The organism is Haloferax namakaokahaiae, from assembly GCF_042663225.1.
Classification (GTDB): Archaea; Halobacteriota; Halobacteria; order Halobacteriales; family Haloferacaceae; genus Haloferax; species Haloferax namakaokahaiae.
Window position 1 is genome coordinate 1 of the sequence record NZ_JBHTAA010000001.1, and the last position, 54,681, is coordinate 54,681.

Consider the following 54,681-nt stretch of genomic DNA (forward strand, 5'->3'; position numbering starts at 1 on the left):
ATCACAGCCCAGCAGGCGCGTTCGCGCCCGCTGGGCTTTTTTCATTTATAGCGAGTCGGTCTCGACTCGCCACTTCCGGTTCGTCGAGCCAGAGGCGTCGCTCCAACAGACGCATCCGTACCCAAACCGCGTCGGTACACGACGCACCCGCAGTTAGATACCAAATAGACACCGAACGAGACAGCCTCACCTGGTTGTCCGTTCGAAAGTGGTCGAAATCGACAGACGAAAGCCCGATTGAAAACGCGTTGAACGACGTGAAATTCAACGAAAACCGGGGTTACGGTGTTCCCCTTTTAGGCAGATAGCGTGACAAGCGGTGGTTGCATGCGCGGCAGCAAACACATCACGGCAGTCATGGTCATCGCGTTGCTGGCCGTAGCGATGGTCCCCGCGACCGTCGGCGCGGCAGCCGCCGAACAGTCCCTCACGCTCGGTGTCACGCAGGACACCGAGACAGGGAATGCGACGGTGACCGTGACCCAGAACGATTCGGTCGTCGAGAACGCGACGGTCGAAGTCGAATCGAGCGCGAACTACACGGGTACGGGCACGTATCAGACCGACGCGAACGGAACGGTCGAACTCCCGAACCCCGAGGAGCGCGTGAACGTCACGCTCAACGCGAGCGCTGACAACGCGACGGCGAGCGAGTCGGTCGAACTCGTTCCCCTCGACAAGTCGCTCCGTGTCGCCGTCGAACACGACGACGCCAACGACTCGGTGACCGCGACGGTCCGCCAGTACGGCGAGCCAGTCGAGAACGCAACGGTCGAAGTCACTGGGAGCGATTACGAGAACGGAACGTTCCAGACGGACGCGAACGGAACGGTCTCGGTCGCCGAACCGGATACCACGACGAACCTCACGTTCCTCGCCACGAGCGGCGACCTGAGCGTGGACCGTACGGTCGAAATCACGGCTGACGAATTCGGCGTCTCCGTCACGCAAGGAGACGATGCGAGTGTCACCGTCTCGGTCACCGAAGACGACGAAGGCGTCGAGAACGCGACGGTCGTCGTCTCGGGTAACTACACGGACGCGGGCGAGTACCAGACGGACGAGAACGGGACGGTCGAACTCTCGGCACCCCTCCAGAACACCACGGTCAACGTGACCGCGACGTACGAAAACGACACGGCCGAAACGACTGCGACGCTCTTGGGTGAGGTCGCAGACGACAGCCCGTTCGGAGAACTCGTGAGCCGATTCGTCGAGCGCCTCAAGACGATGGACTACGACGGCCCGATGGGACAGGCCGTCTCGGACTTCGTGACCGAGAACAACCCCGGAAACGCTGACGAGAAGCGCCCGGACCACGCTGGCCCGAAAGACGACAAAGCCGATAAGCACGAAGACAAAGAGCGAGGCCCACCGGAACACGCGCAGAAGGACAAGGGAGACGAGAAGGCTGAGAAGACGGACGACGACAGCGACGATTCAGACGAGGCTGAATCGGACGACGATGACGACGATGACGACGACAAGAAGGGCAACTCCAACGGCAAGCCCGACCACGCGAAGGGCAAGTAACGCCCTCGAACGTCGGTGACCAATTAACTCGGACGTGAACACGGCCTACTCCCACCCAACTCGGGGCAACTGTCGGGCCGTGGTTACTTTTCTCGAAGAATCTCTGCGACAGCGACTTCACAGCGCTCGCTGAGTCGTGACGGGTCGATATCGAACCGCTCGACGGCGAGACGAGCACCTCGGCGGACGAGTTCGTCGTCCACGCGGGCGGGCGCACCCGTCGGATACCACGCGGAGTCGTCGGTCACGCGAACCCCCGACCGCAGCGAGTCGCGGAGGCGACGATGGGCGAAGAGCGTCGAGAGGAACGCGAGCGACGCGGAGAGGGTGACGTTCCCCTCGAAGGCACTCGATTCCGCGGTAGTTCGTGCGGTTTCGAGCGCGCCGGCGAGCGCGAGCGAGTCGCGGACGCCTTCGTCGCTGGCGAGTGCCCGCGAGAGCGCGGCCTCCTGCATGGTTCGAACGGCGGTTTCGGTGTCGAGCGCGTCGGTCACGCGTCGTCGAAGGAGGGTGCGGCGAGCGTGTGGTCAACGACGGTCCCATCGGGGTGGAGCCTCACGCGCCCGAGAAACACCGTCTCTCCGGTGGGGGCGTTCGCCGCAATCGAGCGCAACACCTGTTGTTGGTCGAGTTGTTCCCACGTGACGCGTTCGACGAGTCGTTGGAACGCCTCGGGGTCGGTCCACCCCGAGTCGATGTCGGAGGGGACGTTGACGACGAAGCGCAACTCGGATTCGGTGACGGCGATACCGACACCGAAGGTGTCACCCCCGGGGTCGTCGCCGGGAGATGGTGCATCCTCGGCTTCGGAGTCCGCTGAATCAGTCATTGTCGAGAGTCGGCGGTAGAGCGACAAAGATGCACCGGAGGCGTGCGTCACATGCACCGCGAGCGACCGGGTATCGTCGCCACCCAATCGCGCATGGCAATTTCACGCACGGGCGAACTAACGTCGAATCGTTATTAGCGTTCGAGACACCAGTCGCACCAACGAATGAGTTACAAGATTGGTCTCGTCGGAAAACCGTCCGTCGGGAAATCCAGTTTCTTCAACGCGGCGACGATGAACGACGTACCGGAAGGTGCCTACCCCTTTACGACGATCGACCCGTCCATCGGTGAGGCGTACGTCCGCGTCGAGTGCGCGGCCCCCGAGTTCGACGAATCGTGTACGCCGTCGGTCGGCTACTGCGACGACGGCATGCGCTTCGTCCCGGTCAAACTCGTTGACGTTGCGGGTCTCATCCCCGGTGCACACGAGGGCAAAGGGCTTGGCAACCAGTTCCTGACCGACCTCAACGAGGCGGACGTGCTCGTTCACGTCGTGGACTTCTCGGGTGAGACGGACATCGAGGGCGAGGCGACGGAAGGCCACGACCCCCGCGACGACATCGACTTCCTCGAAAACGAACTCGACATGTGGTATCTCGGCATTCTGGAGAAGGGTATCGAGCGCTACCGCTCGGGTTACCACGGCGAGGAGAAGGACATCGAAGTTGACCTCGCCGAGCAGATGTCGGCGTTCAAGACGAACAAAGACGAAATCAAGCAGATCATCCTCTCGCTCGACCTCTCGCTCGACCCCGACGAGTGGGAAGACGAGGACAGAGAAGCCCTCGCCCGCGAGATTCGCAAGCGCACGAAGCCGATAATCATCGCGGCGAACAAGATGGACAAGCCGGTCTCCCAGGAGAACTACGAGGAAATCACTTCGGACCCCGACTACGAACACCTCACGTTCATCCCCGCGAGCGCGCACGCGGAGAAGGCACTCAAGAACGCACAGGAAGGGGGCGTCCTCGACTACCGCCCCGGCGACGACGACTTCGAAATCGTCGGCGACGTGAGCGACGAACAGGAAGCGGGTCTCGAACAGATTCGTGACTTTATCGGCGAGTACGGCGGGACGGGCGTCCAGCAAGTCCTCGAATCGGCGCTGTTCGACGTGATGGGTGCAATCGCCATCTTCCCCGGCAGCGCGAACGGCAAGTCCAGCACGCAGGGCGTCTTCCGCGACTGCTTCATCCTGCCCGAAGATTCGACGACCGAGGACTTCGCGTACCACCTGCACTCCGATATCGGCGACGGTCTCCTCCACGGCATCGACTGTCACTCGAAGCGCCAAATCGGCGCGGACCACGAACTCAGCCACCGCGACGTGGTCGAAATTATCTCAACGAACTGAATTTCGTGACCGCCAACCGCAACACCGTTATACCCAGCGACGAACCCCCGCGTATGGGTGAGGGTCAGACGGAGACCGAGCCGCTGTCGCTCGACGTCGAGATTGGTGGTCTCGGTGGCGACGTGACGCTCGCGGATCTCTTTCCGCCGGCGTGGATACAGACGCACTGCGACGCCAACTCGATTAGCGAGTTCATCGACAGTAGCGGATTCGAAATCGACGACCAGGAGTCCTTCGAGTCGATACCGGACCACGAGTGGGACCGACACGTCTCGACGTGCTCCGAGTTCGAAGACTGGGAGGCGATGCTCTCGGCGGGCGTCGAACAGTACGTCATGAACAACCTCGGCCCGAGCGACGCCGAGAGCGACGAACACGCCGAAGAGTCGGCGGAAGTTCGTGCGTAATCGACACACAGAACGAGTCTGACCCACCGCGCACCGCGCTGATTCTACGTCTCTTCTACGCCTCTTTGGCACGTTTCCGGTCGTTCCTCACGCGCGATTCGAGGATTCGATTGCCGACCGACCGGCTTCGAGCGCTTCGTCCCACCAGTCGAACGTCCGCGCCTCGGCGACCGAGAGCGGTTCGTCGGGGTCGTCGGGACGTCCGCCAAGGTCGAGTGCCCACCACTCAACGTCGTGCCACGCGTCGTGTTTGTAGCCGACGGCGTCGAACGTGCCGACGCGTTCGAAGCCCATCGACTCGTGGAAGGCGATGCTCGCCGGGTTCGGCGTCGTAACTACCGCGTAGGCGACGACGTAGCCCTGCTTTTCGAGTAGCTCACAGAGTGCAGTGTAGAGACCCCGCGCGATTCCGTGTCGCTGGTGGTCGGGGTGGACGTAGACGGAGGTTTCGACGGCCCACTGGTAGGCCGCTCGCTTGCGGACTGCGCCGGCGTAGGCGTAGCCTGCAACCTCGCCGTCGCGCTCGCAGACGAGCCACGGGTAGTGCGTCTTCTGCTCGAATTTCTCACGCAAATCGTCGAGACTCGGCGGTTCGTAGGCGAAGGTAATCGCGGTTTCCTCGACGAACGGCGTGTAAATCTCGCGGATTGCCGGGAGGTCGGACGCCGTCGCGGCGCGGAGACGAAGAGTCATACCGATACTGCGGATTGCGACCCTCAAAATGTCGGCGGTGGCGGCCGGTTTGAACTGTAAAACTCAGTCGGCAATCTCTTCGAGTGCGACACCGCCGATATCGGCGGCGTACTCGCGGGCCTCGCGTCGAATCCGGTCCGCGTCGGCGCGGACGTGTTCGCCCTCGTCGTAGAGCACCTCGCCGTCTATCATCGTGAACTCCACGTCGTCGCCGTGGGTCGAAAAGACCAGATGCGAGAGCACGTCGTGGAGGGGTGTCGCCCGCGTAAGGTCGGTCGTGATGCCCACGAGGTCGGCTTTCCACCCTGCCGCTAACTTTCCGACGCGGTCGAATCCCGCGGCTTTCGCCCCGTTTCTCGTCGCCATCTCGAAGACGACGCCGGCGGGCGTACTCGTCGGGTCGAGCGCGGCGACTTTCTGTAAGAGGCTGGCCTGTCGCATCTCGGTGAACGCGTCGAGCGTGTTGTTACACGGCGGGCCGTCGTTCCCGAGGGCGACGTTGATGCCGCGTTCGAGGTAGTCCACGATTGGCGCGATACCCGAGGCGAGTTTCATGTTCGACGAGGGGCAGTAGGTGACGTGGGTGCCCGTCTCGGCGAGCACCTCGCGTTCGGACTCGTCGGTGTGGACGCAGTGGGCCAGTACCACGTCGTCGCCGGTGAGACCGACTTCGTCCAACCAGTGGATGTTGCGCATGCCGGTCTCCTCTTCGACGGTTGCAATCTCGTCGCGGTTCTCACTCGCGTGGGTGTGGATGCGAACGCCGTCGTAGGCGTCGGTCAACTCGCGTGCCCCGCGGAGACAGTCCTCGGAACAGGTGACCGCAAAGCGCGGCGTCACGGCGTACTGGATTCGCCCGTCGAACGAGTCGTGATAGTTTCGAATCAGGCGTTCGGTCTCGGCCAGTGCCTCGTCGGTGTCTTCTTCCAAGTCGTCGGGGGCGTTCGTGTCCATCAGCACCTTCCCGATTCGGCCTCGGATTCCCATTCTCCCGGCCGCTTCGAACGCCTCGTCGGCGTGCCGGACCGACAGGTGGTCGATGACGGTGGTCGTCCCCGACTCGATGAGTTCGAGGTAGCCCAACTCGGCGGCGATACGCATCCCCTCGGCGTCGAGACCGGCCTCCATCGGGAGCACGTGGTCGAACAGCCAATCGAGGAGTTCGGTGTCGTCCGCGATGCCGCGGCCGAGCGACTGGACGGAGTGAACGTGGCCGCCGACGAGTCCGGGTGCGACGATGTCGAACTCGCGCCGTTCGTGGTCTGCGTACTGCTCGGCGAGGGTGGATTCCTCGCCGACGGCGACGATGCGGTCCCCTTCGACGACGACTGCCCCCGCTTCGATGATGGTCGTTGCGTCCGCGACGACTGTTCCGACGAGTAACATCCTCGTTCGCGTAGTAGAGCGGGAGGGAAATACTTGAGGTATCGGCCGCCGTCGGGTCGGTAGTGATGTCGTATCAAGCGGAGACGTACAAAGTATTATTAGCGGGACATCTGTGGACAACTGTACGATAGATGCAGGGACCGGGGGGAGATGACGTAGATGTCCAGCGTATTTCGCCGAGAGCGTGGCGCCTCCTCCGAACGGCGGCCGGATACGAGCAGCGCGGCGTCGAGAAAGTCGTAGACGACATCATGCAAGCACACATCTCGATGCTGGAGAACAACACGCGGAGTCTATCGAGACAGCGCCTTCAGGGCCTGTACGACCTGTATGCGGCAGAACTGACGGCCGAGCAAATCGACGCTATTCTCCGACATTTCTGACCCGGCGGCCCGCTCGAACGGTCGTCGTGACATCGACTCAGACAGTCAAGGTAAACGGACAATGATTAAGTTCCCTACCTATGATACTGGGTCACAATGAGTCGCACGACCGCCGAATCACACACCCGACGCGTCGTCGTCGCCTTCGCAGCGACCCTTGGGATGTTGGCAATCGTCTTCGCGCCGAACCCGGTCGGTCTCTCACCTCGTGGGCAGGCGACACTGGCCGTGATGTTCTTCGCGGGGGTGCTGTGGGTCGCACGGGCGCTTCCACTGGCGGTGACCGCACTCACGATTCCGTTGCTGTTGGCGACGTTCGGCGTCTACGGCCGGGTTGACCCGGCGCTATCGGGCTTTTCCGACCCGCTCATCTTTCTGTTCATCGCGGGGTTCATGCTGGCGAACGCGCTGCAAAAGTACAACATCGACCGCCGAATCGCGCTCTGGGTGTTGAGTCTGATGGGGTCGTCGCCGCGGAGACTCATTCTCGCAATCATGCTTGCGACGGCGTTTCTCTCGATGTGGGTGTCGAACACGGCGACGACGGCGATGATGATGCCCATCGCGCTCGGCATTCTCGCCGAGGTCCTCGGCCGCGAGCAACTCGTCGAGGAGGGCGGCACCTTTTTTTCGAACATGCAGATTGCGACGCTCCTCGGGACCGCCTACGCCGCCTCCGTGGGAGGGGTTGGAACGCTCATCGGAACGCCCCCGAACGTCGTCGTCGTCGCGTTTCTCAACCGCCTCCTCGGTTACGAACTCACGTTCGCGGATTGGCTCTTCGTCGGCGTGCCAGTCGTCGTCGTCACGCTCCCAATCGTCTGGTACGTGCTGACCTACTGGCTCTTCCCGCCGGAGCTAACCGACGTGGAGGACGCACGCGCGAAAGCGGCGGCGTACCTCAGCGAAGAGGGGTCGCTCGACACGATGGGTAGACGGGTCGCGTACATCTTCGCGGCGACGGCCGTGCTGTGGATTCTCGGCGGGTTCGGTTTCCTGTTCGAGGGACTCTTCCCACCTGAAGTCTTCACGACGCTCTTCGGCGGAACCGGCACGTCCATCTTCGGCACGGCCGGTCACGCGGGAATCCTGTACTTCGTCCTCGTGGGACTCTTTGCGATTCCCGCACTGTCGCTGTCGGGGGCGATGGACTGGGACGACTTAGTCGATATCGACTGGGGGACGATACTGCTCTTCGGTGGTGGCATCTCGCTCGCCGATGCGCTCGCCGACACCGGGGCGACCGAGTGGGTCTCGCAGACGGTCTTCGGGTCGCTCGTCGGTGCGCCAATCGTCCTCGTCGTCGGTGCAGTCGTGCTGTTCGTCGTGCTCCTCACCGAGATGACCTCGAACACCGCGACGACGACGATCATCACGCCGATTCTCATCGGAATCGGCGGTATCTTCGCGGCCACCTTGGGAATCGAAGCGGCCGCCGCGGCGGTGTTTCTCGCCGTTAGCGGCGCAATCGCGGCGTCTTTCGCGTTCGCGCTTCCGGTGGCGACGCCGCCGAACGCCATCGTCTTCGGTGGTGGCTACATGGAACAACGGCACATGCTCAGAGCGGGGATGGTTCTCAACGCGCTGATGACGGTCGTCTTGACCGCACTGCTCGTCGCCCTCTTTTATTTCGTCTGGCCAATGACGCTCTGGTGATCCGAACCCCGGCGGTCCTCGCCGTGGACAGCGTTTCTCTCACCCACCCACTCATTCATCCATTCACGTACTTACACCCGTGAGCTATCGGTTCGCGTGACTGTGCGTATCAGTGACAAGATTTAATTGGTATCAAATATACGTGAAGGATAGTCTGCGTGTATCAGATATACACGCGACGGAGACAACCATGGCTGGACACACCAACCGACGGACGTTTCTGAAAGTTGCAGGTGGCACAGGCACGATGGCACTCACTGGACTCGCCGGGTGTACCGGAAGTACCGGTGGAGACTCTGGCGGAGACTCCGGTGCCGATTCGGACGGCACCGACGAGATGGACGACTCGGAGTCGGGCGACTCGGGCGGGTCGAACGACTCTGGCAGCAACGTCATCACCCTCGGCGGGTCGATGAGTCTCTCGGGCGACAACGCCGACCTCGGGAAACTCTACAAAGACGCGTACGAACTCACGATTCAGAAGATAAACGAGGCCGGCGGCGTCGAGGCCGGCGACGGGAACACCTACGAACTGGAGATGGTGCTTCGAGACGACGAGACGGACGCCTCGAAGTCCAAGACCATCTATCAGGAACTCATCGACAAGGACGGCATCGACTACCTGCTCGGGCCGTATTCGAGTTCGGTGACGCTTCCGGCGTCCGCCGTCGCCGCGAAGAACCAAAAGCCGATGGTCGAAGGCGGCGGTGCGAGCCCAGAAATCTTCAGCCAAGGCAACGAGTTCATCTTCGGACTGTTGCCGACGGCAGACAAGTACCCGCTGTCAGCTATCGATATGGCGGCGGCGCAGAGTCCCGCTCCGAAGAAGGCGGCTATCCTCGCCGAGGACGACACGTTCAGTCAGTCCACGGCGGAGGGTGCCCGAAAGAAGATGGAGAGCGTCGGTCTCGACATCGTCGTTGACGAGACGTTCCCCTCCTCGACGTCCGACCTCTCGACGAACCTCGGTAAAGTCCGCGACCAGGGTGCTGACGTTCTCGTTCTCGCGGCCCACCAGAAACACGCCATCGTCGCGGCCAAGCAGATGGAGAGTCAGGACGTGAACGTCGATATGGCGATGGCCACCGTCGGCAGCCTCAACGACTCCTTCAAAGAGGAGACTGGCGCGAACGGTGACTACATGTACGGCCCGAGTTCGTGGGCGTCCAACGCCGACTTCGAAGACGAAATCTACGGTTCGACCAGCGACTTCGTCTCGGCCATCGAAGACGAGTACGGCTACGCACCGGACTACCACAGCGCGGCGGGCGCGTCCGTCATCCAGACGTTCCAACGCGCGTTCGAGACGGTGGACGAAGTGACGCCGACGAAGGTTCGAGATGCGATTCGTGACACGCAGTTCAAGACCTGCTACGGACAGGTCGCCTTTACCGACAACGGCGTCATCGACAAGAAGATGCTCGTCTACCAGTGGCAACCGGAGGACGGCAAGCAGATCGTCTGGCCCGAGAACGTCCAGCAGTCTGCACCAGTCTACCCAATGCCCGCGTGGGCTGAACGGTAATCTCCATGGCATTCACCCAGTTCGTCGTAAACGGCTTGCTAATCGGGTCGCTCTTCGCGGCCGTCGCCGTCGGCTTCGCCCTCATCTGGGGTGTCGTGGACATCATCAACCTCGCCCACGGCGAGATGGTGATGCTCGGCGGATACACCACCTACTGGTTGGTGAACTTCGCAACCAGCGGCGACCCGGCGTCTCCCGCGCTGGCACTCGCAACAGTTCCAGTCGCGGTCGTCGTCCTGTTCGCCGTCGGCTACGCGCTCCAACGCACACTCGTCACGCAAGTCACGGAGAAGGACCTGTTTTTGACCCTGCTGGTGACGTTCGGTATCAGCATCATACTCCAGCAGTTGGCGATTCAAGCGTGGTCGGCGACGCCGCGAAGCGTCTCCGTCGCGCTCGCCAATCCGTCGCTACAGCTCGCTGGCATCGTCGTCCCGAAGATGAAGCTCATCGCCTTCGGCGGTGCGGTCGTTCTCACGGGACTCCTCTGGGCGTTCCTCAAGCGAACGCGTCGTGGAAGGGCGATTCGCGCCGTCGCACAGAACCCCGAAGCGTCCGAACTCATCGGAATCGACGTCGAGCACACGCGCGCGGTGACGTTCGGTCTCTCGGCCGCTATCGCAGGGGGTTCCGGGAGCTTCGTGGCCATGATTCTGAACATTCAGCCACAGATGGGACTCGTGTTCACGCTCAAGTCGTTCGTCATCGTCGTCTTCGGCGGTATCGGGAGCGTCCTCGGCGCGCTCGTCGGCGGACTCGGTCTCGGTGCGGTCGAAGAGGTCACGAGCGGACTGGTCGGGAGTACGTGGACGCTCGCGGTGAGCTTCCTGCTCCTTATCGTCCTGCTCGTCGTCAAACCGAGCGGCCTGTTCGGAACCTCGGTGGGGGATGACTGATGCCGGGGACGACGAACACCGCCCAGTCCGTACTCGACTTCTGCGGTCGGCACGCGTGGGCGCTCATCGCGGCCTTCTTCGTCGTGTTCGCGGCGCTTCCACTCCTCGGACTGGAGTCCGGCTACAACATGACCGTCCTCATCCAGTTGTTCATCTTCGCGCTGTTGGCGCTGTCGTGGGACTTGGTGGGCGGTCAGACCGGCTATCCGAGTTTCGGAAACATGGCGTTCTTCGGCGTCGGCGCCTACACGACCGCCATCCTGGTGAAGGACTTCGGCGTGAGTTTCCCGCCGGCACTGCTCGTCGCGGGACTACTGTCGGTGCTGTTCGCCGTCGTCATCGGTCTCATCGTCCTTCGTCTCCGTGGCGGTTACTTCGCTATCGGGACGCTCGGCATCCTCCTCGCGGCGACGCAAATCGCCCGCAATCTGGAGGTCACCGGTGGAGCGAGCGGGAAGATTCTCTTGGAGACGCCGTCCGATACGACGTTCTACTACGTCTTTCTCGGACTGCTCGTCGCCGAAGTCGCGGTCACGTACTACCTGACCAGCACCCGGTTCGGATACGTACTCAACACCATCCGCGACGACGAAACGAAAGCGACCGCGATGGGGACGAACACGACGTACTACAAGACCGTCGCGTGGGTACTGGCGGCCCTCTTTACGGGCTGTACCGGCGGCGCGTGGAGCCTGTTCAACACGTTCGTCGATCCGATGACCGCGTTCAACACCGCGTGGAACGTCGAACTCATCGCAATGGCACTGGTCGGCGGTGCCGGCACCGTCGCTGGCCCGGTCATCGGTGCGTTCGCACTCCGACTGGCCATGCTCCAGATTGACACCTACTTCACCGGGTGGCAACTCGTCGTCCTCGGTGCAGTGGTCATCCTGACCGTCGTCCGTCTCCCCGACGGCGTGGTCGGGACGCTCCGAGAGCGAGCGAGTGCGATGGAGTACTACGAGTACGGTGGCGGTGCCGCGGGCGACGAGATGGGTCTCGACGACGACGCAGACGGGAGCGATACGACGGCCACCGGCGGCCGAACCACCGGGAGTGATACATGATGGCAGCAGAGAACACCAGTTCGAACGCGACTCGCACCGCCTCCTCGGCGTCCGGTGAGACGGTCATCCGGACCGACAGAATCACCAAACGATTCGGCGGCCTCGTCGCCGTCGATGACGTCGATATCGAGGTCCGAGAAGGCGAAATCGTTGGCCTCATCGGGCCGAACGGGGCAGGAAAGTCCACCCTGTTCAACTGTGTCACTGGCTCGCTCAGCCCTTCGGAGGGAAGCGTCTACTACCGAGGGCGAGACGTGACCGACTGGCCACAGCACAAAATTGCCCGTGAAGGACTCGTCCGGATGTTCCAACACACTCGCGTGTACAGCGAGATGACGATTCTGGACAACATGCTCGTCAGCGCCGACGAGGATACCGGACTCGAACGCGTCTTTCGACCACCGAGTTCCGCCGCGCGCGAACGTGCGAAAGAACTCCTCCAGTACCTCGGTCTCTGGGGTCTTCGTGACCTTCACGCCGGTCGGATGTCCTTCGGCCAGCAGAAGTTACTGGAGTTCGGGATGGCGCTGATGGCCGACCCGGACGTGCTCTTGATGGACGAACCCGCGGGCGGCATCAACCCGTCGATGCTCGAGCAACTGATGGGCTACATCCGCGATGCGAACACGGAGAGTTCGGTGACCATCTTCCTCATCGAACACAACATGGACTTCGTCATGGAAGTCTCGGACCGCATCTACGCGCTCGCCCACGGCGAGAAGATCGCCGACGGGACGCCCGAAGAGATTCAGAACGACGACAGCGTGCTCGATGCCTACCTCGGGAGGGAATGAACATGTCACCGACTCCAGCGACCGACCCGTTCTTGTCGCTGTCCGATGTGACCGCAGGCTACGGGAACACGACGGTCATCCACGACGTGGATATCGAGGTTCGAGAGGGCGAAATCGCCTGTCTCATCGGCCCGAACGGTTCCGGAAAGAGCACGCTGATGAAGAGCATCTACGGCTTCGCCGACGTGTTCGAGGGTACTGTCACCTTCGACGGAACCGACGTCACCCAGCGAAGCCCACAAGAGAGCCTCGCCTCGGGGATGAGCTACGTCTTGCAGGATTCGAGCGTCTTCCCCGATATGAGCGTCCACGAGAACATGCTCATGGGCGGCTACATCTTCGACGACGACGAACGCGCCGCCGCACGGGCCGAGGAGCTCTACGACGAGTTCCCCGTCCTCGGCGACATCCGAAATCAGCGCGCGGGAACCCTCTCTGGCGGGCAACGACGCCTGCTCGAACTGGCCCGCGCGCTCGTGGTCGAACCCGACTTGATGATGCTCGACGAGCCGTCTATCGGACTCGAACCGCGCTTTATCGACGACGTGTTCGAGCGAATCGAGCAGTTGAACGAACTCGGAACGACGATTCTCCTCGTCGAACAGAACGCCGAGAAAGGACTCTCCGTCGCCGACCGAGGGTTCGTCCTCGCCAGCGGTGAGATTAAATTCACCGGCACGGGGACCGAACTCCTGAACGACGAACAAGTCGGGCGACTCTACCTCGGCGGGTAGGGCGTCGCGCTCGCTGTTTTTTGTCGTTTCCGTCGGCACTTTCGGTGACTCATAGCCGTCGCTCGGTGTGTGGTTCGTCAGAGAAGTGCTCCGTCAGGGATTCGAACCACGGTCGCTCACGTTGTTCGCTCTCTGATTCGAATCCCTTCCTCCGCACTTTACGGAACCCGAATACACTCGCTGTCGCTCGTGATTCGGGAATTTGGAAAAGTGCTCCGTCAGGGATTCGAACCCTGGTCCTCACCGTGAGAGGGTGAGATGATTGGCCGGACTACACCAACAGAGCACGTTGGTACAGTACTTCGTATTGCTCGGCGTTGTATAAGGGTATCGCTTCAACGCAACTGTGCGACGAACTGCCGTGATGCGATTAGACGACCTGCGACCCCTCGCGGAAGACCGTCGAAACCGTCCGCCACGCGCTCGCGTCTTCGCTCGGGTCGGCGTCGAGGACGACGAGGTCCGCGACGTAGCCCTCGCTCACCTTGCCGACGTCGTCCAGTCCGAGCAACTCGGCGGCGGTGACCGTCGCGGCTTCGAGCGCCTCTGCTGGCGAAAGACCGTACCCGACCATCAACTCCATTTCGCGGAGTGCGTTTTGCCCGTGCTCGTTGAACGGCGTCCCCGCGTCGGTCCCCATCGCAATCTTCACGCCGGCGTCGAGGGCGTGCTCCCACGCTCTTTCGAACGCTTCGGCGGCCTCTTCGGCCTTTGCGACGGCCTCTTCGGGGATTCCTGCGTCGATGCCGTTCTCGACGATTTCGAGTACTGCGGAGGCAGTCGGCACCCAGTAGGTGTCGTTCTCGACGAGGAGTTCGGCCGTCTCTCGGTCCATGAACATCCCGTGTTCGATACTGGTGATACCGGCGCGAGAGGCGTTTTGGATGCCCGCTTTGCCGTGGGCGTGTGCCGCCGTCGGGATGCCCTTGGCGCTCGCCGCCTCGACGAGGGCGCGCATCTCCGCTTCGGAGAGTTCGGGTGCGCCCGTGACTGCCCCTTCGGTGAGCACGCCGCCGGTCGCCATGCACTTCACCACGTCAGCGCCCCGCTTGAGTTGCTCGCGGGCGGCTTTTCGAACCTCGTCCGGGCCGTCTGCTTCTCGTCCCCAGTAGTGACCGTGGCCACCCGTCATCGTGATGTTCTCTCCGCAGGCGCGGACGCGCGGGCCATCGAGTTCACCGGCGGCCACGGCGGCCTTCGCGGTCGTTCCGAGGTCTTTGGGTGCGCCGAGGTCACGCACGGTCGTGACGCCCGCTTCGAGCGTCTTCTGGAAGTTCGCCGCGGCGCGGAAACACCCGCGTTCGTGAGTCTCCTGTATGTAGCCTGCGACGTTCGGCCGACTGTCCATCATGAGGTGGACGTGCGAGTCGATAAGCCCCGGCGCGATGACCTTCCCGGAAGCGTCTCGCGTCTCGCCTTCGATTTCGTCGCCGACGGAGACGATTGTCCCCGACTCCTCATCGACGACGACGTTTGCTTCCCGAGTGCCATCGACATCGACAACCTGTGCGCCGGTGAGCGTGAACATGTGATTTCCGACCCGGTCCGGTGATGTAAATGCGCGGGTGTCGGCGAGGGGCGGTGATTTGTTGGATTTCTGCCGAAGGCCGACCCTTGATTGGGATGGGTCGCACACCACCCTGTATGCGTGAGAACCTCGACGACGCCGTCGCACTCGTGACTGGTGCGAGTTCAGGAATCGGTGAGGAGACCACCCGTGCGCTGGCAGCAGTCGGTGCCGATATCGCATTACTCGCTCGTCGGGAAGGCCGACTCTCGAACATCGCGTCGGACCTCGAAGCCGACTTCGGCGTCGAGACGCTCGTCCTCCCGACCGACGTCCGCGACGAGGACGCAGTCGAATCCGCGGTCGAATCCGCGGTCGATACCTTCGGCCGACTCGATGTCGTCGTCAACAACGCCGGACTCGCCCGCGGGTCGGACGTCGCGTCGCTGACGACCGACGAGTACCGACAGATGATGGACACCAACGTCGATGGCGTGTTCTACGTCTCTCGTGCCGCACTGCCACACCTCCGCGAGACGACAGGGAACCTCATCTTCGTCGGGAGTTTCGCCGGACAGTACCCGCGCCCGGCAAACCCCGTCTACGCCGCCTCGAAGTGGTGGGTCCGCGGTTTCGCCCACAGCCTCGAAGGACAGGTCGGCGACGCCGGCATCGGCATCACCGTCGTCAACCCGACCGAAGTCCGAACCGAGTTCGGCTCCGAAGACGGCGACTCGTTCGAGGTTCGATTCGAATCGGGCGAGGTCACCGAGCCAGAAGAGATTGCGAACGCCATCCGATTCGCGGCGCTACAGGACGACTCGACCGTGAGCGAACTCGACCTCTACCGCCGCGACAAGTTCAGTGGTTGGTGACGGTTCGGAAGAGACGCCGAGAGAGACTGCTCAGACCGATCGAATCTCGCCGACCGACACTTCGTCGCCAACGGCGAGGGTCTCGCCCCACGACGATTCGGGAACCCTCGTGTTGACCATCAACCGGAAGTAGTGGTCGAACCAGTCGCCGCCGGACCACGGGGGCATCGTCTCGGCGCGCTTTTTCATAAAGGTCTCTTTGAACTCCGACGTCGGTTCGCCCGTCTCGGGATTCCGCGTCGGGACGATACACCGCTGACAGGGGTTGACGCCGACGAACGACGCCGACCCGAGGGACCACTGGACGCGGGTGTCTCGCGTGTCGAAGAGGTTCTCCTCCCAGAAGGGTTCCGGCGCGTCGAGTTCGAGATTGGGCCGGAGTCGCCGTCGCATCTCGTCCACGTCGATTCCGTCGTACCACGACGCGACGGCTTCGAGCGTCTGCGTCGAGATGACCGTCGGCCCGCTCGCGGTCGTGTCGTCCGGAAACCCGCCGGCCGTCTCGCGCCGGAGTTCGACCGGATAGCCGAAGTACTCCGCCAACCAGTCGTCGGCGTCCGCGACGGGACCGTCGTAGTCGTCCATCTCTGGGGCTGACAGCCGCACCGTCTCCTCGTCGAGTGCGACGTGACTCCGGATGCGATGGGTCGCGCGCTCTCGTTTTCCGTTGACGTAGTTCCCGTCTTCGTCGAAGATGGCGAACGCTCGGTCGCCGCTGAGACCGCCGTTCTCGACGAGTTCGGCCCGCTCGACGAACACCGGGTCGAGCGACTTGACCGGGTAGACGGCGATGCGGGAGAGCGTCACCGCATCGGTAGCTGACATTTACTCCTCGTCGGCGTCGGCTGCGGCGTCGTCGAACGCTTCGGCGACCGTCTCGTCTTCGACCGTCTGATAGCCGTCTTCCGAGATGGTTGCGAGGCTAATCTCTTCGGCGGTCAGTTCGTCGTCGGACGAACGCAGCGCTTTGACCGCGAGCGAGATGCCGTCGCCGAGCGACAGGTCGTCGGTGTACGCCGATTCAAGCACGTCCTGAATGTCTTCGCGGTGGCCGCCGATGGCGACTGCCTTCCACTCTTGGGGCGTCCCCGAGGGGTCGGTGGCGAAGAGCTGGCCGCGACCGTTCTCGTAGCCCGCGATGAGCAGCGAAGCACCGTACGGGCGGGTCCCGCCGTACTGCGTGCTCTCTTGGATGTCGTCGGTGATGGCCTTCGTCAGCGCTTCGACGCCCATGGGTTCGCCGTAGCGGAGGCGTTCGCGCTGGGCGGTCGTCCGCGCGAAGTCAACGAGTTTGCGCGCGTCGGCGACGTGGCCGGCGCTCGCGGCACCGAGGTGCACGTCGAGTTTGTGGAGTTTCTCGATGCTCGTCGGCTCCATGAGCGGCGACGCGGTCGAACGGCGGACCGCGAGCACGACGCCGTCGGCGGTGCGCACGCCGACGACGGGTGCGCCGCGCTTGACTGCCTCACGCGCGTACTCAACCTGATAGATGCGGCCGTCCGGCGAGAACAGCGAGGTCCCGCGGTCGTAGGCCTGTTTGTCGTTTCGGTTCATCGTTCCTCCTCGGAACCGTGGTTCGTCATTATCCCCCTCTGCGTTCCGAAGGCGGAAAAACCCTCCACCCCCGGCAGTGTCGTGGGGTTTAACAGGCCGCAGAGGGAGAGCAGGCTACACCTCGACGACGAGGGCCTCCGGTGCGTTGGTTTTCACGCTCTGGATTCCCTGTTTCGCCTTCTGCTTCGAGGCGTAGCCCTCGCCGGAGTCCGCGAGGATGTTGCCGTTGTCGTGGACGAGTCGCCAGCGATACTCAGACGCCGCGTCGCGGTACACCTCGAATCGGGCTTTGCTCATATCCGCCCATGGATGTCAGCGAGGAAAACAGTGTGTGAAAGCGGCGGGTGAAGCCGAAGGGACGAACGGAGTCGCCAGCGGTGGTGGAAGGAAAGCGAGAGTGGTGGAAGGAAAGCGAGAGTGGTCGAAGGAAAGCGAGAGTGGTCGAAGGAAAGCGAGAGTGGTCGAAGGAAGGTAAGCGGAGACGAGAGGAGGGTTGAGGTGGGGTGGCCGCGGGGACCAACGAATGGAACACAAACAATGCGGCTTCCGCCGCAACTACACTGAGGACGGCAAGCAACCTGAGTATAGACGAAATAACCGCCGTTCGAACGGGGTTGTACACTGACTACCGGCCGAATCTGACAGTCTCGTGGCCTGACTCCCGGAGGCACGCTCATATCCTTTCGGCACCCCTAGAACACCATGAGCACACGCGAGGAACAGCACTTCAAAGACACCGACGTGCAGAATCGCTTCGACTTCAAGAAGGAGCAACGGGCGGCCTTCATAGCGAAGAAAGGGCTGAACGAGGAGACGGTGCGCGTCATCTCAGAAGACAAGGGCGAACCCGAGTGGATGCTGGAGCGCCGCCTGCGAGCGCTTCGGATGTTCCAGAAGATGCCGATGCCGACCGACTGGCCCGGCCAACCCGACCTCTCGGGGGTGGACGTGAACGCCATCGTCCCGTACATCCGCCCCGACGTGGACGTTCGCGGCGGCGTCAAAGACTGGATGGACCTCCCCGAGGACATCCGCGATACGTTCGACAAACTCGGAATTCCGGAAGCAGAGCGAAACGCGCTCTCCGGCGTCGGCGCGCAGTACGAGTCCGAAATCGTCTACCAGAACATGCAGGAGGAGTGGGAGAAGCAAGGCGTGGTCTTCTGCGATATGGACAAAGCCGTCCGGGACCACCCCGAGTTAGTAGAGGAGTACTTCATGACGAAGTGCGTCCCTCCGAGCGACAACAAGTTCGCCGCGCTCCACGGCGCGATTTGGTCCGGCGGGTCGTTCGTCTACGTCCCCGAAGGCGTCACCGTCGAGATGCCGATTCAGGCCTACTTCCGCATGAACTCGGCCGGGATGGGCCAGTTCGAACACACGCTCATCGTCGCCGAGAAGGGGTCCGAAGTCCACTACATCGAGGGCTGTTCGGCACCCAAGTATTCGGTGTTTAACCTCCACTCCGGGTGTGTCGAAGTGTTCGTCAAAGAGGACGCGCACGTCCAGTACTCCACGGTTCAAAACTGGTCGAAGAACACCTACAACCTGAACACGAAGCGTGCCATCGTCGATGCCGGTGGTCGAATGGAGTGGATTTCCGGGTCGATGGGGTCGAAGACGACGATGCTCTACCCCGCGACCATCCTGAACGGTCGGGGTGCCTCCGATAACCACATCACCATCGCGTTCGCCAGCGAGGGCCAGAACATCGACACCGGCGCGAAGGTCTACCACAACGCGCCGAACACGAAATCGACTATCACTTCGAAGTCCATCTCTCGCGGCGGTGGTCGTACCAACTACCGTGGTCTCGTCCGCATCGCTCACGGCGCGACAGACTCGTCGTGCTCTGTCGAGTGCGACGCCCTGATGTTCGACAACGAGTCGCTGTCGGATACGATGCCCCACATCGAGATTCACGAGAGCAAAGTCGATGTCGCCCACGAAGCGACAGTCGGGAAAATCGGCGACGACGACATCTTCTATCTCCAGTCGCGCGGCCTCTCCGACGACGAGTCGAAGCAACTCATCGTCTCGGGCTTTATCGAACCCATCACGAAAGAACTCCCAATCGAGTACGCCGTCGAACTCAACCGCTTGGTCGAGTTGGAGATGGAAGGCAGTCTCGGCTGATTCTCTTTTCTCGCGTCTCTCCGCTTCTACTCCACCGGTCGCTTGAACACGAGCGCCGTCTGGCCGCTTCCGGCACCCGCACCGCGGGAGTCCGAGAGCGTCTCCACGAGTTCCCAGCCCTCACTTCCGAGCGAGTTCAGCACGTCTTCCATCGGCGCGGTATCGCCGCTGAACAGGCCGCCGTCCGCGGTTCGAATTATCTTGTACTCCCAGTTAGGCATCGTCTGACCCACTCAGTCCCGGCGCTTGTAAGTGACGAACGCGAATCCGTCGTGGTCGTCACGCGCCGTCTCCGCCCACTCGTCGGCGTCCCATTCGGGGAATCGCGTGTCGCCCTCGTACGACTCGGCGAGTTCGGTGAGCACCATCGCGTCGGCGCGGTCGAAGAACTGCTCGTAGACAGTCTGGCCGCCGACGACGTACGCCGATTCGACGCCCATCTCTTCGGCCGCGACTTCGGCCGCGTCGATTGCCTCCTCCACAGAGCCGACGACTTCGGCACCCGCGGGGAGTTCGATATCGCGGGTCGTGAGGACGATGTTCTGTCGCCCCGGAAGGGGGCCATCGATTTGCGCGGCGATGCTCTCGTAGGTCGTTCGGCCCATGACGACGGGGTGGCCCATCGTCGTCTGCTTGAAGTGTTTGAGGTCTTCGGGGAGGTGCCACGGCATGTCGCCGTCGCGGCCGATGACGCCGTTGTCTGCGACGGCGGCGATGAGGACGAATCGCAGGCTCATTCGGCCACCGAGAACCGAATCCCGTCGGCGGGGTCGTAGTCGCGGAGCGTGAAGTCGTCGAACGTGAGGTCCGAGAGGGGAACGTCGGAGATGTCGAGCGTCGGGCGCTCGCGGGGTTCGCGGGCGGCCTGCAAGAGGAGTCCGGGGACGTGGTCGTAGTCCTCTTCACCCTCGGCTTCGGCGGGTGCTTCTTCGAGGAGCCATTCGCGCACGTCGAGGTAGCCTTCGGGGTCGTCTACGTCGGCGATGCGCGCTTGGAGTTCGTCGAGGTGCTCACCGTACCACGCGCCGCGCTCGCCGGTGCCGCAGTAGACGTGGGCGTCTACGATGGTGTGGCCGAACGACCCGAGCTCGAACTCGGTCTGTTGGGCGACGACCTGCGCGAGAATGGAGTAGGCGGCGATGTTGAAGGGAATCCCGAGTGCGATGTCGCCCGAGCGCTGGGTGAGATGGACGTTGAGCGTGTCGCCCTGGACGTTAAAGACGAAGGTGTAGTGACACGGCGGGAGGGTCGAGACGGCGGCGTTGGCGGGGTGCCACGCGTTGATGACCATCCGCCGGGAGTTGGGGTTCTCGTCGAGCGTGTCGAGGACGTACTGGAGTTGGTCGAACGTGCCCTCGTCGTTCATCCAGCGCTGGTCCGCGTCGGGCCACGCCTCGCCCGGCAGTTGGGCGTCGTCGTCGGGGACGGGGAAGCGTCGCCAGAAGCGCCCGTAGGCGGTATCGAGGTTGCCGTCGTCGTCGGCCCACGCGTCCCAAATCTTGGTCTCCTCGCGGAGGGTGCGGATGTGCTCTTCGCCCGAGAGGTACCACAGCAGTTCGTGGATGAGCGAGTTCCAGCGAAAGCCCGAGAGGTCCTTCGTCGTCAAGAGCGGAAAGCCCTCGGCGAGGTCGATTTGGTAGTGCTTCGAGAAGCCGGAAATCGTGTCCACGCCGGTTCGATTCGGTTTGTACTGCCCGGTGCCGAGAACGTCCGTCACGAGGTCGAGATATTGGCGCATGTGAGGTCCCCTCCTAGGTCTGTTCGTGGGTTTCGTTAGATGGAATTAAAATGTGCGCTTGCGGCCAGCACAACAGGAAAGACCCCCGTCGTTCTATCCACGGTATGATTCGAAATCTCGCGCAGGGCGTCAGCGCCTTCACGTGCAACGTCTTTCTCGTCGAGGGCGAGACGACTGCGCTCGTCGATGCCGGGGCCAACTTCGATGTCGCGGCGGCGGTCCGCGAACACACCGACGACCTTGATGCGGTGTACGTGACCCACACCCACCCGGACCACATCGACAACGTCGATGCCCTCCGCGAGGCGTTCGACGTGCAGACGTGGGGCTACGACCCCGGCCACCTCGCAGTGGACAACCGCATCGACGACGAAGAGCGCGTCCAAATCGGCGACGCCGTGTTTCAGGCCTTCCACACGCCGGGGCACAAAAACGACCATCTTTGCTTTTATTCGAAAAAGACTGGCGTCTGTTTCGGCGGCGACCTCGTGTTCGCCAACGGCGGCTACGGCCGAACCGACCTCGCAGAGGGCGACCGCGACCTGATAATCGAGAGCCTCGACAGACTCCGAACAGTGGTTGGCGACGACATCTCGGAACTCCACGTCGGCCACGGGCCGAGCGTGCTCACCCGCCCGCAGGACGATATCGAACTCGCGTGTCGGGCGGCGCGGATGACGGCGTGAAACTAAAAATCGGCGCGAGCTGCGCGTTTAGCGCGCCGTGTAGCCACCATCGACGGTGAGCGTTTCACCGGTCGTGAACGATGCACCGTCGGTGCAGAGCCACACGACTGCCGAGGCGATTTCTTCGACGGTCCCGAGACGACCGACCGGGTGGAGTGCCTCGATTCCTTTTTTCGCTTCTGGGTCGTCCAACCCGCCTTCGGCGAGCAGTGGCGTGTCGATAAAGCCGGGACAGACCGCGTTGACGCGGACGCCTCGCTGGGCGTACTCTTGGGCGGCGGTCTTCGTCAGGCCGACGACGCCGTGTTTCGACGCGACGTACGGGCCTGCGTTTTCGAACCCGACCTTCCCGAGAATCGACGCCATGTTGACGACGACGCCGCCGTCGCCGTCGAGCATCGCCGGAATCTCCTGATTCATACAGCGCCAGACGCCGTTGAGGTTGATGTCGATGACTTGCTGCCACTCCTCGAACGTGAGGTCGGCGGTCGGTTTTTGCGCGCCGCCGATACCCGCGTTGTTGCACGCGAAGTCGAGTCGGCCGTACTCCGAGAGTGCGGCATCGACCATCGACGCGATTTCGTCCTCGTTCGTCACGTCGGCGGAGACGAAGACGGCCTCACCACCGGCGTCTTCGATTGCTTCGACCGTCTCTTCGCCCCCCTCGACGTCGATATCGGCGACCACGACGGACGCTCCTTCGTCGGCGAACGCTTCTGCGGTTGCTCGTCCGATTCCCGACCCCGCGCCAGTTACCACTGCGACTTTCGAATCGAATTGCGTCATAGTGCGCCATAGACAACAACGCACTGACAGATAGCTCTTGGTCCACTCGTGGGGGTCGCGTTCCACCGTCCCCCGTGAGAGGTCGGTTACTCTTCGGTTTCCTCGTCCTCGATGACGTCGGGATGGAGACCGAAGTAGCCCGGTTCGTCACCGCGCGGGTCGTTGATGACGAAGTCTTCTTCGTGAGAGATAATCCACGGAATCGTCCAGTCGATGAGGTGGTCTTCGGTGTCTTCGGCGAGGTCCGTCGTCGGGTCGAGTCCCTGCAACATCCGCGCGATTTCGGGAACGGTGTACATGTAGTCGGGGTGAAGAATGTCTGTGGGTTCGTACAGCAGATAACCGTAGAGGGTCTCGAACTCGTCTTTTGATTTCGGCATACGTGCACTATTTCTCCGAACGCCAAAACACCGACGACCTTCTCGTTTCGACACGCGGGTACAGATTGCATACCAACACTGTCGCCGCAGCTCCCCACTGCACGGTAACACTTATCAGGGGTTGTGAGAGAGTGGCGAAAGATGAGCGACGCTTCCGCGCGACTTGTCGAGGTATTCCGGGACTTCGGAGGGGAAGCCCTCCGCGACGTGTGGGTCTTCGACCAGCGGACACACGAGAGTCACTACGTGAGAGACGACGTTGCAGCAGCCCTCGACTCGGTCGATGTCTCACGGTTCATCGACAACGAGCGGTACGGATACGTCACGAGACACACTTACGAAGCGCTGTACTACGCCGAGTACAGTTACACCGTCCGCGGGTTCGACTCCTTCGAACAGTTCCGCACGTTCGTTGGCCCGCACTCGATCGGCGTCCTCGCCGGGTTCGACCGGAGTGACGAGGGGCGCGACTTCGCAAGACTCGACGACGCGGTCCAGCGACTCGGCGACGAACTCGATTTCTCTCGGCTGCTGCCGACAGTCGTCGATAGCACCTCGGACGGACTCTAACGTCGCTACGGCTATCGCTCGCGGATTGCGTCGCTAAAAAATTTTCAGGATGAGGGTTTACTCGAACAGTTCGACGGCCTGCTCGTAGCGAGCGGACGGCTCTTCCCAATCGACGACCTCGAAGAAGTTCGAGACGAAGTCGCCACGGGCCGGGCCGTAGTCGTGGTAGTACGAGTGTTCCCAGACGTCGAGTGCGAGGATGGGGTGGCTGCCCCAGAGTGCGCCCTGGTCGTGCTTGTCAACGACGACGTTCCGAAGCTGGTTCGAGAACGAGTCGTAGACGAGCAGCGCCCAGCCACCTGCTGCGCCCGCGGCCGCTTCGAATTCGCCCTTCCAGGCGTCGTAGGAGCCGAAGTCTTCGGCGATGCGGTCTGCGAGCGCACCTTCTGGCTCGTCGCCGCCTTCAGGCGACATGTTCTGCCAGAAGAGGTCGTGCAGGATGTGACCCGAGCCGTTGTGGGTCACGTTGCGAAGCGCACCGGCGGACGAACCGAACTCGCCCGCTTCACGGTTTTCCGCGAGCGTCTCTTCTGCGGCGTTCCAGCCGTTGACGTAGCCCTGATGGTGGGTATCGTGGTGCCACGTGAGAACCTGCTCGGAGATGTGTGGTTCGAGCGCGTCGTAATCGTACGGAAGTGGGTCGAGTTCGTAGCTCATGGTAAATTACCTCCGGGTGATATATGCTTACAAATACAGATAAAGTTTGAGAAGTCGTATGCTAGCACAGTCCACTGAAGTGACGCGTTAGCTCGAAATGAAAAAGTCGAAGACGCCGTTGTTAGATGTTGACGGCGTTCTTGGCGCTGCTGTAGCGCTCTGCGACGTCGTCCCAATCGACGACGTCCCAGAAGTTGTCAACGTACTCGCCCCGGTTGTTCTCGTACTGGAGGTAGTAGGCGTGTTCCCAGACGTCGAGGACGAGCAGCGGCGTGCTCGCCGACGCCTGTTGATTCTGGTGATTCTCGGCGGCGATGACCATCAGTTGGTCGCCGACGTGGTCGTAGACGAGTTGGCCCCATCCGGAGCCTTCGACGCCTTTCGATGCGGCCGCGAAGTCGGACTTGAACTGGTCGAATCCACCGAAGTCCCGCTCGATGGCGTCGGCGAGTTCGCCGTCCGGTTCGCCGCCGCCGTCGGGGCTCATGTTCTCCCAGAAGATGGTGTGGTTGACGTGTCCCGAGAGGTTGAACGCGAGGTTGCGCTTTACCCCTTTGATGTCGCTCGTGTCGCCGCTCTCGCGCATCTCGGCCAGTTTGTCCAAGGCGGCGTTCGCGCCGTCAACGTAGCCCTGGTGGTGCTTGTCGTGGTGCAGTTCCATGATTCGCTGGTCGATGACCGGTTCGAGCGCGTCGTAGTCGTACGGGAGTGCTGGAAGTTCGTATGCCATGGGCACTGAGTACGTTGTGGGGGATTCTGTTAAATGTTAGCCAAATTATATGTTTGGCTCACTTTCTCCTTCGCAGAAACGTCTCGGTCCGATCTCAGTTGCCGGTCTCAGTCGCCAGCCTCGTTCGCGCCGACAGCGGGCGTGTCGCGTCGTTCGTACTCGATTTCGGTGGCGATTCGGTTCGCAATCTCGGCTCCGAACTCGCGTTCGACGATGTGGAGCGAGAGGTCGAGACCAGATGTGACGCCGCCGGCGGTCAACACGTCGCCGTCGTCCACGACGCGGGCCTCGACGACTTCGGCGGCCGTCTCGCGCAGGTCTGGAAGTGCGCCGTTGTGCGTGATTGCGGGTCGCCCGTCGAGGATTCCCGCGCGAGAGAGGAGCATCCCGCCGGTACAGACGCCCGCGACGGTGGTTCCCGCGCCGTGCAGCGTCGAAATCGCGTCTGGAATGTCGCCCTTTTCGGCTTCTGCCCACGCGCTCTGTGGGGCGCGACTGTTCCACCCACCGCCGGGAACCACGAGCAGGTCCGGGCGGTCGGACGCCGGGTCGAGGGTACCATCGACACCGACGCGGAGGCCGTGACTCGCGGTGACGAACTCGTGTTCGTCGAGCGTGACGATGCGTGCCTCACAGTCTGCGCCGAACGCACCGGCGTTCTGAAACACCTCGAACGGGGCGACCGCGTCGAGTTCGTCGAAGCCGTCGTAGACGAGAATGGCGACGTCCATGTCTCGGGAGTCGTCGCCGAGTGCGATAGTCGTTGGTGTGGCGGAAGGAGCGGATGTGAGCGCCGACTCAGTCGTCGCCGCGCGCGTTCTCGAACATCTCCAGTGCCATCTCGCGGCGCTCGGAGTGGTCCACGATTGGTTCGGGGTACTCGGGAGCGAGTCGCTCGCGCTCCAGCTCGCTCAACTCGTGCCACTCGTGGATGGTGTTGGACGTGACCGCTTCCAACTCGGGAACGTACTGCTTGATGTACTCGCCGTCCGGGTCGTAACGCTCGCCCTGCGTCATGGGGTTGAAGATACGGAAGTAGGGTTGGGCGTCCGTCCCCGTCGATGCGGCCCACTGCCAGCCACCGTTGTCGTTGGCGGTGTCGTGGTCAGAGAGGTATTCGCGGAAGTGAGCGTAGCCCTCACGCCAGTCGCACAGGAGGTCCTTCGTGAGAAACGAGGCGACGATCATTCGGACGCGGTTGTGCATGTAGCCCTCCGCGAGAAGTTGCCGCATCCCGGCGTCTACGATTGGATAGCCCGTCTCGCCGGCTTTCCACGCGTCCAACTCCTCCTCGTCGTCTCGCCACTGAATCCCCTGTTCGTACTCCTTGAAGTTCTCCGTGACGACGCTGGGGTTGAAGTAGAGGACGTGGGTGTAGAACTCGCGCCACGCGAGTTGGGATTGGAACTCCTCGACCGATTCGGCCTCTGCTTCGCTTTCGGCACGTTCGGCGGCCGCTTCCGTCGCTTCGTACACCTCTCGAATCCCGATGGTTCCGAACTTGAGGTCCGTCGAGAGGTGTGAGGTCGCGTTTCGAGTCGGGTAGTCTCGGTCCTCGGCGTAGCGGAAGATGGCGTCCTCGCAGAACGATTCGAGTCGTTCGCGCGCGGCGTCGGTTCCGGCGGTGAGGATGTCCGCAGAAAGTTCTTCGAATCCGAGTGAATCGATGGTCGGAAGTGACCCAATACCAACGTCGTCCACTTGCTTAACCACGGATTCGAGCGTCTCGGCACCGACTAACTCCGACGGTTCTGGGTAAGGCGATGGTTTCTCTCTCTTTCGCCACTTCTTCCAGAAGTAGGTATACACCGAATACGGGTCGCCTGCGTTCGTCGTAATCGACCCCGGTTCGTGGAAAATCGCGTCGTGAACGGTCTCGCGTTCGACGTCCACTTCGTCGAGGGCGAGGCGAACGGCAGCGTCCCGCTCTTTGGCTAACCCGGAGTAATCGACGTTCCAGACGACGCGTTCGGCGTCGAGTGCCTCGGCGACGGCCGGAATCGTCTCGCGCGGGTCACCCGTCGCCACCAGCAGGTCGCTTCCCTGCGTGCGGTACCACGATTGGAGTTCGTCGAGCGCGTCGAGGAGATAGCGGACCCGTGGCGGACTGGCGTGGGCGAGCACGTCGGTGTCGAACACGAAAATCGGTGCGACAGGGCCGTCAGCGGCGGCCTTCGAGAGACCGTGGTTGTCTGCGGCGCGGATGTCTCGCCGATGCCAGTGGAGTTGCATACCGCCGCTCAGGACGGCGAAAACGTCAATGTAACGGCGACGTTCCGAAGGTAGCCAGCGTAAAGTATGACCTAATGGCGACTGTATGAAACTTGATGGTTTCGTGACGGTCAGGCTACACTTTCACTTCGGTTTTTTGAGTACTCTCGCACCGCGAAGAGTCGTTACTAATGTGATGTTATCTCACGTTTTTCGACGCACATGTTGGATTACAGTCTGCGTATCTGACGTACCCACTCCATACCTATACCGATAAGAAACATTTGATGTATCATGCCACGGCACGGGGTCTCTCTCGGGATACACACATTCGAGCCACTGCTCACGGCGTCTGGGGCAGTTCCAATCGCATTCCTGACAATTCTCTGCGGGATACTCGGGTTCATCGTGTGGACGCCCTACGGAGTTGTGCTCGGTGCGCTCCCACCGGCGGTCGTGTTCTTCCTCTCGTACAACGACCAGCAACTGCAGAATCTGTCACTTCCGGAGCTTCCCTCGGCATGCCCGACAGCGCCGCTGTCGCTCGATAATCGCAACGACCTCGTGAACGCGTTGGAGTCCGCGGACGTGCTCACCACCGACTCGTCGGGGAAGATGTCAGTTTCGAGTGAGTTCAAGTCCGAGTGGCGTGGTCGGATGGTCGATATGGGCGGCCGCGACCAAGATTCGGCGGCGCTCGCAACGCTTCTCGGTGTACACCCCGCACGCGTGGAACTCGACTGGGAGGCCGACAAACTGGTGGCGACGCTCGACGGTGGCTCCGTCGGTCAGTGGTCGTCTCGGGCGGCGTTCGTCGCCGACCTCACCGCCGTCGCAACGTTCCGACGCCAGTACCCCGCGTGGTGGCGTCTCTCGACCGCCGACCGAAACCGCGTCCTCGGCGCGTTGCGACTGAGCCTCCAGCGATGTCCCACCTGTGACGGCCGCATCGACGTGACGACGTCGCTCGTCGAAACCGACCCGACGGACGAGGAGTTGGCACGCCCCGACAGCAGCGCCCAACACGTCACTGCGACGTGTCTCGGCTGTGAATCGCACCTGTTCGATTCGGTGATTTCGGTGACCAACCAACCGGCCGGAACCGACGCCGAGGCGGGGACGGCTCCACAGAGTCAGTAGTCCGTCCGTCTCTTTTTACAACGGGTCGATATCGTCGCGTCGGCCGTCGAGAATCGAGAATCGCTCTCCCCTTCGGCGTTCGAGCCACGCCAGTAGGCGTGCTGCCCACCGGAGTTTCTTCGCTTTCATCGAATCGACCGTCGGGTCGTCGAAGTCCCAGCCCGCAAAACGGAGTTCGCCAGCGCCGAGTTCGTCGGCGACGAAAGCCGCTCTGTCGCCGTCGGTGAAGCCACCCCAGTTGACGACGGGACCGACGGGTTCGGCCTGCGTCGTCGCCAGTACGTTGTCGAGGTCACACTTCGGAACCCACTCGCGGACCGCCGGAATGTTGTCGCCGTGGGCCGCGACGGCGACGGGCGTCCCACCGATGGTGAGTTCGACCACCGTCTCTGGATTTTTGTCGAGGTCGGTCACCATCAAATCGACCGGATAGCCCGCTTCGCGGACGACGTCGGCGGCCGAGGACGCGGCGACGACCACGTCCACGTCGTCGAGTACGTCGAGTTCGGACGCGAGCGACGGTGCCGCCCCGCAGATTGCGACTGTCTCTCCCGCCCACGCGAGCCGCGAGCGATCGAACGGGCGCGCGAGTGCAGCGAGTTCGTCACGAGCCTCCTCGTCGCCCGCTCGTTCGAATCCCAAACTATCGAGAATCTGTCGATAGACCGGTTCCCACTCCCTAAATCGCATGGCTGTCGCTCTCCGGTGTGTAATGGTATGGGCCGGAATGGCACCCGTGTACCCCTACCCGCGTGCCCTTCCGGCGTCCACAGGCCAGTTTTACAGTCGGATGGTATAAGTTTTCTCTTAGTCGAACGGTCTGCGTCTGCCGACCGTCAGACGATTCTGACTGTCTCGTGGTATCGAATTGCAAACAATGCCGAAAGCGGGAGTTTCGGACCATTCTACTGGACGTTTTCCAAAATTAGTTCGAGCGCGCCGTCGAGTGCAGGAGACGGTTCGTCGCCGAGAAGCGTCGGAATTCGACCGAGTGCGGCGGGCGAACCAATCAACAATGCACCAGTTTCACCACCGGCGAGAAGTGCCCCGGCGTCGCTCGCGGCGGCGGTGAGCGCGTCGCGGTCAGACTGCGAGAGTCCTTCGAGTTCGAAGACTCGCCTGACGCTCTCGGCGGCGGCATCGCGTGGTCCGCCGATTCGGTCCAGGTGTCGCATCCCGTCGCCCGTCGTCGTCACGTCGAGTTCCTCAACCGAGATGTCGCCGGGGTCGCGGACGCGACGGCGTTTGAACTCGTGACCGATGAGCGCGGCGTCCCGTGTCTCTTTCACGTCGTGCGTTCGGATGACGTGTGCGCCGCGTTCGACCGCCATCGAGGTGGCCGCGAGACTGACTGGCAGCGCGTCTTCCGTCGAGCGACCGGCCACGTCGCGGAGGAAGTTCTTCCGATTGATAGAGACGAGAATGGGGTAGCCGTAGCCGCGGAACTCGCGGAGTCGGTGGAACGTCTCTCGGTCGTCCGCGAGCGTCTTCTCCTCGGACCACCCGCCGAACGCCGGGTCGAGAATCGTCTTGTCGGTAAAGCCGTTCAGTTCGAGGGCGTCGTAGATGTCGTCTACGTCCTCGATTGCGCCGGGGCGAGTGAGGTCCGGGGGACTCGCCATCTTTGCGACGGCGGCGTCGAACTCCTCGCAGACGCGGGGCATCTCGGGGTCGGCGAAGCCGCAGATATCGTTCACCATGTCGAAGCCGCCGGAGAGGGCCGCCTCGGCGACTTCGTGATACCGCGTCTCGATGGAGAAGACGGCGTCGCCCGAGACGTGGTCGATGACCGAGAGCGCGGTGTCGAGGCGTTCGAGTTCGCCCTCGGCAGACAGCACCTCGAACTTCTTGTTCGCAGATTCGAGACCGATATCGACGATATCTGCGCCTTCGCCGATGAGTTCGTCGTCCACGTAGGCGGCGGCCTCGGTGGGGTCGTCGAACACGCTCGGTTTGTACGGAGATTCGTCCGAGACGTTCAACACGCCCATAATCCGAGGTGGGTGGTCGTCACCGATAGAGAGACCGGCGGCATCGACGGTTCGCATGGCCGGGTGTTGGACTACACGAATATAGGCAGACCGGTCGCGGAAGTTCGCCGGTTCTCAGCGTTGATTCTGTCATCGAAGCGTGAACAGAGCGCTCAATAGCCCTCATAGCAAGCACTTAATCCCTCATTGGTGTGGCTGCAACTAAGGTAGCCTTCGGGCTTCTGCATCGCCATGACCGGTGACGTATCCACGACCGTTCTCGCCGTCGATGACGAGTCGTCGCTGACGGCACTGTACGAACGTTGGTTGGCCGACGAGTACGAAGTCCACACGACGACGGCCGCCGACGAAGCACTCGAACTCGTCACCGCCCACGACCCGGACGTGGTCATGCTCGACCGGCAGATGCCGTCGATGAGCGGCGACGACGTGCTCGAACAGGTACGCGAGCACGGTTACGACTGCCCCGTCGTGATGGTCACGGGTCTCGACCCCGGTCTCGAAATCGTCGAGATGCCGTTCGACGACTACCTCGTCAAACCGGTCGAACGTTCCGACCTCCACGACACGCTCGATGCACTGCTCGCGCGGCGAGCATACGACGAACGCGTTCGAACCTACTTCTCGCTCGCCCGAAAGAAGGCGGTGCTCGAAGCGACCACCGACCCCGACGTCCTCGAATCGTCCGACGAATTCCGCTCGCTGAAAGCCGAGTTCGCGTCCGCTCGCGCCGAGGCCGACGACGCTCGGAGTGAGGTCTCCGGCCGCGACGCGTGGCTCAGTATCCAAGACTAACATGCCACGTCTCCTCCCCCGATTCGTCCGACAGCGCTACGCGGTCAAGTTCGCGCTCGTCCTCGGGGCGGTGACGCTCGCAATCACGCTCGTCGGCGGCTACTCGTACGTCCACGCGAACGCCCTCGTCGGCGAGGATACGCAGTCGGACCTCGTGGTGAACGCCGAAATCCAAGCGCAGAATCTCGACGGCTGGCTGAACCGCATGGAAGTACAGATGCGGTCGATTTCGGAGTCCGCCGCGTTCCAATCGGCGGACAGTCGGGAGATAAACCTCTACCTCTGGGGCGTCGTCGAACGCGACAGTGACATCGACGCGGCCTACTACATCGACACGAAGAACGAGACGGTCATCACGAGCACCGGAAGTGCCCAAATCGCCTCGGCGACGTCGGTGACCGACTACTACGGCCGACAGGACTTCACCAAACTCGCCCAGCAGTCTCACGGTGACGTGGTCGTCTCGGACCCGTTCCGTCCAACCGCCGACGCCGCCCCGGTTATCATCTTTGCGACCACGATTCCCGACGAACCGAACCGCGCGGTCATCGTCGTCTCGAACCTTCGGTCGGTCTCCGAGGCGCACCTCCACCACATGGACGCCGGTCGCTTCGTCGTCGTGGACGAAGAGAACACCGTCGTCCTCGCGGAGGACCACGAACGGGTGCTCACACAAGACGCCATCGCAACCGACCGCTACGACGACGCCTCTGGGTTCGTGTCCGGCGTCGAACTCGGTGACGACGCGACCGAAGTCGGCTACGCCAAACTCGACGCCAACGACTGGGTGGTCACCTCGCGGGTGCCGACCGCGCAGGCCTACACGCTTCGGACGAGCATCCTCACACAGATTCTCGTCACCCTGTTGGTCGTCGGCGGCGGTGCTGGCCTGCTCGCAGTGACTATCGGACGCGACACGGTCGATGCGGTCGAGACGTTGGCATCGAAGGCGAACGCGCTCCGCGACGGCGACCTCGACACCGAAATCGACCGCAACCGCGAGGACGAGTTCGGCACGCTCTACGAGGCGTTCGACGTGATGCGCGTCTCGCTCCGCGACCAAATCGCGGCCGCAGAACGCGCTCGGGCGGCGGCGATCGACGCCCGCGAAGAGGCGTGGGCCGAGAAGGAGGCCTCCGAACGCCGTCGCCGCCACCTCGAACAGACGGCAGCACGATACGGAGAGGTGATGCGCGCCTGTGCGGACGGCGACCTCGCAGAGCGCATCGACCCCGACGACGAGAGTCGGGCGATGGCGACTATCGCCCACTCGTTCAACGACATGATGGACGACGTACGCGAGCGCAACGAGCAACTCACGACCGTCTCGCACGTCCTCTCGCACGACCTCAGAAGCCCGTTGAACGTCTCGGTCGGCAGAGCCGAACTCCTCGCAGACGAGACCGACAGTCCACACCTCGACCCGCTCATCGACTCGCTCGAACGAATTGACGCGATTATCGACGACGCGGTCGTGCTCGCACTCCAGCGAGACGTCGAAGACACGCTCCCGGCGACGCTGTCGGACGTCGCACAACGCGCGTGGAGACACGTCGAAACGGACGACGGAACGCTCGAAATCGTCGAGGAGCTCCGATTCGATGCCGACCCGAGCCTCGTCGCCCACATCTTCGAGAACCTGTTTCGGAACGCAGTCGAACACAGTTCGACCGACGGGCGCGATTCGTCTCCCGACGAGGCGGTCTGGGTTCGGGTCGGTCCGCTCGACCAGCGAAGCGGGTTCTACATCGAGGACGACGGTCCCGGAATCCCCGCCGACGCGCGCGAGCGTGTGCTCGAACCGGGGTTCACGACCAACCGTGAGAACGGCGGCACCGGTCTCGGACTCCCCATCGTCAAACAGGTCGTCGATGCGCACGGGTGGGACATCGACATCACCGAATCGGCCGACGGGGGCGCACGATTCGAATTCTCCGAGGTGTGCACCGGCCAGTGCGACTCGCACGATGCGACCTCGGCGGTGTAACCGACGCGACACACAAGCCAATGACTCACTCCCACTCCGATGCGCACGATTCGCCCGCCCGACTGACTCGTCGCCGAACGGTGCTCTCTACGCTCGGCACGCTGGCCATCTCGGCCGTCGCCGGCTGTCTCGGTGGCGGCGATGCGAGTCCCGATACCTCGACGGCGGCCCCCGTGACGACCGACGACCTCGGCGGCGAACTCAAAATCGCGGGGAGCAGTACCGTCTATCCGCTCACGCTCGCCATCGGCAGCGCGTTCATGGAGGGCCATCCGAACGTGACCGTCTCTGTCACCTCGTCGGGGACCGGCGGCGGCTTCGCGGACTTCTTCTGTGCGGGCCGGACGGTCATCAACGACGCGAGCAGGCGAATCGAGACCGACGAGATGGAACTGTGCGAGTCGAGGAACATCGATCCAATCGAGTTCCAAGTCGCAACCGACGCCCTCACCGTGGCCGTCAACCCCGAAGCCGACTGGATCGACTGTCTCACGCTGGACGAACTCGCGCACATCTGGCGGACCGACGGTGCGACCACGTGGCGAGACGTTCGCCCCGAGTGGCCGAACGTGCCTATCGAACGCTACGGTCCGACCCCCGCGTCGGGGACGTTCGACTACTTCTCGTCGGTCGTCCTCGGCGACGACACCCACCGCCGCGACCACGAGATGACCGAACAGGACAACGTCATCGCCCGGCGAGTGAGCGACTCGAAGAACGCGATTGGCTACTTCGGCCTCGCCTACTACCTCAGGAACCGCGATGCCGTTCGCGCCGCCCCAATCGACGACGGGTCGGGAACGTGCGTCGAACCGTCGCCCGCGACGACTCGAAGTGGCGCGTACGGCGCGCTCTCACGCCCACTGTACATCTACGTCGCACGCGACCGACTCGCTCGCCCGGAAGTCGCCGCGTTCGTCCACTACTACCTCGAACGCTCGGTGACCGTGCCGGCGGAAATCGGCTACGTTCCCGTGGACGAACGCACCGCGACGACCAACCTCGAGACGCTCGCCGAGTTGCGCTCGACAGCGACCACCGAGTAATCAGCCGCGACGCCCGGCATCACGCCCTTTTTATCCGTCGCTCGGATACGTCCGACCATGGCGAAGGTCAGCGTTGGACTCCGAGGATGGCGATTCGAGGAGTCCGAGATATTCGACGAAGACGGCGAGTTCAGGCCGCTCGACGAGATTCCGGAAGACGCTCGTGAGCGCCTCCTTCGGCTCACCGTGCTCGTCGAAGAACCGTGCGACGCCTGCTATCTGATTCACGGCGACGAGGAGCTTCAGCGGTGCAAACAGGCCGAAATCGTCTACGGTGAACCCGGTCACGAGGCACTCCTCTGTGCCGACCACGAACCCGACCTCCTCTACTGGTTCCGCGAAGCGGGCGGCCGCGACCTCGTCGGCGACGACGTGTTCGCCGACGCGTTCCACGAGTGGTTCGCAAGCGGCGAGCGCGCACCCGAGGGCTACGCCGGACTCGACCACGTCGAGACGGACCCCGAGAACCTGCCGACGCCGCCGGACGCCGAAGAACTCCAGCGCCGCCTCGAAGCGAACTTCGAGGGCGAGCGCATCAACATCCTCGACTACCGAAAGACCGACGACGACGAAGAGGAAGGCACGCCGCTGTCCGACTCGGACTTGGGCGACGTAGACCTCGGTACGGACTACCCGACGAAATGAGCGACGACGATTCCGACCACGAGTTCGTCGTCGTCGTGGTCGAACCCGAGACGCCCGGCAACGTCGGGACCATCGCCCGGGCGATGAAGAACTTCGGCATCTACGACCTTCGGCTCGTGGACCCGCCGGAGTTGGACCCCGACGGCGAGGCCTACGGGTTCGCTGGCCACGCCCGCGAGGACGTGCTTCCCAACGCGACCGAGACGACGCTCGAAGAAATCGTCTCGGAGTACCACACCGTCGGCACGACCGCCGTCTCGCACGAGGATTCGACCAAGCACGTCCGCTACCCGTTCAAGACGCCGCTCGAACTCGCCGACTCGTTAGAATCGGTCGAGACCAAGACCGCACTCGTCTTCGGCCGCGAGGGAACCGGTCTCGACAACGAGGAGTTGCGGATGCTCGACGAGGTTTGCTGTATCCCGGCCGACGAGCGCTATCCCGTTCTCAACCTCGGACAGGCCGCGACGATTCTCATGTACGAACTGCGCCGCTTTACCGTCGAGGAGACACAACTGCCCGACGTAGAGCGCGAACGCGCCTCGGAGGAAGAAATCGACATCGTCTATCGGTTCTTCGACGACCTGCTCGACGCGACGTCGTACCGCGAACACAAGCGGGCGAAGACGTCGCAGATGATGCGCCGACTCCTCGGTCGCGCCCACCCGACCGAACGCGAGGCCGCCACCTTGACCGGCGTGTTCCGCCGCGCCGCAGAACGCGCCCGCGGCGACCGAGAGTAGCCCTTACTCTCTCGTCTCGTCTCGTCTCGTCTTGTCTCGTCTCCGCCCGAACACCACGAGTCCGATAAACCAACTTCCCTTCTCCACGTCTCCCGATTCGCGCTCCGCGTAGTCGTGGTCTGTCTCTCCGCGAGACCGCGGGGGTCGCTCTCAGCGCTCTTCGGACCGAGCGACCTTCCAATTTTCCGATACTCGTTTGGAGTTCGGGACCCTATCTTCGGTCATGCCACGGCATCGTCTGCGGCTTCCGATGGTCCTCGTCGGACTGACGATATTCGCGTTCTATCTCGCGTTGGCGGCGCTCAGCGCCTTCGCGCTGGTGACGCTCTGGGAGTTCCGACCGGACCCCCTCACCGCAGCACTCGTCGGCGTCTCCGTCTCGCTGGTCCTCGGCTACCTGAGTTTCCGTCTCGGGACCGTCCAACTGCTCTCACGATTGGACGCACGCGACCTGACGCCGGAAGAAGCCCCGGCCGTCTACCGGATGCTCGACCGTCTCGCCGAGGAGATGGACATCCGGTCGCCGTCGCTGAAGATTGCGCGCTTTTCGGCCCCGAACGCGCTCGCGCTCGACCCGATGGGCCGGGACGTGGTCGTCCTCGACGCCTCACTGTTTCGCCTGCTGTCGGCCGAAGAGTTCGAAGCCCTCCTCGCGCACGAACTCGCTCACCTCGAACGCAAGGACGGGCTTACGCAGACGCTCGTCGCCAGCACGCTCCAGACTATCGTCGGCATCGGCTACTTCTTCGTCTCGCCGCTGGCGTTCCTGACGACGGGCACTGCACTCGGTCTCGCGTGGATTCGCGGCACGCCGACCGCGTGGCAACGGACGATTCCGGGTCGGATTCGAACCCGCCTCGACACGTTCGTCGGCGTCTTCGGGTTCGGTCTCACGGTGCTCGTCCGCTCGCAGTCACGCAAGCGCGAGTTCGCCGCCGACGCCCGCGCCGCGCAGGTGACGGGGAGTCCCCTCGCGCTCGCCTCGGCGCTCCAGAAGTTAGAACGGGCGTCGAAACCCGAGTGGGGCTTTTCGCCGTTGTGGGTCTACGGCGAAGTCGAAGCCGAGAACGAGGTCTCAGAGTTGCTCTCGACGCACCCCTCGACCGACGAGCGAGTCGCTCGGTTGGAAGCCATCGAGTCGGGGTCGTGGACGCAAATCGAGGTGGCGTGATGCCCGGAACACCCGACCCGGTGTTGGGAAGCCAGTTCGTGACCCACGCTATCGCGGTGGCCGTCTCGCTCGTCTCGGTGGCGACCGTCGTTCTGCTCCGTGAGCGATTCGAGCACGTAAACGGGCGAAGCCTCGCACTCGGCGCACTCTACGGGAGTACAGCAATCGCAGTCTGGTACCTCGCCCGCGTCGTCACCGACGCGCTCGCGGACTCGTTTTCCGGGCCGCTCGGAGCGACGATTGGCGTCGTCGCACTCGGGTTCGTCCTGCTCGTCGCGCTGTTCCTCGGAGTTGCTCGGTTGTACGCCACCCGCGGACTCATCGTCCCACTGCTCGCGCTCTTCGCCATCACCGAACTCGTCTGGTGGTCGTTCCTCCACGTCCGCGCCGAGACGGACGCGCTCGGGATGTTCGTCATGCTCGCGCCGTTTTTCGCGGCCGGCGTGCTCGTTCTCGCGGCGCTCGAATACATCGCCCGGAGACTCTGGAAGCGTCTCGGTCGCGGGGGCGATAGCAGTCGCTCGCCGACCTGAGAAAGAGAGAAATCGGGGTTTATGCGCGCTTTTGAATCTCTTCGCGGAGCACTTCGCTCACGACGCCGCCGTCGGCCTTGCCGCGGAGTGCGCCCATCGCTTCGCCCATGAGTGCCGAGAACGCGCCCATGCCCTGCTCTTCGACCTGGTCGCCGTTGCGCTCGACGACCTCGGCGATTGCCTCGCGGACCTCCTCGTCGGAGACGCCAGAGAGACCCGCCTCTTCGACGGCTTCTTCGGCCGAGAGGTCGGGGTTCTCGGCGATGGTGGCGAGCACGTCGTTGACGCCCTCTTTCGCCAGGTCGCCGTCTTCGACGAGGTGCATCACGGCGAGGAGGTGGTCGTCGGAGACGTTCTCGACCGCAACGTCGTCGCGGCGGAGTTCCGTCATGGTCGATTCGAGCAGGCCGGCGGCGAACGTCGCGTCGATGCCCTCATCGACGGCCTGCTCGAACAGCGGCATCTTGCGGCCGTAGGCGACCTGCTGGGCGAGACCGGCGTCGAGACCGAACTCGGACTGGTAGCGCTCTTCCTTCTCGGTGAGGAGTTCGGGCGTCTCCACGTCGCTCGGGTCGAGGTCAACGGGGAACACGTCCGTCTCGGGGTACATGCGTGCCGCGCCGGGGAGGGGACGCAGGTAGCGGGTCGTCCCGTCGTCGTTGGCCCCGCGGGTCTCTTCGGGGACTTCCTCGATAGCGACCGATGCGCGCTCGGCGACCGCCTCGATAGCGAGGTCGGCCGTCTCGGGGTCGTCGGCGACGATAGCGACCGCATCCTCGGGACCTGCATCGACCGCCTCGCGGAGCGCTTCGACTTCCTCCTCGGTGACGCCGTAGGCCGGGAGTTCGTCGGTGTGGAAGATGCCGCCCGCGCCGTGGCGCTTGGCGTGGTCGGAGAACTCGGTGCCGAGACGGCGGTCGGGTTGGAGTTCGTGGCCGACGAGTCCGTCGAAGCCGAACAGCGGGACGGCCATGACCTTCCCGCCCGCGTCGAGTGCGCCCTTGATGACGCCCGAGTCGCTGTCCGCGAACACGTCGGTCACGTCACTCACGTCGCCGACCGAGGCGTCGCGGGACTGGAGTTCGTCGCGGATGTCCACGAGTTCTGCTTGCCGAGCGACCTCGAAGCGGACGATTTCGTCGATTTGGTCGAGCGCCTGCACGCCCTTGATTTCCACGCGTGCACCCTCCGCGATAGAGACGTTCACGTCCTGCCGGATGGTGCCGAGTCCGCGTTTGACTTTTCCGGTGGAGCGAAGGAGCATCCCGATTCGCTGGGCGGCCTCGCGGGCCTGCGCGGGCGACGAGATGTCCGGGCCGGTACCGATTTCGACCAGCGGGATGCCGAGTCGGTCGAGGCTGTAGAGGACGCCGTCGTCCCGTTCTTCGGTGCGCTGGGCGGACTCCTCTTCGAGCATTAGGTCCACGATGGAGACGGGACCGTCGCTCGTCTGAATCTCACCTTCTTGGGCGATGAGTGACGACCGCTGGAAGCCGGAGGTGTTCGACCCGTCGATGACGAGTTTGCGCATGACGTGCGCTTCGTCTACGACCTGCATGTCGAGCAGGTTGGCGATTTGCATGGCGACGGTGCGCGCCTCGTGGTCGAGTTCGTGCGGCGGTTCGTCGTCCTCTTCGACCAGACAGGTCGTATCGTAGGCGAGATATTCGAACTCGCGCTCGACGCGGCTCTCTTCGAGCGCGGCGTCGTCGAGTTCGCCTAGCTCACTCTTCGTCGGGTGGAGAAATCGCGTAAACGTGCGCGCGGCGTCCTCTGGCTCGCGGATGGCCGTGGGACACCCGCAGAACAGCTTCGTCGCGGTGTCGAGTTGCTGGTGAATCTCCAGCCCCGCGACGAGTCCGAGTTCCTCGTAGTCGTACTCGCTCATTGGTACTCCCTGCGTTCGGGGGGAGTAAAAAAGGATTCAGTCTGTCTTCAGAGACGCCGCAGCCCTTCGCCGATGCCTTCGACCTGATGACACTCAGGGCAAATATACGTCCACCCATCGTTCGTTGCTCGCCCCTCCGGGAATACGGCCCCACAGCCTCGACACTCCAACATGTCTCGCCCGCGGGCCCGCTGCTTTTGCAGTCCGGGCATATCTCTATAGACGGCGAAATAGGGCTTGAAAATACCGATTTTAGCGCTTTCGTGTGACTTTCTCGCTAGACGGAGAATGTCACGCCGCCGAGGGAGTGCGATTGCTACCACTCGCCGAATAAATACAACGACGAATAGTTGTGAACATGAGTGTACAGGCCGTGCTAAAGTGTCGCATACTGCACCGTACGCGGCCTCTAAACACTGTCAAAAATATGATTGATGTCTATTGAGTCGCTCAGTTGTCGCCGAGGATACCGCGGTGGGTCATCTTCTCGGGGTCGAGCACTTCGTCGGCTTCCTCCTCGGTGAGGTAGCCTTCGTCGATGGCGACTTCGCGGACCGTCTTCCCGTCAGCGAGTGCCTTCTTGGCGACCTTCGAGGCCTTGTCGTAGCCGATTGCGGGGTTGAGCGCCGTGGCGAGCGCCATCGACTGTTCGACCTGTTCGGCGCAGTGGTCCTCGTTGGCTTCGAGTTTGGCGACGAAGCGCTCGGCGAACACCTCCGAGGAGTTCGAGAGCAGTTTCGCCGATTCGAGGAAGTTGTGGGCGAGCACGGGCTTGTAGAGGTTGAGGTCGATTTGTCCCTCCGCGGCACCGGCGGCGACGGCGGCGTCGTTGCCGACGACCTGCTTGTGGACCTGGTTCACTGCCTCGGCGACGACGGGGTTGATTTTGCCGGGCATGATGGACGAACCGGGCTGGTTCTCCGGTTGCTCGATTTCGCCGAGTCCGTTACGCGGGCCGGAGGCGAGCAGACGCAGGTCGTTCGCAATCTTGTTGAGCGAGCCGGCGACAGTCCGGAGTGCGCCGTGGGCCTCGCCCATCGCGTCGTGGGCGGCCTGCGCTTCGAAGTGGTTGTCGGCCTCGCGGAACTCGACGCCCGTCTCCTCGCTCATGTACTCCGCGGCCTTCGCGGGGAATTCTGGGTGGGTGTTCAGGCCCGTGCCGACGGCGGTGCCGCCGAGGGCGAGTTCGCCGAGGTGTGCGCGGACGTTCTTCACGCGCTCGATGCCCTTCTCGACCTGCGTTCGGTAGCCGCCGAACTCCTGTCCGAGACGAACCGGCGTCGCGTCCTGCAGGTGCGTGCGGCCGGTCTTGACGACGCCGTCGAACTCGTCTTCTTTCTCGGCGAGCGCCTCGGCGAGCGTTTCGAGTGCCGGAATCAGGTCCTTCTCGACGGCTTCGAGCGCCGAGACGTGCATCGCGGTCGGAATCACGTCGTTCGAGGACTGCCCGAAGTTGACGTGGTCGTTCGGGTGGACCGTCCGGTCGCCGATTTCCGCGCCCATAATCTCGGCGGCGCGGTTGGCGATGACCTCGTTCGCGTTCATGTTCGAGGAGGTGCCCGACCCGGTCTGGAAGACATCGACGGGGAACTGGTCGTCGAGTTCGCCGGCGATGACCTCGTCCGCGGCGGCGACGATGGCGTCGGCGACCTCTTCGTCTATCATGCCGAGGTCGCGGTTCGCCTGCGCGGCGGCCTTCTTTACGACGCCGAGCGCGCGGACGAACCGACGGCCGAACGCGATACCCGAGATGGGGAAGTTCTCGACTGCCCGCTGCGTCTGTGCGCCCCAGTAGGCGTCCACAGGAACTTGCATCTCTCCGAGACTGTCCCGCTCGATTCGATAATCGTCGTCTCCCATAGGTGGGCCGTCGTCGTGGCGCGAGGTAAAATCCATTGGTCCGTGGCCGTCTCACGCACGAATTTTCCCAGATGTTGGGTTTCGAGCGACTGCTGGATTCAAACGCGATAGTTCTGCTATTTCCGAATGTCAAGATGCATCTTATTTGGCAGAAAAATTTACTCCATCTTGAATTGTCAACTCGAAAAGATTTAAGTAAATCGTGTTAAATTGCCTTCATAGTACTGTCAGGTATTAACAATCATGACCAACAACCTACCAGACGAAGACGGTCTGTCTCGACGGACGTATCTCAAACTCACCGGCGGTGTGGGAAGCGCCGCACTTATCGCGGGGTGTAGCGGTAACAGCGGTGGCGGTGACGGCACCACCGAGGCGACCGAGAGCACCGAGGACTCCTCCGGTGACTCGGAGACGACCGAGCAGTCCGGCGGCGACGACTCGGAAAGCGAGTACAACGCGCTCGAAATCCAGCACTGGTGGACCGGCGGCGACGGCGGTGCGGCGATTCAGGCCCTCCTCGAAGGGTTCAAAGAAGCCCATCCGGAGATCGAAGTCACCGAGAACCCGGTCGCCGGTGGTGCCGGACAGAACCTTCATGCGGTCATCAAAAAGCGGATTCTGAACAACAACCCGCCGAGCACGTGGCAGGCGTGGCCCGGCGCGAACCTCCAACCCTACACCGAGGCCAGCAAACTCGAAGACATCTCGGAGTCGGTCTGGAGTCAGAACGACATGCAGTCGGCCTACCTCGAAGGACCGAAGAACGCCGCGAGTCCGGCCGGGACGCTCGTCTCGGTGCCGCTGAACATCCACCGACTCAACAACCTGTTCTACAACGTCAGCGTCCTCGAAGACGCGGGCGTTGACCCCTCCAGCATCGGGTCGCCCAGCGACCTCGTGAACGCCCTCTCGAAGGTCGATGAGGCGGGCTACGTCGGGATGGCACAACAGACGAAATCCGCGTGGTCTACGGGTCAGCTCTGGGCGCAGGTGCTCCTCGGCGAGTACGGCGCTGACGTGTACGCGGACGTGACCGGCGGCAACGTCGAGGCCAACGCCGACGCCGTCCGCGACTCGCTCGACCTCGTGAAACAGTACTCGCAGTACTACCCCAACGATGCCGGGTCTATCTCGTGGCAGGACGCGAACTCCAAGGTTATCGAAGGCGACGCCGCGTTCTTCCACCAGGGCGACTGGGCCGCGGGCATGTACCGCGGACAGGACGGCTTCGAGTACGAGTCCGACTGGGGCCACGTCCCCTTCCCCGGCACCGACGGCATCTACGCGCTCAACATGGACTCGTTCCCCATGCCGGCCAACAACCCGTCGCCGGAAGCGACCAAGAAGTTCCTGCAGTACGTCGGGTCGGTCGATGCACAAGAGCGGTTCAACCCCAAGAAGGGGTCGATTCCGCCGCGGACGGACGTGCCGAAGGACGCCTTCGGGCCGTTCCTCCAGAACCAGATGGACGACTTCGCCAACTCGGAGGCCCAACCGCTGTCCATCCAGCACGGACTCGCCGTCAGCCCCGATGCGCTCACCGCCTTCGGCGACGCCATGTCGTCGTTCATCTCGGGCTACGACGTCGATGCCGCCTACGAAGACGTGAAAGCGGCCTTCGAATAAGGCGACATGCCAACCGATATTTTCGCACGACTTAGCTCGGTCACCAGTGACGACGGTCTCGACGGCGTCGTCTCGACGCTTCGAGAGAGCGACGCCGTTCGCTCGGCTCCGTTCTGGCTCCCGCCGTTCCTGTTGATGGGCTTTTTCGTCTACGGCGCAATCACGTGGAACGTCGTCATCTCGTTCACGGATTTCGGGGGACTCACGCTTCCGACGTACGACCCCGCGACGTTCGACTTGGAGATGTATCGCCGAGCGTTTTCAGACGAGCAGTTCTGGCTCGCAACGCGAAACACGTTCGTCCTGCTCGTCTCCTTTACGAGTCTCTCGCTCGCGGGCGGCCTCGGACTCGCCATCCTCGTGGACCGCGGGATTCGGTTCGAAAACTGGTTCCGGACGGTCTACCTCCTTCCTTTCAGCCTCTCTTTCGTCGTCACCGCCGTCTTCTGGCGCTGGATGTACAACTTCGATTCGGGTGTCATCAACGTCGTCCTCAGGGGACTCGGTCTCGACTTCCTCGCCTCGAAGTGGCTCGCTGGCGGCGTCGATTTGGGGGCACTCGGCGGCCTACCGCTCGTCCCCGAGACGCTCCAGTTCAAACTGTTCGCGGTCATCTTCGCGTTGCTCTGGCAGTTCAGCGGTTACGCGATGGTCGTCTATCTGGCCGGCCTTCGAGCCATCCCCTCGGACCAGTACGAGGCCGCCCGCGTCGATGGCGCGTCCACGCTCCGGATGTATCGTCGGGTGATTCTCCCGCAACTGCGTGCATCGACCGTGAGCGCCGCCGTCGTCCTGATGGTGTTCGCGCTCAAGGCGTTCGACTTCCTCTACGTCCTGTTCGGGAACAACCCCGGCCCGACGGCGGACATCCTCTCGACGATGATGTACCGCCAAGCGTTCTCGGCGAACAACTGGGCCTACGGCTCTGCCATCGCCGTCGTCCTGTTCGCCGTCGCGCTGACCGTCGTCGCACCCTACCTGTACGGCGAGTACCGCCGAGGTGAACTATGAGCGTCCGCGACCGATTCGCCGACCGATTCGACGTCGATACCGACGACCTCGACCCGGTTCGGGTGGCGCTCTACGCGACGCTCGTCGGTCTCGTCCTGTTCTACCTCTCGCCCCTCGAATCGGGGTTGATGACGGCGCTCAAGACGGAAGCCGAGTTCGCCACGTCGCCGCCCTTCGTCCCGCCGACGGCCGACGGCTTCACGCTCGAACCGTTCGGCGTCGCGCTCGACACGCTCTCGTCGGCCATCCTCAACAGCATCATGCTCGCGGTTCCGGCGACGATTATCTCGGCGTTCGCCGGGAGTCTCGCCGCCTACGGTCTCACGAACTTCGAGTGGCGCGGCCAACTCGGCATCGTCGGCCTGTTCATCGCGGGCATCTTCATCCCGTATCAGGCCGTCTTGATTCCGCTCTCGCGTCTGTGGGCCATCGTGAACACGAAAGAGTTGCTCGCGCCCGTGCTCGACATCACGGTGTTCTCGACGCAGGTTCCCGTCTTGGGAACCGTCGAACTCGCCACCCACCCGCACTACGCGAGCATCGTCAACCTCATCATCACCCACGCGGCCTACGGGATTCCGATTACGACGCTCCTCTTCCGGAGTTACTACAAGAAACTCTCCTCGGAGATGCTGGAGGCCGCCCGCCTCGACGGCGCGAGCGCCTTCACCGTCTACCGTCGAATCGTGCTCCCCCTGTCGGTGCCGATGTTCGCGGTGACGCTCATCTACCAGTTCACGCAAATCTGGAACGACCTGCTGTTCGCGCTCATCATCATCCCCTCGGGGTCCGGCCCCGCGGCGGTGGCGACCATCGCGCTCAACGAACTCACGGGCGGCATCATCCAGACGTTCAACACGCAGATGGCCGGCGCGTTCGTCGCCGCCCTGCCGACGTTGCTCGTCTACGTGCTGTTCGGCGACAAGTTCGCCGAGGGGGTCGCAGGCGGCACATGAGCCTCGAACGGCGATTTGAGACGGGACTGCAGACGACCACCACGACATTACGAACCCACACACACCATGGCTGAACTCACACTCGACAACGTCTCGAAGTTCTTCGACGACGGCGGCTCGAAAGTCGTCGCCGTCGATGACGCCTCGATGGAGATTCAGGACGGGGAGTTCCTCGTCCTCGTCGGTCCGTCGGGGTGCGGCAAATCGACCACGCTCCGCATGATTGCGGGTCTCGAATCGGTCTCCGAGGGGGAGATTCGCCTCGGCGACGAACGCATGGACAACCGACCGCCGCGCGACCGGAACATCGCAATGGTGTTCCAGTCTTACGCGCTCTACCCGCACATGACCGTCCGCGGCAACATGCGCTTCGGACTCGAAGAGTCCACGGAGATGGCCGACGGCGAAATCGACCGCGTCGTCACCGAGACGGCGGAGATGCTCGATATCGGCGAACTCCTCGACCGGAAACCCGGCGAACTCTCCGGCGGACAACAACAGCGCGTCGCACTCGGCCGGGCCATCGTCCGCGACCCCGCGGTCTTCTTGATGGACGAACCGCTCTCGAATCTGGATGCCAAACTCCGCTCGCAGATGCGGACGGAACTCCAGCGCCTCCAAGAAGAGTTGGGCGTCACGACGGTGTACGTCACGCACGACCAGACCGAGGCGATGACGATGGGCGACCGCATCGCCATCCTCGACGACGGCGAACTCCAGCAGGTGGCGACGCCGCTCGAAGCGTACCACGAACCCGCCAACCAGTTCGTCGCCGGGTTCATCGGCGAACCGTCGATGAACTTCTTCGAGATGGAAGTCGATGACGGAACGCTCGTCGGCGACGCCTTTTCCTACGAACTCTCGGGCGAGACGAAAGCCGCAGTGGGCGACCAGTCGCACGTCACGCTCGGCATTCGGCCCGAGGACATCGAACTCGGCGGGTCGGCCGCGACACACACCTACGAAACCACCGTGGACGTGGTCGAACCGATGGGCAACGAGAACGCCGTCTATCTCGGCTTCGAATCGACCGACTCGACGTTCGTCGCCACGACCGGCGGCATGCGACGAATCAGTTCAGGACAGCGGATTTCGGCGCACTTCCCCGAAGACGCCATCCACCTGTTCGATTCAGCGGGCGAGGCGATTCACAATCGCTCGATAGAAGCGTCCGGCCCCGCGGAAGTCGGGTCTCGAAACTGAGTCGTCGAGGTCGGCCGATTTCTTTTTCTACGCGTCGAGTGCGTCGTATTCCTCGGGCGTGTACGTCTTGAGTTCCATCGCGTGGATGTCCGTCGTCATGTGGTCGCCCAATGCGTCGTAGACGAGTTGGTGCTGCTGGACGAGCGACTTGCCCTCGAAGGCAGGCGAGACGACGACGGCCGCGAAGTGCGCGTCTTCGTGGTTCTCGTCTACGGTTCGCGGGCGCGAGACGGTCGCATCCGCGTCCTCGACGTTCGATTCGATGAGTGCCTCGATGTCTGCGATATCCATGTCTGTATGGGCGCGTGGGGGAGGGAAAAATCGACCGGGACCGAACTCACTGAGGTTTTTATCCGATGGCGGCGCACCTCGACCCGTGACAGCGGGAACACCACCCGAGACGCCGCCGCTCGAAGCCCGGTTCGACGACGCACGTCGCGTGCTCGAAGACGAGCATAGCCGCCTGATCACGGTCGTCAGGCAGTGTGCGGATGCGGTCGCCGAGTCGTGGAGTGACGAGTTCACGACCGACCGCGAGCAGGTCGTGCCGCGGTTCGCACAGGCGCTCGACGGGTCGGGGGCGTTGTCGAGACTACCGGGTGCACTCGCAGACGCCGTGACTGCGACGGGCCGCCCGATGCCCGCGCCGCCGGTCGCCGCGCCACCCTACGTCGTCGTGACGAGCGAGGGCGTCGTTCTCCGGGCGACGGTCGGCGACGAACGACTCGTCATCACGCTTCGGGTGTTCGCGCTCGAAACCGAGGGCGAAGAAAAGCGATACACGCGAACGCCGGACGTCGAACTCGAATTCGAAGCCCGGTAGTCGCAGTTTCAGGCCGGTAGTCGCGGTTCCAAATCCGGTCGTCGCGTCTGGTCCTGGCGCAGTTACATCTGGTACCGGCGCACGTCGTCGCGCGGCGGTGCCTGCGTCTGGCCGGTCATCTCCTCGTAGGTCATCCCCGAGAGGTACTCGTCGTAGGTGACGTCGTAGCCCTGTCGGAGGTGGAAGTCGAGTTGGCCGCGGTCGAGCGCCGATTGGAAGAGCGTGTGGACCGCACGACGAACGAGTTCGTCCACGTCGTCGGGGTCGTACAGCGCCGTCAGCATGGCGAGTTCGTGGCGCGTCTCGCGGTCGAGCGATACGTCGAGTTCGTCACCGAGGTTCTTGTACGACTCCTGCACGTCGTCCGAAAGGTCGTCGAGAGTCATTACCGGGCGATGGGTCCGTCAGCGGGATACGCGTTTCGACCGATTTCGACGTCTGACCGGAGAGGACTCCATCCCTCTCTCGTTCGCCCGCGAATGTGAGACGAATTTGGTAGAGAGTCGAGAGAGACGCTACCGTGATTTCATCCAGAATGCGGCATAATGTTAAAAAACCAATATCACTCGATAGCGGCTCTGTACGGGTGACGATGGAACGAACACCAACGCGAAGACAGTTCGTCGCTGCGACGGGACTCACCGGCGCGGCACTCTTGGCCGGTTGTACGGCACCCTCCAGCGGCGGGTCGTCGGCCGACACGACCACCGAGTCGATGGACGACGAGATGACAGAAGAACCGATGGGTGACGAGACGATGACCGAGGAAACCATGACCGACGACGGGATGTCGGCGATGGACCCGATGTCCGCGCCGCGTGCCGAAATCGACCGCTTCAGCGAGGCCGCCGGGACGCTCATGGTCCGCACGGACGAGAACGGCCTCCCCGGACCGAACGAGCCTGTCGATTTCGACCACGGTCCCTTCATCACCCAAGGGCTGGGTCCCGACGGCGAAGTCGTCCGCTACTACAACTTCGACGTGCAGTCCACGACGCCGGCACCCATCTACGTCCTCTTCCGCGAGGGCGAAGACACCCCGGTCGAAGGCCAGCTCAACGTTATCGACTCGATTCCGGGCGACGACGGCTACAACGACTTCTGGGCCGTACACACGGTGACCGTCCCCGACGACTACGAGGCGAACACCGTCACGAGTCTCGCCGACATCGGCGACGCGGGCTACGAGATTACGGAGACCGACATGATAGTCAACTGCCCCGTCGTCCCGGACGGTTCGACCGCGACGATGCGCTACGACGACGGGGACGCCGGTCTCGTCGAGGGCTGGTATCGAGGCCAAATCGTCTCGTACTTCCAGTTCACCGAAGCCTCGCTGGCGATGACCGACGGGAGTGTCCCGCTCTCGCCAATCTACGTCGCGTTCAACGTGAACCCCGGCGAGGACGGCGGCGGCCCGCCATCCGGGTTCGTGACCGAGGAAGGAAGCGAGCAGACGCATAACGTCGTCGCCACGCTCCCCGACGACAGCGGCTACTCGCCGCTCTGGTTCGTCAACATCTACGACAACGCCGACTTCGGCATGGTCTCGGACCTCGGGTCGGCGACCAACGCAGAACAACTCGCCTCCGGTGCGGCGAACGTCAACTGTCCCATCGTCTCGGTCGAATAACTCGGCCGATTGGACTGTTTCCCACCACGCAGAGGCACTCACCCCACTGACGCCCCTTTTTCAACGACGCATCGCCACCGCTAAACGCCCTCCATCCCAAGCCCGGGCGATGAGTGACGAGGCGTCCGCCCTCCCCGCCGACCTCGATATCGGTGACGTTCAAGCGGCCCTTATCGACTGGTACGAAGCCGACCACCGGGACTTCCCGTGGCGACGAACCGACGACGCCTACGAGATTCTCGTCTCCGAAGTGATGAGCCAACAGACCCAACTCGGGCGCGTCGTCGAAGCGTGGGAAGAGTTCCTCGACCAGTGGCCCACCACTGCCGACCTCGCCGCGGCCGACCGCGCCGACGTGGTCTCCTTCTGGACGAATCACCGACTCGGCTACAACAACCGCGCGAAGTACCTCCACGAAGCGGCGAGACAGGTCGAAGCAGACTACGACGGCGAATTTCCCCAGACGCCCGACGAACTCTCGGAACTGATGGGCGTCGGCCCGTACACCGCCAACGCCGTCGCCTCCTTCGCGTTCAACAACGGCGATGCAGTCGTGGACACAAACGTCAAGCGCGTCCTCCACCGCGCCTTCGACGTGCCCGACGACGACTCGGCGTTCGAGGTCGCCGCGGCCGAGATGATGCCCGAAGGCAAGTCGAGAGTCTGGAACAACGCCATCATGGAACTCGGTGGGGTTGCCTGCGAGAAGACGCCCTCCTGTGACGAAGCAGGCTGTCCGTGGCGCACGTGGTGTCACGCCTACGAGACGGGTGATTTCACCGCCCCAGACGTGCCGACACAACCGAGTTTCGAGGGGAGCAGGCGGCAGATGCGGGGGCGAGTGGTGCGGATTCTGGGAGAGTACGACGAGTTGAAATTGGATACGCTCGGCCCGCGAGTGAGAGTCGATTACGGGGGCGACCACGGGCGAGAGTGGCTCTTCGAACTCGTCTCGGACCTCGAATCGGACGGTCTCGTCGCGGTCGATGAGCGGGAGGAAAACGTGTTCGTCTCGCTGGCGAGATAACCGCAGTTTCAGAACCTCACGGCACTTTCAGATACGAGTCGCCCGCGGCCTGTCGCTTCACTAACTCGCCAACCCCAGAAGGAACTTTCTCGACACCATCTACCAGCCGTGCCATATCGAAGTCCCGACTTCGAAGCGAGTTACTGCACGCGCGGCATCGAACGCCGGACTCCACGAGTCCTTCCACTCGGTCGGCGACGACCGAGGTTTCTAAGAACAGGTGCACCGCATCGCCATTGGCGAGGAGCGTTATCTGGTCGATGTCCGCTGTCTCGTCGGCACGGAGGTTTCGGACGTTGTTGAGCGCGTGTTTCCAGTCGCCGACGGTTCCGCTCGAAACGTGAAAGACGACGTTCATACACCCCTCACGTCATCGACACGTGTCTGTGTTTCTATCGTTTGCATTACTGACTGTCAGTTTCGCGTGCCGATGTCGTTTTGAACGCCCGCTGATGTGACTGTGTATGGACCACACTCACGTCATTGCCATCGCCGGCAGTCTTCGTGACGAAAGCTACACGCGGCGTGCCCTTCGCGTCGCGCTCGACGAAGCGGAAGCCGCCGGCGCGACGACGAAACTCATCGACCTCCGCGAGTTCGACCTGCCGCCGCTCGATGCCGACTTCGACGAGCAGGGCGACTCGGCGGAGTTCGTCACACTCGTGGACGAGGCGGACGCGGTCATCCTCGGAACGCCGGTCTACCACGGGTCGTACTCTGGTATCCTCAAGAACGCGCTCGACTACTGCGGGTTCGACGAGTTCGGTGAGAAGACCGTCGGCCTGCTCGCTGTCGCCGGTGGGTCGTTCCCGGTCACCGCACTCGAACACCTCCGGTCGGTCTGCCGGTCGCTCAACTCGTGGGTGCTACCGCATCAAGCGGCGATTCCGCGCGTGTACAACGCGTTCGACGGCGACGAACTCATCGACGAAGACATCCGCGACCGAGTCGAGCGTCTCGGACGCGACGCGGTAAAGTACGCGAACATCGAACCCGAACCGGCGACGTTCGAGAGCGGCGAAAACGTCGGCGCAGACGACTGAGCGGAACGAAGGAAGGAAGTGGTGGTGGAACGCCTCTAAGCGTTCACCCAACTCTCCGCGTGAGAGGTATTGAACTGTTAGTACCACGCGTATACCAGCAACGTTCCAATGCGTACCACTTGCAGACGAGGGGATGAGAGGAGGTCGAACAGTTCGTCGTATCCGACCGTCAGGAATCGACGATAGTCGGCACAGATGAGCAATCGTTTTGACCCTGCTGTGTTCCCTCAGAGATATGCATGCCATCACGAAGAGTGGATGGATAGAGGTCGTCACCGGGTCGATGTTCTCCGGGAAGACCGAGGAACTTCTCCGACGCCTCCGGCGGGCGGAAATCGCCGGACAGGAAGTGGCCGTCTTCAAGCCCGAAATCGACGACCGCTACGGAAAGACCACCGTCGGGTCGCACGCCGGCGGGTCGTGGGAAGCGAGCGTCGTTCCCGCCGAGGGCGAGGGAATCTGGGAGATTACTGACGAACTCAACGGCGAGGACGTCGTCGCCATCGACGAGGCGAACTTCTTCTCGTACGAACTCGTCGATGTCTGCGAACAGTTGGCCGCATCGGGCAAGCGCGTCATCGTCTCGGGGACCGACCAGACGTTCCGTGCCGAACCGTTCGAACCGCTCCCGCAACTGATGGCGCTCGCCGAGTACGTCGATAAGTTGCAGGCGATTTGCACCGTGTGCGGTGAACCTGCGAGTCGGAACCAGCGCCTCGTCGATGGCGAACCCGCCCACGCGGACGGGCCGACTATCGTCGTCGGTGCCGACGAGTCCTACGAGGCACGCTGCCGGAACTGTCATACACTCCGGCGCGACTAGAGGTAGACGTGACTACGTGGGTCGAGACCCCGCAGGAAGGCCGTGACCGCGGTGTGACCGGTCTCCTTCGCGCGTGGGTCGCCGTCGTTGCCAGCCCTCGTGAGTTCTTCCGAACCGGCGTCGCGCCGGGAGACCAAGCGCCGGGTCTGCTCTTCGCTATCTCGGTGACGCTCGTCTATCAGGGACTCCAGTACGCGCTCGTCCCGGCGACGATTCCCGCAATCGAAGGTGGGACGGTGCTCTCCGCACTGGTCGCCCTGCTCGTCATCGCGCTGTTCGTCGCGCCCGCCGTCCTCCACCTCACCGCCGCGATACAGACGGTCATGCTTCTCCCGTTGGTCTCTCGGCGCGCCGGCGTGAGCGAGACGGTCCAAGTCGTCGCCTATGCGGCCGCACCCTGTGTCTTCGCTGGGCTTCCGATTCCGGGTGCGCGACTCGCTTGCACACTCTACGGGGCGGCACTCCTCGTCGTCGGGATTCGAGAGGTTCACCAGACCTCATTTCCGAAGGCCGCACTGGCTGCCGCAGTCCCCGCAGGCATCGTCTTCGGCTACGGATTCGGCGGGTTTCGCGCGTTCAACGATTTCGTCATAGCGCTCACATAACCTAGTTTCCACTCACCGCGAGGGTGCATTATTCGCCACGCACGCGCCAATCATCACCTGAGCGTCTATCGACAATCGTTTTAGTAAGGGGTTGTTTGCTCAACTCAATGGATTGGATTACGCACGAGGAGGACGTCTGGTTCGAGTTCCGGGGCAATAGTCCCCACCAGCTCGTCCCCGGACGCTTCTACAAAGGCACCGTTGACGGGTACGCCGACTTCGGTGTCTTCGTTGACCTTGCATCGAACGTGACTGGACTGCTCCACCGCAGCGAACTCGACAAACGCCTCGAAAGCCTCACGTGGGAACCCGGCGACGAGGTGTTCGTTCAGGTGAAGAACGTCCGCGACAACGGCAACATCGACCTCGGTTGGTCGATTCGACAGGACGACAACGAGTTCCGCGGCGCTCGCATCCACGACCCCGACGGTGACAAAGACAACCAACCCGTCGAGAGCGACGACTCCGAAGAGACCGGCCCAATCAAGACGCGCCCGGTCAGCGGCAACCGCCGTAACGTCGCCGCAGCGTCCGAGTCCCAGACCGAGAGCACCAATAACGAGGCGCAAGCGGTCGAGACCGAAGAAGTCGAACCCGAGGCAGAACCCGAACCCGAAGAGACGGCCGCGGCCGACGAGTCCCGCGCCCCGACTGCCAACGATGTTGTTGGCGGTCTCGAACAGGAGACCGAAGAGGCTGAGGCCGAACCGGAACCCGAGACGGAAGCCGAATCCGAACCGGACGAAGCGACCGAACTGCCCGAACGCGTCTCGCTCGGCGTCATCGGTGACCACGTCGGTGACCGCGTCACCGTCGAAGGCACCATCACCAGCGCCCGCCAGACCGGCGGCCCGACCGTCTTCGAACTCCGCGACGAGACCGGTGTCGTGGACTGTGCCGCCTTCGTCGAAGCAGGCGTTCGCGCCTACCCCGAAGTGGACGTTGACGACAACGTCCGCATCGTGGGCGAAGTCGAGCGCCGCCGCGGCGAACTCCAAATCGAGACCGAGGACCTGACCGTCCTCGAAGGCGAAGAAGCCGATACTGTCGAACAGCGCCTCGCAGACGCCCTCTCGGACGAGGCCCGTCCGGACGCAATCGCGCCGCTCGCCGACCACGAACCGGTCGCCGCCGTCGGTGCCTCGCTGCTCGACGCCGCAGAGGCGATCCGCCGCGCCGTCCTCGAATCGCGCCCAATCGTCGTCCGCCACACGGCCACCGCAGACGGCTACGTCGCCGGTGCCGCAATCGAGCGCGCCGTCCTCCCGCTCATCCGCGAGGAACACCCCCGCGACGACGCCGAGTACCACTACTTCACCCGTCGCCCGCTCGACGAGGCCGTCTACGGCATGGACGCCGCGACGAACGACGTGACGCGCATGCTCGAAGACCGCGACCGACACGACGAGAAGCTCCCGCTCGTGCTCTTCCTCGGTGCCGGTTCGACCATCGAGTCGCTCGACGGTCTCGGCCTACTCGGCGTCTACGGCGCGGAACGCGTCGTCGTCGATGCCGCGCCCGCCGACGACGAGATTGCCGCCGAAGCCGACGTGCTCGTCAACCCCGCCCACGAGGGTGCAGACGCCCGCGACCTCTCGGTCGGCGCACTCGCCGCGACGCTCGCCGCAGCCATCAACGCGGAGGTTCGAGACGACGTCTCGCACCTTCCCGCGGTCACCTACTGGGAGAACTGCCCACCGCAGTACCTCGACCTCGCGGCCGAACACGGCTTCGAGGCGGACCGCGTCAACGAACTCCGCGAAGCAGTCGCGCTCGAAGCGTACTACCAGTCCTACCAGGACAAGCGCGAACTCATCGCCGACCTGCTGTTCGACGCCGACGAGGGTCTCGCCGGCCACGTCTCCGAGCAGTTCCGCATCAAACTCGAAGACGAAGTCGAGACGGCGAACGCGAACCTCCAGGCCCGCGACGTCGAAGGCATCACCGCGGTCGTCCTCGACTCCGACGCCTTCAGTCACCGCTTCGACTTCCCGCCGACGGCCCTGCTCGTTGACGAACTGCACCGCCGCAACCGCGACGGCGAGCGCTTCGTGACCGTCGCCTTCGGCACCGACGAACTGTACCTGCGCGCCACCGCCGACCTCGACTTCCGCGCACTCGTCGAGTCGGCCGCCGAGAAGGCACCCGCCGCCGGACTCGGTGCAGCGGGCATCCGCGAGGGTCGCATCGAGTTCCTCACGGGCGCACGCGAGGAAGCCCTCTCGGCCGTCCTCGAAGCCGCCGCCGAACAGTTCTAAGCCGCAATCCAGACTCCTCCTCGTCTGTATTTTCGTTCGGGCACCCGTCCCGAGGATGACCGAGGAATCTGCTTCTTCTGAGACAGTAACGGCGGTGCTGTTGTCTAGAAGACATTTATGCGAACGAGCAAGTAGCATAGCCAATGGGCACCCGAACTGCGCTCGTCTCGCTTCTCGTCACGGCGATGGTGCTTCTTTCTGGGTGTAGTGGAGCGCCAAGTGAGGCACCCGCGATGACCAGTGCTCAATTGACTACCACCACCGCTACGACGGCGTCTGAAACGACGGCGCTCGCCACCTCGCCACCGACACCGACGACCACGGGAGAGCCACAGCACGGCGATAACTTACTCTACACGACCGAGGTCAACGCATCCAGTGCCATGGCGGCCGACGCGAGCAAACGCGCCGACTTCACCGAACTCACTGCGGCCCAGCAAGCGCTGTTCAATCAGACGTACAACTGCAGTTGCTACGTCGTCCAAGAGGAGTTCAGATTCAACGACGACGACCGAATCGAGTACGTCAACTACGAGGGTCGGTGGTACTTCCTACGGGTCGCTATCGTCTAACGGTCCCCGAGCGACACGCTTAACCACGAAACGACCCGATTCGGCGTCATGAACCGTCACCACGTTACCGAACGCGAGGTGTCTCCGTGAACGCCGAAGCCGAAACCGACGCGTTCGAGCAGACGTGCAAGGCGCTGGTCGAACGCATCCTCTCCGGAGAGGTCGAACGCGACGACCTCGAATCAGCCAAACTCGACGCCTGCTCGGAGC

60 protein-coding genes and 1 tRNA gene (1 of these 61 only partly in view) are annotated in these 54,681 nt (G+C 63.1%); 35 read left to right on the forward strand and 26 right to left on the reverse strand.

Features of this window, described 5'->3' with window-relative positions:
* The first annotated feature begins 327 nt into the window (after positions 1-327).
* Positions 328-1,533: a hypothetical protein gene (locus ACFQJC_RS00005; protein WP_390221188.1), complete on the forward strand. Its 1,206-nt coding sequence runs from the start codon at positions 328-330 to the stop codon at positions 1,531-1,533.
* Positions 1,534-1,616: 83 nt separating this feature from the next.
* On the opposite strand, the gene ACFQJC_RS00010 is transcribed toward ACFQJC_RS00005, so the two are convergent.
* Both ACFQJC_RS00010 and ACFQJC_RS00015 read right to left on the reverse strand, forming a co-directional pair.
* Positions 1,617-1,988 (reverse strand): hypothetical protein, encoded by a 372-nt coding sequence (locus tag ACFQJC_RS00010; RefSeq protein WP_390222310.1) that lies wholly within the window; start codon positions 1,986-1,988, stop codon positions 1,617-1,619.
* A gap of 35 nt (positions 1,989-2,023) precedes the next feature.
* Positions 2,024-2,362: a hypothetical protein gene (locus ACFQJC_RS00015; RefSeq protein WP_390221189.1), complete on the reverse strand. Its 339-nt coding sequence runs from the start codon at positions 2,360-2,362 to the stop codon at positions 2,024-2,026.
* Between the two features lie 165 nt (positions 2,363-2,527).
* On the opposite strand from ACFQJC_RS00015, the gene ACFQJC_RS00020 reads away from it, so the two are divergent.
* Together ACFQJC_RS00020 and ACFQJC_RS00025 are read left to right on the forward strand one after the other, a co-directional pair.
* The gene (locus tag ACFQJC_RS00020) at positions 2,528-3,718 is read left to right on the forward strand and encodes a redox-regulated ATPase YchF (RefSeq protein WP_390221190.1); all 1,191 of its coding nucleotides are present in this window, start codon (positions 2,528-2,530) and stop codon (positions 3,716-3,718) included.
* A 53-nt stretch (positions 3,719-3,771) separates the two neighbouring features.
* Positions 3,772-4,125 carry a hypothetical protein gene (locus tag ACFQJC_RS00025; RefSeq protein WP_390221191.1) on the forward strand — a complete coding sequence of 118 codons (354 nt, stop codon included), beginning with the start codon at positions 3,772-3,774 and terminating at the stop codon, positions 4,123-4,125.
* A gap of 87 nt (positions 4,126-4,212) precedes the next feature.
* Here ACFQJC_RS00025 and ACFQJC_RS00030 read toward each other — a convergent pair whose 3' ends face one another.
* A complete protein-coding gene (locus tag ACFQJC_RS00030; RefSeq protein ID WP_390221192.1) occupies positions 4,213-4,818 on the reverse strand; it encodes a GNAT family N-acetyltransferase in 606 nt (201 codons plus the stop codon).
* Positions 4,819-4,881: 63 nt separating this feature from the next.
* Entirely contained in the window at positions 4,882-6,204 is a 1,323-nt protein-coding gene (locus ACFQJC_RS00035; RefSeq protein WP_390221193.1) for a 5'-deoxyadenosine deaminase, read from the reverse strand.
* A 131-nt stretch (positions 6,205-6,335) separates the two neighbouring features.
* Between ACFQJC_RS00035 and ACFQJC_RS00040 the strand changes: the two genes are divergently transcribed.
* From ACFQJC_RS00040 to ACFQJC_RS00070, 7 genes are all read left to right on the forward strand, one after another.
* Entirely contained in the window at positions 6,336-6,587 is a 252-nt protein-coding gene (locus tag ACFQJC_RS00040) for a hypothetical protein (protein WP_390221194.1), read from the forward strand.
* 96 nt (positions 6,588-6,683) lie between these two features.
* Entirely contained in the window at positions 6,684-8,243 is a 1,560-nt protein-coding gene (locus tag ACFQJC_RS00045; protein ID WP_390221195.1) for an SLC13 family permease, read from the forward strand.
* Positions 8,244-8,433: 190 nt separating this feature from the next.
* Positions 8,434-9,768, forward strand: a complete 1,335-nt coding sequence (locus tag ACFQJC_RS00050) for an amino acid ABC transporter substrate-binding protein (protein WP_390221196.1) — start codon at positions 8,434-8,436, stop codon at positions 9,766-9,768.
* A gap of 5 nt (positions 9,769-9,773) precedes the next feature.
* Positions 9,774-10,664, forward strand: coding sequence for a branched-chain amino acid ABC transporter permease (locus tag ACFQJC_RS00055; RefSeq protein WP_390221198.1), 891 nt, complete (start codon positions 9,774-9,776; stop codon positions 10,662-10,664).
* Positions 10,664-11,731: a branched-chain amino acid ABC transporter permease gene (locus tag ACFQJC_RS00060; protein ID WP_390221199.1), complete on the forward strand. Its 1,068-nt coding sequence runs from the start codon at positions 10,664-10,666 to the stop codon at positions 11,729-11,731. The genes ACFQJC_RS00055 and ACFQJC_RS00060 overlap by 1 nt, the downstream gene beginning before the upstream one ends.
* Complete coding sequence (locus tag ACFQJC_RS00065; protein ID WP_390221200.1) at positions 11,728-12,525, forward strand: ABC transporter ATP-binding protein; 798 nt, start codon at positions 11,728-11,730, stop codon at positions 12,523-12,525. Before ACFQJC_RS00060 ends, ACFQJC_RS00065 begins: the two co-directional genes overlap by 4 nt.
* Positions 12,522-13,259 (forward strand): ABC transporter ATP-binding protein, encoded by a 738-nt coding sequence (locus ACFQJC_RS00070; protein WP_390221201.1) that lies wholly within the window; start codon positions 12,522-12,524, stop codon positions 13,257-13,259. Before ACFQJC_RS00065 ends, ACFQJC_RS00070 begins: the two co-directional genes overlap by 4 nt.
* A gap of 211 nt (positions 13,260-13,470) precedes the next feature.
* On the opposite strand, the gene ACFQJC_RS00075 is transcribed toward ACFQJC_RS00070, so the two are convergent.
* Positions 13,471-13,545, reverse strand: a tRNA-Glu gene (locus ACFQJC_RS00075).
* 84 nt (positions 13,546-13,629) lie between these two features.
* A complete protein-coding gene (locus ACFQJC_RS00080; RefSeq protein ID WP_390221202.1) occupies positions 13,630-14,787 on the reverse strand; it encodes a metal-dependent hydrolase family protein in 1,158 nt (385 codons plus the stop codon).
* 116 nt (positions 14,788-14,903) lie between these two features.
* Here ACFQJC_RS00080 and ACFQJC_RS00085 point away from each other — a divergent pair, with 116 nt between their 5' ends.
* Positions 14,904-15,641 (forward strand): SDR family oxidoreductase, encoded by a 738-nt coding sequence (locus tag ACFQJC_RS00085; protein ID WP_390221203.1) that lies wholly within the window; start codon positions 14,904-14,906, stop codon positions 15,639-15,641.
* Between the two features lie 30 nt (positions 15,642-15,671).
* Here ACFQJC_RS00085 and ACFQJC_RS00090 read toward each other — a convergent pair whose 3' ends face one another.
* The 3 genes from ACFQJC_RS00090 to ACFQJC_RS00100 all read right to left on the reverse strand — a co-directional run bounded on the left by ACFQJC_RS00090 (position 15,672) and on the right by ACFQJC_RS00100 (position 17,492).
* Positions 15,672-16,466: an MOSC domain-containing protein gene (locus tag ACFQJC_RS00090; RefSeq protein ID WP_390221204.1), complete on the reverse strand. Its 795-nt coding sequence runs from the start codon at positions 16,464-16,466 to the stop codon at positions 15,672-15,674.
* Positions 16,467-17,195: an archaeal proteasome endopeptidase complex subunit alpha gene (psmA, locus tag ACFQJC_RS00095; protein ID WP_390221205.1), complete on the reverse strand. Its 729-nt coding sequence runs from the start codon at positions 17,193-17,195 to the stop codon at positions 16,467-16,469.
* A 114-nt stretch (positions 17,196-17,309) separates the two neighbouring features.
* On the reverse strand, positions 17,310-17,492 hold the full coding sequence (locus ACFQJC_RS00100) for an HVO_2922 family protein (protein ID WP_390221206.1): 183 nt from the start codon (positions 17,490-17,492) through the stop codon (positions 17,310-17,312).
* A gap of 405 nt (positions 17,493-17,897) precedes the next feature.
* Between ACFQJC_RS00100 and sufB the strand changes: the two genes are divergently transcribed.
* Positions 17,898-19,331, forward strand: coding sequence for a Fe-S cluster assembly protein SufB (sufB, locus tag ACFQJC_RS00105; RefSeq protein ID WP_390221207.1), 1,434 nt, complete (start codon positions 17,898-17,900; stop codon positions 19,329-19,331).
* 26 nt (positions 19,332-19,357) lie between these two features.
* Here the strand turns inward: sufB and ACFQJC_RS00110 are convergent, their stop codons facing one another.
* From ACFQJC_RS00110 to thyA, 3 genes are read right to left on the reverse strand one after another with little or no spacing between them, the layout of a single operon-like run.
* Positions 19,358-19,552, reverse strand: a complete 195-nt coding sequence (locus ACFQJC_RS00110) for a DUF4177 domain-containing protein (protein WP_390221208.1) — start codon at positions 19,550-19,552, stop codon at positions 19,358-19,360.
* Between the two features lie 12 nt (positions 19,553-19,564).
* Positions 19,565-20,068, reverse strand: coding sequence for a dihydrofolate reductase (locus tag ACFQJC_RS00115; protein ID WP_390221209.1), 504 nt, complete (start codon positions 20,066-20,068; stop codon positions 19,565-19,567).
* Positions 20,065-21,069: a thymidylate synthase gene (gene thyA / locus ACFQJC_RS00120; RefSeq protein ID WP_390221210.1), complete on the reverse strand. Its 1,005-nt coding sequence runs from the start codon at positions 21,067-21,069 to the stop codon at positions 20,065-20,067. The genes ACFQJC_RS00115 and thyA overlap by 4 nt, the downstream gene beginning before the upstream one ends.
* 104 nt (positions 21,070-21,173) lie before the next feature.
* Here thyA and ACFQJC_RS00125 point away from each other — a divergent pair, with 104 nt between their 5' ends.
* Positions 21,174-21,755: an MBL fold metallo-hydrolase gene (locus ACFQJC_RS00125; protein WP_390221211.1), complete on the forward strand. Its 582-nt coding sequence runs from the start codon at positions 21,174-21,176 to the stop codon at positions 21,753-21,755.
* A 27-nt stretch (positions 21,756-21,782) separates the two neighbouring features.
* On the opposite strand, the gene ACFQJC_RS00130 is transcribed toward ACFQJC_RS00125, so the two are convergent.
* Positions 21,783-22,541: an SDR family oxidoreductase gene (locus tag ACFQJC_RS00130; protein WP_390221212.1), complete on the reverse strand. Its 759-nt coding sequence runs from the start codon at positions 22,539-22,541 to the stop codon at positions 21,783-21,785.
* Between the two features lie 86 nt (positions 22,542-22,627).
* Positions 22,628-22,921, reverse strand: coding sequence for a DUF5827 family protein (locus ACFQJC_RS00135; protein WP_390221213.1), 294 nt, complete (start codon positions 22,919-22,921; stop codon positions 22,628-22,630).
* A 141-nt stretch (positions 22,922-23,062) separates the two neighbouring features.
* On the opposite strand from ACFQJC_RS00135, the gene ACFQJC_RS00140 reads away from it, so the two are divergent.
* Positions 23,063-23,491 (forward strand): DUF7522 family protein, encoded by a 429-nt coding sequence (locus ACFQJC_RS00140; protein ID WP_390221214.1) that lies wholly within the window; start codon positions 23,063-23,065, stop codon positions 23,489-23,491.
* A gap of 57 nt (positions 23,492-23,548) precedes the next feature.
* Here ACFQJC_RS00140 and sod read toward each other — a convergent pair whose 3' ends face one another.
* The 4 genes from sod to ACFQJC_RS00160 all read right to left on the reverse strand — a co-directional run bounded on the left by sod (position 23,549) and on the right by ACFQJC_RS00160 (position 27,110).
* Positions 23,549-24,148, reverse strand: a complete 600-nt coding sequence (gene sod, locus ACFQJC_RS00145) for a superoxide dismutase (protein WP_390221215.1) — start codon at positions 24,146-24,148, stop codon at positions 23,549-23,551.
* 121 nt (positions 24,149-24,269) lie between these two features.
* Positions 24,270-24,878, reverse strand: coding sequence for a superoxide dismutase (locus ACFQJC_RS00150; RefSeq protein ID WP_390221216.1), 609 nt, complete (start codon positions 24,876-24,878; stop codon positions 24,270-24,272).
* Positions 24,879-24,985: 107 nt separating this feature from the next.
* Positions 24,986-25,609, reverse strand: coding sequence for a DJ-1/PfpI family protein (locus ACFQJC_RS00155; protein ID WP_390221217.1), 624 nt, complete (start codon positions 25,607-25,609; stop codon positions 24,986-24,988).
* 67 nt (positions 25,610-25,676) lie between these two features.
* Entirely contained in the window at positions 25,677-27,110 is a 1,434-nt protein-coding gene (locus ACFQJC_RS00160; protein ID WP_390221218.1) for a cryptochrome/photolyase family protein, read from the reverse strand.
* A 273-nt stretch (positions 27,111-27,383) separates the two neighbouring features.
* Here ACFQJC_RS00160 and ACFQJC_RS00165 point away from each other — a divergent pair, with 273 nt between their 5' ends.
* Complete coding sequence (locus ACFQJC_RS00165) at positions 27,384-28,229, forward strand: DUF8054 domain-containing protein (RefSeq protein WP_390221219.1); 846 nt, start codon at positions 27,384-27,386, stop codon at positions 28,227-28,229.
* 15 nt (positions 28,230-28,244) lie between these two features.
* Here the strand turns inward: ACFQJC_RS00165 and ACFQJC_RS00170 are convergent, their stop codons facing one another.
* Together ACFQJC_RS00170 and ACFQJC_RS00175 are read right to left on the reverse strand one after the other, a co-directional pair.
* Positions 28,245-28,919: a 6-hydroxymethylpterin diphosphokinase MptE-like protein gene (locus ACFQJC_RS00170; protein WP_390221220.1), complete on the reverse strand. Its 675-nt coding sequence runs from the start codon at positions 28,917-28,919 to the stop codon at positions 28,245-28,247.
* 215 nt (positions 28,920-29,134) lie between these two features.
* Complete coding sequence (locus tag ACFQJC_RS00175) at positions 29,135-30,277, reverse strand: dihydropteroate synthase (RefSeq protein WP_390221221.1); 1,143 nt, start codon at positions 30,275-30,277, stop codon at positions 29,135-29,137.
* 174 nt (positions 30,278-30,451) lie between these two features.
* On the opposite strand from ACFQJC_RS00175, the gene ACFQJC_RS00180 reads away from it, so the two are divergent.
* From ACFQJC_RS00180 to ACFQJC_RS00210, 7 genes are all read left to right on the forward strand, one after another.
* Positions 30,452-31,015, forward strand: coding sequence for a response regulator (locus tag ACFQJC_RS00180; RefSeq protein WP_390221222.1), 564 nt, complete (start codon positions 30,452-30,454; stop codon positions 31,013-31,015).
* 1 nt (position 31,016) lies between these two features.
* Positions 31,017-33,002 (forward strand): HAMP domain-containing sensor histidine kinase, encoded by a 1,986-nt coding sequence (locus tag ACFQJC_RS00185; protein ID WP_390221223.1) that lies wholly within the window; start codon positions 31,017-31,019, stop codon positions 33,000-33,002.
* Positions 33,003-33,022: 20 nt separating this feature from the next.
* On the forward strand, positions 33,023-34,048 hold the full coding sequence (locus ACFQJC_RS00190) for a PstS family phosphate ABC transporter substrate-binding protein (RefSeq protein WP_390221224.1): 1,026 nt from the start codon (positions 33,023-33,025) through the stop codon (positions 34,046-34,048).
* A 57-nt stretch (positions 34,049-34,105) separates the two neighbouring features.
* A complete protein-coding gene (locus ACFQJC_RS00195) occupies positions 34,106-34,693 on the forward strand; it encodes a hypothetical protein (protein ID WP_390221225.1) in 588 nt (195 codons plus the stop codon).
* Positions 34,690-35,436: an RNA methyltransferase gene (locus ACFQJC_RS00200; RefSeq protein ID WP_390221226.1), complete on the forward strand. Its 747-nt coding sequence runs from the start codon at positions 34,690-34,692 to the stop codon at positions 35,434-35,436. The genes ACFQJC_RS00195 and ACFQJC_RS00200 overlap by 4 nt, the downstream gene beginning before the upstream one ends.
* 250 nt (positions 35,437-35,686) lie before the next feature.
* A complete protein-coding gene (locus tag ACFQJC_RS00205) occupies positions 35,687-36,607 on the forward strand; it encodes a M48 family metallopeptidase (RefSeq protein ID WP_390222311.1) in 921 nt (306 codons plus the stop codon).
* Positions 36,607-37,140, forward strand: coding sequence for a hypothetical protein (locus tag ACFQJC_RS00210; RefSeq protein WP_390221227.1), 534 nt, complete (start codon positions 36,607-36,609; stop codon positions 37,138-37,140). Before ACFQJC_RS00205 ends, ACFQJC_RS00210 begins: the two co-directional genes overlap by 1 nt.
* Before the next feature lie 19 nt (positions 37,141-37,159).
* Here ACFQJC_RS00210 and gatE read toward each other — a convergent pair whose 3' ends face one another.
* From gatE to ACFQJC_RS00225, 3 genes are all read right to left on the reverse strand, one after another.
* Positions 37,160-39,028 (reverse strand): Glu-tRNA(Gln) amidotransferase subunit GatE, encoded by a 1,869-nt coding sequence (gatE, locus tag ACFQJC_RS00215; RefSeq protein WP_390221228.1) that lies wholly within the window; start codon positions 39,026-39,028, stop codon positions 37,160-37,162.
* Between the two features lie 47 nt (positions 39,029-39,075).
* Positions 39,076-39,240, reverse strand: a complete 165-nt coding sequence (locus tag ACFQJC_RS00220) for an HVO_2901 family zinc finger protein (RefSeq protein ID WP_390221229.1) — start codon at positions 39,238-39,240, stop codon at positions 39,076-39,078.
* A gap of 238 nt (positions 39,241-39,478) precedes the next feature.
* A complete protein-coding gene (locus ACFQJC_RS00225; protein WP_390221230.1) occupies positions 39,479-40,888 on the reverse strand; it encodes a class II fumarate hydratase in 1,410 nt (469 codons plus the stop codon).
* A gap of 243 nt (positions 40,889-41,131) precedes the next feature.
* Between ACFQJC_RS00225 and ACFQJC_RS00230 the strand changes: the two genes are divergently transcribed.
* The 4 genes from ACFQJC_RS00230 (at position 41,132) to ACFQJC_RS00245 (ending at position 45,687) form a co-directional block, all read left to right on the forward strand.
* The gene (locus tag ACFQJC_RS00230) at positions 41,132-42,517 is read left to right on the forward strand and encodes an extracellular solute-binding protein (RefSeq protein ID WP_390221231.1); all 1,386 of its coding nucleotides are present in this window, start codon (positions 41,132-41,134) and stop codon (positions 42,515-42,517) included.
* Positions 42,518-42,523: 6 nt separating this feature from the next.
* The gene (locus ACFQJC_RS00235; protein ID WP_390221233.1) at positions 42,524-43,528 is read left to right on the forward strand and encodes a carbohydrate ABC transporter permease; all 1,005 of its coding nucleotides are present in this window, start codon (positions 42,524-42,526) and stop codon (positions 43,526-43,528) included.
* Positions 43,525-44,484, forward strand: a complete 960-nt coding sequence (locus ACFQJC_RS00240) for a carbohydrate ABC transporter permease (protein WP_390221234.1) — start codon at positions 43,525-43,527, stop codon at positions 44,482-44,484. Before ACFQJC_RS00235 ends, ACFQJC_RS00240 begins: the two co-directional genes overlap by 4 nt.
* 66 nt (positions 44,485-44,550) lie before the next feature.
* Complete coding sequence (locus ACFQJC_RS00245) at positions 44,551-45,687, forward strand: ABC transporter ATP-binding protein (RefSeq protein WP_390221235.1); 1,137 nt, start codon at positions 44,551-44,553, stop codon at positions 45,685-45,687.
* Positions 45,688-45,714: 27 nt separating this feature from the next.
* Here ACFQJC_RS00245 and ACFQJC_RS00250 read toward each other — a convergent pair whose 3' ends face one another.
* Positions 45,715-45,978 carry a BolA family protein gene (locus ACFQJC_RS00250; RefSeq protein WP_390221237.1) on the reverse strand — a complete coding sequence of 88 codons (264 nt, stop codon included), beginning with the start codon at positions 45,976-45,978 and terminating at the stop codon, positions 45,715-45,717.
* Positions 45,979-46,063: 85 nt separating this feature from the next.
* Between ACFQJC_RS00250 and ACFQJC_RS00255 the strand changes: the two genes are divergently transcribed.
* On the forward strand, positions 46,064-46,510 hold the full coding sequence (locus ACFQJC_RS00255) for a DUF7988 family protein (RefSeq protein WP_390221238.1): 447 nt from the start codon (positions 46,064-46,066) through the stop codon (positions 46,508-46,510).
* A gap of 62 nt (positions 46,511-46,572) precedes the next feature.
* Here the strand turns inward: ACFQJC_RS00255 and ACFQJC_RS00260 are convergent, their stop codons facing one another.
* Entirely contained in the window at positions 46,573-46,896 is a 324-nt protein-coding gene (locus tag ACFQJC_RS00260) for a hypothetical protein (protein ID WP_390221240.1), read from the reverse strand.
* 206 nt (positions 46,897-47,102) lie between these two features.
* Between ACFQJC_RS00260 and ACFQJC_RS00265 the strand changes: the two genes are divergently transcribed.
* On the forward strand, positions 47,103-48,143 hold the full coding sequence (locus ACFQJC_RS00265) for a hypothetical protein (protein ID WP_390221241.1): 1,041 nt from the start codon (positions 47,103-47,105) through the stop codon (positions 48,141-48,143).
* Between the two features lie 109 nt (positions 48,144-48,252).
* The gene (locus tag ACFQJC_RS00270; protein ID WP_390221242.1) at positions 48,253-49,170 is read left to right on the forward strand and encodes an HhH-GPD family protein; all 918 of its coding nucleotides are present in this window, start codon (positions 48,253-48,255) and stop codon (positions 49,168-49,170) included.
* Between the two features lie 16 nt (positions 49,171-49,186).
* On the opposite strand, the gene ACFQJC_RS00275 is transcribed toward ACFQJC_RS00270, so the two are convergent.
* Complete coding sequence (locus ACFQJC_RS00275; RefSeq protein WP_390221244.1) at positions 49,187-49,528, reverse strand: DsrE family protein; 342 nt, start codon at positions 49,526-49,528, stop codon at positions 49,187-49,189.
* Between the two features lie 106 nt (positions 49,529-49,634).
* On the opposite strand from ACFQJC_RS00275, the gene ACFQJC_RS00280 reads away from it, so the two are divergent.
* From ACFQJC_RS00280 to ACFQJC_RS00305, 6 genes are all read left to right on the forward strand, one after another.
* Complete coding sequence (locus ACFQJC_RS00280) at positions 49,635-50,213, forward strand: NADPH-dependent FMN reductase (RefSeq protein WP_390221245.1); 579 nt, start codon at positions 49,635-49,637, stop codon at positions 50,211-50,213.
* Positions 50,214-50,448: 235 nt separating this feature from the next.
* The gene (locus ACFQJC_RS00285; RefSeq protein ID WP_390221246.1) at positions 50,449-51,036 is read left to right on the forward strand and encodes a thymidine kinase; all 588 of its coding nucleotides are present in this window, start codon (positions 50,449-50,451) and stop codon (positions 51,034-51,036) included.
* A gap of 8 nt (positions 51,037-51,044) precedes the next feature.
* Complete coding sequence (locus tag ACFQJC_RS00290; RefSeq protein ID WP_390221247.1) at positions 51,045-51,641, forward strand: YIP1 family protein; 597 nt, start codon at positions 51,045-51,047, stop codon at positions 51,639-51,641.
* A 107-nt stretch (positions 51,642-51,748) separates the two neighbouring features.
* Positions 51,749-53,899: a DHH family phosphoesterase gene (locus ACFQJC_RS00295; protein WP_390221248.1), complete on the forward strand. Its 2,151-nt coding sequence runs from the start codon at positions 51,749-51,751 to the stop codon at positions 53,897-53,899.
* Between the two features lie 143 nt (positions 53,900-54,042).
* Positions 54,043-54,471, forward strand: a complete 429-nt coding sequence (locus ACFQJC_RS00300; RefSeq protein WP_390221249.1) for a DUF7979 domain-containing protein — start codon at positions 54,043-54,045, stop codon at positions 54,469-54,471.
* Positions 54,472-54,557: 86 nt separating this feature from the next.
* Positions 54,558-54,681 carry the beginning of a tRNA uridine(34) 5-carboxymethylaminomethyl modification radical SAM/GNAT enzyme Elp3 gene (locus ACFQJC_RS00305; protein WP_390221250.1) on the forward strand. Its footprint extends 1,523 nt past the window's final position, so 124 of the gene's 1,647 nt are visible here — the first part of the coding sequence; it begins with the start codon at positions 54,558-54,560; the stop codon falls past the right edge of the window.

Coding starts and splice junctions, on each gene's coding strand:
- ACFQJC_RS00005 (WP_390221188.1), top strand. CDS start 328: ATGCGCGGCAGCAAACACATCACGGCAGTCATGGTCATCGCGTTGCTG.
- ACFQJC_RS00010 (WP_390222310.1), bottom strand. CDS start 1,988: ATGCAGGAGGCCGCGCTCTCGCGGGCACTCGCCAGCGACGAAGGCGTC.
- ACFQJC_RS00015 (WP_390221189.1), bottom strand. CDS start 2,362: ATGACTGATTCAGCGGACTCCGAAGCCGAGGATGCACCATCTCCCGGC.
- ACFQJC_RS00020 (WP_390221190.1), top strand. CDS start 2,528: ATGAGTTACAAGATTGGTCTCGTCGGAAAACCGTCCGTCGGGAAATCC.
- ACFQJC_RS00025 (WP_390221191.1), top strand. CDS start 3,772: ATGGGTGAGGGTCAGACGGAGACCGAGCCGCTGTCGCTCGACGTCGAG.
- ACFQJC_RS00030 (WP_390221192.1), bottom strand. CDS start 4,818: ATGACTCTTCGTCTCCGCGCCGCGACGGCGTCCGACCTCCCGGCAATC.
- ACFQJC_RS00035 (WP_390221193.1), bottom strand. CDS start 6,204: ATGTTACTCGTCGGAACAGTCGTCGCGGACGCAACGACCATCATCGAA.
- ACFQJC_RS00040 (WP_390221194.1), top strand. CDS start 6,336: ATGCAGGGACCGGGGGGAGATGACGTAGATGTCCAGCGTATTTCGCCG.
- ACFQJC_RS00045 (WP_390221195.1), top strand. CDS start 6,684: ATGAGTCGCACGACCGCCGAATCACACACCCGACGCGTCGTCGTCGCC.
- ACFQJC_RS00050 (WP_390221196.1), top strand. CDS start 8,434: ATGGCTGGACACACCAACCGACGGACGTTTCTGAAAGTTGCAGGTGGC.
- ACFQJC_RS00055 (WP_390221198.1), top strand. CDS start 9,774: ATGGCATTCACCCAGTTCGTCGTAAACGGCTTGCTAATCGGGTCGCTC.
- ACFQJC_RS00060 (WP_390221199.1), top strand. CDS start 10,664: ATGCCGGGGACGACGAACACCGCCCAGTCCGTACTCGACTTCTGCGGT.
- ACFQJC_RS00065 (WP_390221200.1), top strand. CDS start 11,728: ATGATGGCAGCAGAGAACACCAGTTCGAACGCGACTCGCACCGCCTCC.
- ACFQJC_RS00070 (WP_390221201.1), top strand. CDS start 12,522: ATGAACATGTCACCGACTCCAGCGACCGACCCGTTCTTGTCGCTGTCC.
- ACFQJC_RS00080 (WP_390221202.1), bottom strand. CDS start 14,787: ATGTTCACGCTCACCGGCGCACAGGTTGTCGATGTCGATGGCACTCGG.
- ACFQJC_RS00085 (WP_390221203.1), top strand. CDS start 14,904: ATGCGTGAGAACCTCGACGACGCCGTCGCACTCGTGACTGGTGCGAGT.
- ACFQJC_RS00090 (WP_390221204.1), bottom strand. CDS start 16,466: ATGTCAGCTACCGATGCGGTGACGCTCTCCCGCATCGCCGTCTACCCG.
- psmA (WP_390221205.1), bottom strand. CDS start 17,195: ATGAACCGAAACGACAAACAGGCCTACGACCGCGGGACCTCGCTGTTC.
- ACFQJC_RS00100 (WP_390221206.1), bottom strand. CDS start 17,492: ATGAGCAAAGCCCGATTCGAGGTGTACCGCGACGCGGCGTCTGAGTAT.
- sufB (WP_390221207.1), top strand. CDS start 17,898: ATGAGCACACGCGAGGAACAGCACTTCAAAGACACCGACGTGCAGAAT.
- ACFQJC_RS00110 (WP_390221208.1), bottom strand. CDS start 19,552: ATGCCTAACTGGGAGTACAAGATAATTCGAACCGCGGACGGCGGCCTG.
- ACFQJC_RS00115 (WP_390221209.1), bottom strand. CDS start 20,068: ATGAGCCTGCGATTCGTCCTCATCGCCGCCGTCGCAGACAACGGCGTC.
- thyA (WP_390221210.1), bottom strand. CDS start 21,069: ATGCGCCAATATCTCGACCTCGTGACGGACGTTCTCGGCACCGGGCAG.
- ACFQJC_RS00125 (WP_390221211.1), top strand. CDS start 21,174: ATGATTCGAAATCTCGCGCAGGGCGTCAGCGCCTTCACGTGCAACGTC.
- ACFQJC_RS00130 (WP_390221212.1), bottom strand. CDS start 22,541: ATGACGCAATTCGATTCGAAAGTCGCAGTGGTAACTGGCGCGGGGTCG.
- ACFQJC_RS00135 (WP_390221213.1), bottom strand. CDS start 22,921: ATGCCGAAATCAAAAGACGAGTTCGAGACCCTCTACGGTTATCTGCTG.
- ACFQJC_RS00140 (WP_390221214.1), top strand. CDS start 23,063: ATGAGCGACGCTTCCGCGCGACTTGTCGAGGTATTCCGGGACTTCGGA.
- sod (WP_390221215.1), bottom strand. CDS start 24,148: ATGAGCTACGAACTCGACCCACTTCCGTACGATTACGACGCGCTCGAA.
- ACFQJC_RS00150 (WP_390221216.1), bottom strand. CDS start 24,878: ATGGCATACGAACTTCCAGCACTCCCGTACGACTACGACGCGCTCGAA.
- ACFQJC_RS00155 (WP_390221217.1), bottom strand. CDS start 25,609: ATGGACGTCGCCATTCTCGTCTACGACGGCTTCGACGAACTCGACGCG.
- ACFQJC_RS00160 (WP_390221218.1), bottom strand. CDS start 27,110: ATGCAACTCCACTGGCATCGGCGAGACATCCGCGCCGCAGACAACCAC.
- ACFQJC_RS00165 (WP_390221219.1), top strand. CDS start 27,384: ATGCCACGGCACGGGGTCTCTCTCGGGATACACACATTCGAGCCACTG.
- ACFQJC_RS00170 (WP_390221220.1), bottom strand. CDS start 28,919: ATGCGATTTAGGGAGTGGGAACCGGTCTATCGACAGATTCTCGATAGT.
- ACFQJC_RS00175 (WP_390221221.1), bottom strand. CDS start 30,277: ATGCGAACCGTCGATGCCGCCGGTCTCTCTATCGGTGACGACCACCCA.
- ACFQJC_RS00180 (WP_390221222.1), top strand. CDS start 30,452: ATGACCGGTGACGTATCCACGACCGTTCTCGCCGTCGATGACGAGTCG.
- ACFQJC_RS00185 (WP_390221223.1), top strand. CDS start 31,017: ATGCCACGTCTCCTCCCCCGATTCGTCCGACAGCGCTACGCGGTCAAG.
- ACFQJC_RS00190 (WP_390221224.1), top strand. CDS start 33,023: ATGACTCACTCCCACTCCGATGCGCACGATTCGCCCGCCCGACTGACT.
- ACFQJC_RS00195 (WP_390221225.1), top strand. CDS start 34,106: ATGGCGAAGGTCAGCGTTGGACTCCGAGGATGGCGATTCGAGGAGTCC.
- ACFQJC_RS00200 (WP_390221226.1), top strand. CDS start 34,690: ATGAGCGACGACGATTCCGACCACGAGTTCGTCGTCGTCGTGGTCGAA.
- ACFQJC_RS00205 (WP_390222311.1), top strand. CDS start 35,687: ATGGTCCTCGTCGGACTGACGATATTCGCGTTCTATCTCGCGTTGGCG.
- ACFQJC_RS00210 (WP_390221227.1), top strand. CDS start 36,607: ATGCCCGGAACACCCGACCCGGTGTTGGGAAGCCAGTTCGTGACCCAC.
- gatE (WP_390221228.1), bottom strand. CDS start 39,028: ATGAGCGAGTACGACTACGAGGAACTCGGACTCGTCGCGGGGCTGGAG.
- ACFQJC_RS00220 (WP_390221229.1), bottom strand. CDS start 39,240: ATGCCCGGACTGCAAAAGCAGCGGGCCCGCGGGCGAGACATGTTGGAG.
- ACFQJC_RS00225 (WP_390221230.1), bottom strand. CDS start 40,888: ATGGGAGACGACGATTATCGAATCGAGCGGGACAGTCTCGGAGAGATG.
- ACFQJC_RS00230 (WP_390221231.1), top strand. CDS start 41,132: ATGACCAACAACCTACCAGACGAAGACGGTCTGTCTCGACGGACGTAT.
- ACFQJC_RS00235 (WP_390221233.1), top strand. CDS start 42,524: ATGCCAACCGATATTTTCGCACGACTTAGCTCGGTCACCAGTGACGAC.
- ACFQJC_RS00240 (WP_390221234.1), top strand. CDS start 43,525: ATGAGCGTCCGCGACCGATTCGCCGACCGATTCGACGTCGATACCGAC.
- ACFQJC_RS00245 (WP_390221235.1), top strand. CDS start 44,551: ATGGCTGAACTCACACTCGACAACGTCTCGAAGTTCTTCGACGACGGC.
- ACFQJC_RS00250 (WP_390221237.1), bottom strand. CDS start 45,978: ATGGATATCGCAGACATCGAGGCACTCATCGAATCGAACGTCGAGGAC.
- ACFQJC_RS00260 (WP_390221240.1), bottom strand. CDS start 46,896: ATGACTCTCGACGACCTTTCGGACGACGTGCAGGAGTCGTACAAGAAC.
- ACFQJC_RS00265 (WP_390221241.1), top strand. CDS start 47,103: ATGGAACGAACACCAACGCGAAGACAGTTCGTCGCTGCGACGGGACTC.
- ACFQJC_RS00270 (WP_390221242.1), top strand. CDS start 48,253: ATGAGTGACGAGGCGTCCGCCCTCCCCGCCGACCTCGATATCGGTGAC.
- ACFQJC_RS00275 (WP_390221244.1), bottom strand. CDS start 49,528: ATGAACGTCGTCTTTCACGTTTCGAGCGGAACCGTCGGCGACTGGAAA.
- ACFQJC_RS00280 (WP_390221245.1), top strand. CDS start 49,635: ATGGACCACACTCACGTCATTGCCATCGCCGGCAGTCTTCGTGACGAA.
- ACFQJC_RS00285 (WP_390221246.1), top strand. CDS start 50,449: ATGCATGCCATCACGAAGAGTGGATGGATAGAGGTCGTCACCGGGTCG.
- ACFQJC_RS00295 (WP_390221248.1), top strand. CDS start 51,749: ATGGATTGGATTACGCACGAGGAGGACGTCTGGTTCGAGTTCCGGGGC.
- ACFQJC_RS00300 (WP_390221249.1), top strand. CDS start 54,043: ATGGGCACCCGAACTGCGCTCGTCTCGCTTCTCGTCACGGCGATGGTG.